This is a genomic window from Methanosarcina sp. 1.H.T.1A.1 (genome assembly GCF_000979295.1).
Lineage (GTDB): Archaea > Halobacteriota > Methanosarcinia > Methanosarcinales > Methanosarcinaceae > Methanosarcina.
Map to the genome: position 1 here is coordinate 1 of NZ_JJQY01000150.1, position 50,775 is coordinate 50,775.

At 44.9% G+C, this 50,775-nt stretch carries 48 protein-coding genes and 2 tRNA genes; 25 read left to right on the plus strand and 25 right to left on the minus strand.

Annotated features, from left to right (window positions below; translation table 11 throughout):
* Positions 1 to 312 precede the first annotated feature (312 nt).
* The 4 genes from EO95_RS15500 (at position 313) to EO95_RS15515 (ending at position 4,202) form a co-directional block, all read left to right on the plus strand.
* On the plus strand, positions 313 to 1,140 hold the full coding sequence (locus EO95_RS15500; RefSeq protein ID WP_048136221.1) for a ribonuclease H family protein: 828 nt from the start codon (positions 313 to 315) through the stop codon (positions 1,138 to 1,140).
* Positions 1,141 to 1,270: 130 nt separating this feature from the next.
* A complete protein-coding gene (locus EO95_RS15505) occupies positions 1,271 to 1,954 on the plus strand; it encodes a queuosine precursor transporter (RefSeq protein WP_048136223.1) in 684 nt (227 codons plus the stop codon).
* Positions 1,955 to 2,064: 110 nt separating this feature from the next.
* Entirely contained in the window at positions 2,065 to 2,718 is a 654-nt protein-coding gene (locus EO95_RS15510; protein WP_048136225.1) for a hypothetical protein, read from the plus strand.
* 293 nt (positions 2,719 to 3,011) lie between these two features.
* On the plus strand, positions 3,012 to 4,202 hold the full coding sequence (locus tag EO95_RS15515; RefSeq protein ID WP_048136227.1) for a pyridoxal phosphate-dependent aminotransferase: 1,191 nt from the start codon (positions 3,012 to 3,014) through the stop codon (positions 4,200 to 4,202).
* Positions 4,203 to 4,357: 155 nt separating this feature from the next.
* Here the strand turns inward: EO95_RS15515 and EO95_RS15520 are convergent, their stop codons facing one another.
* The 13 genes from EO95_RS15520 to priS all read right to left on the minus strand — a co-directional run bounded on the left by EO95_RS15520 (position 4,358) and on the right by priS (position 13,723).
* Complete coding sequence (locus tag EO95_RS15520) at positions 4,358 to 5,239, minus strand: PEGA domain-containing protein (protein ID WP_327037175.1); 882 nt, start codon at positions 5,237 to 5,239, stop codon at positions 4,358 to 4,360.
* 250 nt (positions 5,240 to 5,489) lie between these two features.
* Positions 5,490 to 5,682, minus strand: a tRNA-Trp gene (locus EO95_RS17760).
* Positions 5,683 to 5,779: 97 nt separating this feature from the next.
* Complete coding sequence (locus tag EO95_RS17765; protein WP_156161268.1) at positions 5,780 to 5,929, minus strand: hypothetical protein; 150 nt, start codon at positions 5,927 to 5,929, stop codon at positions 5,780 to 5,782.
* 322 nt (positions 5,930 to 6,251) lie between these two features.
* Positions 6,252 to 6,743, minus strand: coding sequence for a rubrerythrin family protein (locus EO95_RS15530; RefSeq protein WP_048136233.1), 492 nt, complete (start codon positions 6,741 to 6,743; stop codon positions 6,252 to 6,254).
* 532 nt (positions 6,744 to 7,275) lie between these two features.
* A tRNA-Ser gene (locus EO95_RS15535) sits at positions 7,276 to 7,359 on the minus strand.
* Positions 7,360 to 7,575: 216 nt separating this feature from the next.
* Positions 7,576 to 8,979 (minus strand): TIGR00375 family protein, encoded by a 1,404-nt coding sequence (locus EO95_RS15540; protein WP_048136235.1) that lies wholly within the window; start codon positions 8,977 to 8,979, stop codon positions 7,576 to 7,578.
* Positions 8,980 to 9,092: 113 nt separating this feature from the next.
* A complete protein-coding gene (locus tag EO95_RS15545; protein WP_048136237.1) occupies positions 9,093 to 9,863 on the minus strand; it encodes a proteasome assembly chaperone family protein in 771 nt (256 codons plus the stop codon).
* Positions 9,864 to 9,872: 9 nt separating this feature from the next.
* Complete coding sequence (locus tag EO95_RS17275; protein ID WP_082098461.1) at positions 9,873 to 10,028, minus strand: RNA-protein complex protein Nop10; 156 nt, start codon at positions 10,026 to 10,028, stop codon at positions 9,873 to 9,875.
* 6 nt (positions 10,029 to 10,034) lie between these two features.
* Positions 10,035 to 10,847, minus strand: coding sequence for a translation initiation factor IF-2 subunit alpha (locus tag EO95_RS15550; RefSeq protein ID WP_048136239.1), 813 nt, complete (start codon positions 10,845 to 10,847; stop codon positions 10,035 to 10,037).
* Positions 10,848 to 10,921: 74 nt separating this feature from the next.
* Entirely contained in the window at positions 10,922 to 11,110 is a 189-nt protein-coding gene (locus tag EO95_RS15555) for a 30S ribosomal protein S27e (protein ID WP_048124561.1), read from the minus strand.
* Between the two features lie 6 nt (positions 11,111 to 11,116).
* The gene (locus EO95_RS15560) at positions 11,117 to 11,395 is read right to left on the minus strand and encodes a 50S ribosomal protein L44e (RefSeq protein ID WP_048136241.1); all 279 of its coding nucleotides are present in this window, start codon (positions 11,393 to 11,395) and stop codon (positions 11,117 to 11,119) included.
* A 392-nt stretch (positions 11,396 to 11,787) separates the two neighbouring features.
* Positions 11,788 to 12,513, minus strand: a complete 726-nt coding sequence (locus EO95_RS15565; protein WP_048136243.1) for a hypothetical protein — start codon at positions 12,511 to 12,513, stop codon at positions 11,788 to 11,790.
* Complete coding sequence (gene priS, locus EO95_RS15570; protein WP_048136245.1) at positions 12,479 to 13,723, minus strand: DNA primase catalytic subunit PriS; 1,245 nt, start codon at positions 13,721 to 13,723, stop codon at positions 12,479 to 12,481. The genes EO95_RS15565 and priS overlap by 35 nt, the downstream gene beginning before the upstream one ends.
* Before the next feature lie 556 nt (positions 13,724 to 14,279).
* Here priS and EO95_RS15575 point away from each other — a divergent pair.
* The 4 genes from EO95_RS15575 to EO95_RS15590 all read left to right on the plus strand — a co-directional run bounded on the left by EO95_RS15575 (position 14,280) and on the right by EO95_RS15590 (position 21,424).
* Complete coding sequence (locus tag EO95_RS15575) at positions 14,280 to 15,131, plus strand: formylglycine-generating enzyme family protein (protein ID WP_048136247.1); 852 nt, start codon at positions 14,280 to 14,282, stop codon at positions 15,129 to 15,131.
* Positions 15,132 to 15,377: 246 nt separating this feature from the next.
* Entirely contained in the window at positions 15,378 to 17,786 is a 2,409-nt protein-coding gene (gene rqcH / locus EO95_RS15580) for a ribosome rescue protein RqcH (protein ID WP_048136249.1), read from the plus strand.
* A complete protein-coding gene (locus tag EO95_RS15585) occupies positions 17,783 to 18,835 on the plus strand; it encodes an mRNA surveillance protein pelota (protein WP_048136250.1) in 1,053 nt (350 codons plus the stop codon). Before rqcH ends, EO95_RS15585 begins: the two co-directional genes overlap by 4 nt.
* Before the next feature lie 339 nt (positions 18,836 to 19,174).
* Complete coding sequence (locus EO95_RS15590; protein WP_048136316.1) at positions 19,175 to 21,424, plus strand: S-layer protein domain-containing protein; 2,250 nt, start codon at positions 19,175 to 19,177, stop codon at positions 21,422 to 21,424.
* 177 nt (positions 21,425 to 21,601) lie between these two features.
* Here the strand turns inward: EO95_RS15590 and EO95_RS15595 are convergent, their stop codons facing one another.
* Both EO95_RS15595 and EO95_RS15600 read right to left on the minus strand, forming a co-directional pair.
* On the minus strand, positions 21,602 to 22,321 hold the full coding sequence (locus tag EO95_RS15595; RefSeq protein ID WP_048136252.1) for a DUF1614 domain-containing protein: 720 nt from the start codon (positions 22,319 to 22,321) through the stop codon (positions 21,602 to 21,604).
* 208 nt (positions 22,322 to 22,529) lie between these two features.
* Positions 22,530 to 23,405: a diadenylate cyclase gene (locus tag EO95_RS15600; protein ID WP_048136253.1), complete on the minus strand. Its 876-nt coding sequence runs from the start codon at positions 23,403 to 23,405 to the stop codon at positions 22,530 to 22,532.
* 417 nt (positions 23,406 to 23,822) lie between these two features.
* On the opposite strand from EO95_RS15600, the gene thpR reads away from it, so the two are divergent.
* Entirely contained in the window at positions 23,823 to 24,368 is a 546-nt protein-coding gene (gene thpR, locus EO95_RS15610; RefSeq protein WP_048136258.1) for an RNA 2',3'-cyclic phosphodiesterase, read from the plus strand.
* A gap of 92 nt (positions 24,369 to 24,460) precedes the next feature.
* Here thpR and EO95_RS15615 read toward each other — a convergent pair whose 3' ends face one another.
* The gene (locus tag EO95_RS15615) at positions 24,461 to 25,420 is read right to left on the minus strand and encodes an FAD:protein FMN transferase (protein ID WP_327037174.1); all 960 of its coding nucleotides are present in this window, start codon (positions 25,418 to 25,420) and stop codon (positions 24,461 to 24,463) included.
* A 1,540-nt stretch (positions 25,421 to 26,960) separates the two neighbouring features.
* Here EO95_RS15615 and mmcA point away from each other — a divergent pair.
* Genes mmcA through EO95_RS15660 form a run of 8 tightly spaced genes read left to right on the plus strand, consistent with a single transcriptional unit; the run spans position 26,961 to position 33,606 of the window.
* Positions 26,961 to 28,439: a methanogenesis multiheme c-type cytochrome gene (gene mmcA, locus EO95_RS15625; RefSeq protein ID WP_235283061.1), complete on the plus strand. Its 1,479-nt coding sequence runs from the start codon at positions 26,961 to 26,963 to the stop codon at positions 28,437 to 28,439.
* 14 nt (positions 28,440 to 28,453) lie between these two features.
* The gene (gene rnfC / locus EO95_RS15630; protein ID WP_048136266.1) at positions 28,454 to 29,767 is read left to right on the plus strand and encodes an Rnf electron transport complex subunit RnfC; all 1,314 of its coding nucleotides are present in this window, start codon (positions 28,454 to 28,456) and stop codon (positions 29,765 to 29,767) included.
* On the plus strand, positions 29,768 to 30,625 hold the full coding sequence (gene rnfD / locus EO95_RS15635; RefSeq protein ID WP_048136268.1) for an Rnf electron transport complex subunit RnfD: 858 nt from the start codon (positions 29,768 to 29,770) through the stop codon (positions 30,623 to 30,625).
* On the plus strand, positions 30,622 to 31,182 hold the full coding sequence (gene rnfG / locus EO95_RS15640; protein ID WP_235283059.1) for an Rnf electron transport complex subunit RnfG: 561 nt from the start codon (positions 30,622 to 30,624) through the stop codon (positions 31,180 to 31,182). The genes rnfD and rnfG overlap by 4 nt, the downstream gene beginning before the upstream one ends.
* Before the next feature lie 5 nt (positions 31,183 to 31,187).
* Positions 31,188 to 31,823, plus strand: a complete 636-nt coding sequence (rnfE, locus tag EO95_RS15645) for an Rnf electron transport complex subunit RnfE (protein ID WP_048136270.1) — start codon at positions 31,188 to 31,190, stop codon at positions 31,821 to 31,823.
* A 1-nt stretch (position 31,824) separates the two neighbouring features.
* Entirely contained in the window at positions 31,825 to 32,415 is a 591-nt protein-coding gene (gene rnfA, locus EO95_RS15650) for an Rnf electron transport complex subunit RnfA (protein WP_048136272.1), read from the plus strand.
* On the plus strand, positions 32,412 to 33,218 hold the full coding sequence (locus EO95_RS15655) for a Fe-S cluster domain-containing protein (protein ID WP_048136274.1): 807 nt from the start codon (positions 32,412 to 32,414) through the stop codon (positions 33,216 to 33,218). Before rnfA ends, EO95_RS15655 begins: the two co-directional genes overlap by 4 nt.
* 52 nt (positions 33,219 to 33,270) lie before the next feature.
* Entirely contained in the window at positions 33,271 to 33,606 is a 336-nt protein-coding gene (locus EO95_RS15660) for a DUF4870 domain-containing protein (protein WP_048136276.1), read from the plus strand.
* A gap of 211 nt (positions 33,607 to 33,817) precedes the next feature.
* Here the strand turns inward: EO95_RS15660 and EO95_RS15670 are convergent, their stop codons facing one another.
* Both EO95_RS15670 and EO95_RS15675 read right to left on the minus strand, forming a co-directional pair.
* Entirely contained in the window at positions 33,818 to 34,687 is an 870-nt protein-coding gene (locus EO95_RS15670; protein ID WP_048136280.1) for a DUF1638 domain-containing protein, read from the minus strand.
* 94 nt (positions 34,688 to 34,781) lie between these two features.
* Complete coding sequence (locus EO95_RS15675; RefSeq protein WP_048136282.1) at positions 34,782 to 35,321, minus strand: DUF2284 domain-containing protein; 540 nt, start codon at positions 35,319 to 35,321, stop codon at positions 34,782 to 34,784.
* A gap of 335 nt (positions 35,322 to 35,656) precedes the next feature.
* On the opposite strand from EO95_RS15675, the gene EO95_RS15680 reads away from it, so the two are divergent.
* The 3 genes from EO95_RS15680 to EO95_RS15690 all read left to right on the plus strand — a co-directional run bounded on the left by EO95_RS15680 (position 35,657) and on the right by EO95_RS15690 (position 37,806).
* Complete coding sequence (locus EO95_RS15680) at positions 35,657 to 36,661, plus strand: replication factor C small subunit (RefSeq protein WP_048136284.1); 1,005 nt, start codon at positions 35,657 to 35,659, stop codon at positions 36,659 to 36,661.
* Positions 36,662 to 36,857: 196 nt separating this feature from the next.
* Positions 36,858 to 37,370, plus strand: coding sequence for a small multi-drug export protein (locus EO95_RS15685; protein WP_048136286.1), 513 nt, complete (start codon positions 36,858 to 36,860; stop codon positions 37,368 to 37,370).
* A 172-nt stretch (positions 37,371 to 37,542) separates the two neighbouring features.
* Positions 37,543 to 37,806, plus strand: coding sequence for a 4Fe-4S binding protein (locus tag EO95_RS15690; RefSeq protein WP_048136288.1), 264 nt, complete (start codon positions 37,543 to 37,545; stop codon positions 37,804 to 37,806).
* 237 nt (positions 37,807 to 38,043) lie between these two features.
* Here the strand turns inward: EO95_RS15690 and EO95_RS15695 are convergent, their stop codons facing one another.
* On the minus strand, positions 38,044 to 38,256 hold the full coding sequence (locus EO95_RS15695) for a histone family protein (protein ID WP_048136291.1): 213 nt from the start codon (positions 38,254 to 38,256) through the stop codon (positions 38,044 to 38,046).
* Positions 38,257 to 38,576: 320 nt separating this feature from the next.
* Here EO95_RS15695 and EO95_RS15700 point away from each other — a divergent pair, with 320 nt between their 5' ends.
* From EO95_RS15700 to EO95_RS15725, 5 genes are all read left to right on the plus strand, one after another.
* The gene (locus tag EO95_RS15700) at positions 38,577 to 39,524 is read left to right on the plus strand and encodes a class I SAM-dependent methyltransferase (protein WP_048136293.1); all 948 of its coding nucleotides are present in this window, start codon (positions 38,577 to 38,579) and stop codon (positions 39,522 to 39,524) included.
* 553 nt (positions 39,525 to 40,077) lie between these two features.
* Entirely contained in the window at positions 40,078 to 41,796 is a 1,719-nt protein-coding gene (gene oadA / locus EO95_RS15710) for a sodium-extruding oxaloacetate decarboxylase subunit alpha (protein ID WP_048136297.1), read from the plus strand.
* A gap of 22 nt (positions 41,797 to 41,818) precedes the next feature.
* Positions 41,819 to 43,300, plus strand: a complete 1,482-nt coding sequence (locus EO95_RS15715) for an acetyl-CoA carboxylase biotin carboxylase subunit (RefSeq protein ID WP_048136299.1) — start codon at positions 41,819 to 41,821, stop codon at positions 43,298 to 43,300.
* A 116-nt stretch (positions 43,301 to 43,416) separates the two neighbouring features.
* On the plus strand, positions 43,417 to 44,394 hold the full coding sequence (locus EO95_RS15720) for a biotin--[acetyl-CoA-carboxylase] ligase (RefSeq protein WP_048136301.1): 978 nt from the start codon (positions 43,417 to 43,419) through the stop codon (positions 44,392 to 44,394).
* Positions 44,378 to 44,998 (plus strand): S-layer protein domain-containing protein, encoded by a 621-nt coding sequence (locus tag EO95_RS15725; protein ID WP_048136304.1) that lies wholly within the window; start codon positions 44,378 to 44,380, stop codon positions 44,996 to 44,998. The genes EO95_RS15720 and EO95_RS15725 overlap by 17 nt, the downstream gene beginning before the upstream one ends.
* Before the next feature lie 294 nt (positions 44,999 to 45,292).
* On the opposite strand, the gene EO95_RS15730 is transcribed toward EO95_RS15725, so the two are convergent.
* The 6 genes from EO95_RS15730 to EO95_RS15755 form a co-directional block, all read right to left on the minus strand.
* Positions 45,293 to 46,255 carry a coiled-coil protein gene (locus EO95_RS15730; protein ID WP_048136306.1) on the minus strand — a complete coding sequence of 321 codons (963 nt, stop codon included), beginning with the start codon at positions 46,253 to 46,255 and terminating at the stop codon, positions 45,293 to 45,295.
* A 31-nt stretch (positions 46,256 to 46,286) separates the two neighbouring features.
* Positions 46,287 to 46,910 carry a hypothetical protein gene (locus EO95_RS15735; RefSeq protein ID WP_048136321.1) on the minus strand — a complete coding sequence of 208 codons (624 nt, stop codon included), beginning with the start codon at positions 46,908 to 46,910 and terminating at the stop codon, positions 46,287 to 46,289.
* A gap of 142 nt (positions 46,911 to 47,052) precedes the next feature.
* Positions 47,053 to 47,343, minus strand: a complete 291-nt coding sequence (locus EO95_RS15740; protein WP_048136308.1) for a DUF424 domain-containing protein — start codon at positions 47,341 to 47,343, stop codon at positions 47,053 to 47,055.
* Between the two features lie 177 nt (positions 47,344 to 47,520).
* The gene (locus EO95_RS15745) at positions 47,521 to 49,626 is read right to left on the minus strand and encodes a minichromosome maintenance protein MCM (RefSeq protein WP_048136310.1); all 2,106 of its coding nucleotides are present in this window, start codon (positions 49,624 to 49,626) and stop codon (positions 47,521 to 47,523) included.
* A gap of 125 nt (positions 49,627 to 49,751) precedes the next feature.
* A complete protein-coding gene (locus EO95_RS15750) occupies positions 49,752 to 50,510 on the minus strand; it encodes an RNA methyltransferase (protein WP_048136312.1) in 759 nt (252 codons plus the stop codon).
* 30 nt (positions 50,511 to 50,540) lie between these two features.
* A partial coding sequence (locus EO95_RS15755; RefSeq protein ID WP_235283060.1) for an ATP-binding protein occupies positions 50,541 to 50,775 on the minus strand: 235 nt, incomplete at its 5' end.

A 50,775-nucleotide genomic window follows, 5' to 3' on the forward strand; every position in this document is an offset into this window, starting at 1 on the left:
TCCGTCTCGTGGGCTCGGAGATGTGTATAAGAGACAGTTATTATTATTATTATTATTATTATTATTATTATTCTCAAATCACTCTAAAGCCCTTTTCCTTTCTCCTTTATCACCAGAAAGGCTGAAAACCTTTTTCTCTCATTAACACACTATTTTCGTGAACTACTCCCAGCTAAAGCATAGGAACTTTCTCCCCTCTTTCTCATAAAAGCTCAATTCTCAATATCTACAACTGTTACTATATAATTACTATGTTATAATCATTCGGTTCGTTTACTACAAACTCCTCTTACTAGAAAGGTGAAACTAAAGATGCTTGAAGTCTACTGTGATTCGTCTTATAATGAAAGTGAAGACTCCTACCTCGGTTGCGTGGTGTTACGGGATGGCGGGCAGATCCACCAGTCAACAACTAAAGTCCCGGGTCATCCTCAGAATAATCTTGACTGTGAACTTGCAGCCCTCAATTTTGCCATATCCCTTGTCAGGATTTTTTCAAAAGGCGATGCCGAAATAATTGTTTATAATGATTCTACTGAAGCCGTAAGAGCTTTTCAGGGAAGGGCGCAGGAAGTAGAAAAGGAGTTTTCAGGGTCCAGAGTTAGCTTTGAATATATTCCCCGCGAGAAAACGAACCAGGCAGCTGCAGACAGCCTGTCTAAAAAGTTTCCTGTTTTTTTCTCGAGTATATCCACGTCTGATGTGGAATCTTTTTCGAGGCGTGAAGACGTTCTTTCAGATATTGCCCGGAATGGACGTAACGTTTTTTATCTGGAAAAAGTTCCGGAAATGTCCACAAACAAAAAAACCTGCTACAGGCTGATAGTCCGCACAATTGAAAAGATCCTTTCCGATGACCTTGTTTATCCGGTAAAAAAAGGAGGTCCTGGCACTCAGGTAAAGGCTGCGGAAGAGATTCGAAAAGACCTTTCAAACCCTGAGGTCCTTTCTTCCCTGAAATCAAAGGGAGTAAGGCTTGAAAACTCCTATTTCCTGCTCACGGACGAAACCTGGGGGCTTCGGGGTACGGACAGTCAGGCTTACTCAATTCTGCCTTCTTCCATCCCCCATAAGATAATATGTGATGAAGTAGACAGGTCGCCTCAAAACCTCTTCAGAAGAGCAGAACGTTTCAGGTAATTTCCCGGAATCTAACAGGCCACTGCTTAAATTCCCTCTTTAAGGGACCAAATGCCGGTGTTGAAGATGTTAAAGTATCCAGTTTATAATGTTATCCAACCCTTAAACCCAACTTAAACCCTGAGAATTCATGAAACCCATAGATTACAAGATACAGCTTTTGCTAACAGTTTTCGTCAGCTCTCTACTCCTTGGAAACCTTCTCGGGAGCAAGCTAATTGAGATATTCGGGGTCGTAACCTCGGTAGGTTTTTTCGCATATCCGGTTACTTTCCTTATTACGGACATGGTAGAAGAAGTTAAAGGAAGGGAAGTGACAAAGGTTTTCTTACATGCAGGTTTTCTTTCACTCTGTATTGCATCCATTTTCGTGTTCATAAGTACTGGTCTGGCACCATCTCATTTGTACCCGAATAATGAGGCTTATAATAGCGTTTTTTCAAATTCCATGAGAGTTATACTGGCAAGCATGATCGCTTTTGTTATAAGCCAGCACCATGACCTGTGGGCCTTTAATTTCTGGAAGCAGAAGACAAATGGCAGGTATCTCTGGCTCAGAAACAATCTTTCAACAATTGTTTCCCAGCTGCTCGACTCCATCGTTTTCACGTTTATTGCTTTCTATCATGTAACTCCCGAACTGGGGGTAGTTTCAGTTTTTTATATGATTTTGCCTGTCTGGATCCTTAAAGTGATGTTTGCTCTCCTTGATACCCCCTTTGTATATCTTGGAGTCCGGTGGCTTGCTTCTGGAAACATAAACGATGTCCCCTATCCCGGGGAAAGCGGGGAAGCAGGTCCGGTTAAAGGTTAAAACAGGTGCAGTTCCTGAAATCAGGTCCTATCCGGGAGTGGATCGGGAATCTTTTTTAGGGACTTACATACCAATGCTTATGGGCATCTCCGTCCTATACATTAACGGGGGTGCTAATTACGGTAGAACATTCTGAGACCGAAATACGGCAGGTTAAGGCTGAAATCCCGAGTAATGCGAAAAGTTCAGAAACCGATTTCGAAAGAAAGGCTGAAGAGCAGGGGAAATCAGGTGCAGAGGCTGGTACTCAATACACAGGAGTTCCCTCCGAAGACTTCTGTATCTCCTGCCTGAAGATGCCTGAAGAACAGCGTAATGCCATTATTCTGGAAATCCAGCAGGTAGCTGAAAGGATTCTGAAAGCCCATGGAGTTATCAAAGAACCTGAAGACCTTCTAAAGGGGGAATGGTTTCTCAAACTTCAGAAACCGGGGTTTGAAAAGAAACTGGTTCTTGCAAAGTCCGGTGAAGAGGTCTTTATAGGTTTTTATATCTATCCGGAAGAGGCTCCTGTGCCTGATCCTAACTTTGTTTTACTTTCTCAATACGGACTCTGGTACCCGCAAAGAATAGAGGAAAAATTTGAAGAAACTGTCGCCTCTTTCTTTACGGGAGCTTATGGGGACTACGATTTCCTCAATATTGTCCCTGAAAACGTTGTAATATTCCAGACCTTTCAGCGTGATTTTGCAAAAATGCTTGAAGATCAGGGCTGGGCTGGGCCGGATGTGGAGGTAGTTGATAAAATTATGCCGAAAGATTAAGTTTCTGCGAACTGCCCCCCTCCCGAATCCCTTCGCCTGAAGGCCCAGAGGTTTGAGGAAGGGGTCTTCCCGCCTTAGACAGATAAAATCTACCTGATTCAGAGAGTTAACTTTTTTCTTGTTAAACTCATTCCTGGATTAATTTTTCTTTTATGTCCCTCAGTTTTGACTCTTTGTTTTTCCCACAGAATATTTAAATATTGAAAGCATACGCAGTTTCAGGTACATACTCAGTGATATTACTTGCTTTTACCTTGTGGCTTTTATATTAATCGCTTTTCAGAAGGTCTTTTATGTTTTCGATAAATTCCGATTGCATCTTATCAAAAAAATCAGAAGATATCCCTCCTTTCTATGTGATGGAAGTACTGGAAAGTGCCAAGGCTCTGGAAGCTCAGGGCAGGCATATAATCCATCTTGAGGTCGGAGAGCCTGATTTCCCTACTGCTCCCCATATCTGCGAGGCTGCCTGTGCTGCGATTGGTAGGGGATTTACAAAGTACACTCACAGCCAGGGACTCCCTGCTCTCAGAGAGGCAATAGTTGAGTCTTATCATCAGAAGTTTGGAGTTGACCTGGACCCGAATCAGGTTATTGTTACTTCCGGGACAAGCCCTGGTCTCCTGATTGTTTTCATGGCTCTGCTTGAAAAGAGGGATGAAGTAATTATGTCGAACCCTCACTACGCCTGCTATCCAAATTTCGTAAAGTATCTGGGCGGGACCCCTGTTTTTGTCTATACGAGTGAGACAAACGGCTTTGTCCTTGAACCCGAAACAGTAAGGCAGTGCCTGAGTCCGAATACCAAAGCCATCCTCATTAACAGTCCTTCAAATCCCGGAGGGCATGTTATGTCTCCTGAAAGTTTGCAGGGCCTTGCCGCAATAGCAGATGAAAAAGGAATTCCTATCGTTTCGGACGAAATCTACCAGGGCCTGATCTACAGCGGAGAAGAACACAGCATCCTGGAATATACGAAAAATGCCTTTGTCCTTAACGGCTTTTCCAAACTTTATGCAATGACCGGCTGGAGACTTGGCTATATTATCTGCCCCCCTGATTGTATCCGCGCGATTCAGAAAATTCACCAGAATTTCTTTATCTGCGCTAACTCCTTTGTCCAGGAGGCAGGCATTGCAGCCCTGAAAGGTCCCCAGGAACACGTTACTGAGATGGTCCAGACCTACAATATACGTCGCCAGTACATGCTTAAAAGGCTTCTCGGCATGGGCCTTGAAGTGCGCAAAGAGCCAATGGGGGCTTTTTATGTCCTCGCTGATGCCCGCAAGTTCTGCAGTGATTCTCTTAAATTGAGCCGCAGGATTCTCAATGAGGCAGGTGTGGCAGTAACTCCCGGCATAGACTTCGGAAACGGGGCAGAAGGCTACCTGCGTTTTTCCTACGCTAACAGTCTTGAAAACATTGCAGAAGGCATGGACCGTCTGGAGGCTTTTCTGGAAAAAGAATTTGAAGGTGAAGGATGAAGGTGAAGGATGAAGGTGAAGGATGAAGGTGAAGGATGAAGGGTGAAGGATGAAAACTTCCAGAATCCGTAAGCAGTCAGCTTCTGCCTATCAATTATTCTAATTAATTATTCTAATCAATTTTTCTAATCAACCTCCCTGATAATCATTTTTAATCAGACTTTCTTTTTCTTTTTTACTGTGTATTCAAAATTTTGTTCCGTAAAATTTTCCAGTTCTACCAGATCATCAGGAACTGATGATTTCTCTTGCAGTTTTTCATCTCTTTTCCCTGATCCCCTCTGAAACTTTTCGAGTGCCCTGCCGCCTGCCGAAACTTTTCTCGGGAATTTAAACTTTAACTTTTCGGGGTTTCTTTTTATAATAATACCTGCAGCCAGCAGAACAAGGGTTGCAGTAAAGTAGGTAAAGAGATTGAGGTGGAGTTTTTCCTCCATCACAGGTGCTGTCTCTCCGGAGGCATTGATCTCTTTTGAAACCGTGCTGTATCCGGTCTTCTTTATAGCCAGTTTATGCTGCCCTTCGCCTGCATGAAATACGACCGGAGTTATTCCTTTGTACTTCCCGTCAAGGTAGACATTTGCTCCGGAGGGGCTTGAAGAAATGCTGTATACCCTCTCGTTTACACGGAGCTTTTTTGAGATTGAGGCAGTTTTCCCGGCTTTAACAAGCACCCGTTCAAAGACATCTTCATACCCTTCCTGCGTTAGCACCACTTCATAAAAACCAGGCGGTACTTTCTCTATGAGAGCCGGGGTTTTTCCCACGAACTTTTCGTTTATATAAATCTCAGAGCCGTTTGGAATTGTTATGATTTCTATTTTCCCGAAATTCCCTTTTTCGGCTGCGGCTGGATTTTCAGCCTCTTCAGTCTCTTCAACTGTGGAATTGCCCTGCCCGGGGTCTGCGGTAGATATGTCCGCAAATACAGGGCTGACGGCTAAAGTAAGTATCAGGAAGGAAAATACTATGCAGGTCAGGATTTTCCTGAAGTCTTTCGGTTTAACCCCTCGTTTAAGATCAGGTTTAATTTTTATAAGGAATCCCTTCGTTTTGAATGATGGGTCTTTTTTTCAAGTAACTGATATTTATAACTCCTCATTCTCATTTCCGGGGGTGAACTGAATCCAAAAGAGGATATTATCAAAAAAGAGGTCTATATCGAGTATCGATGCTGGAATTAGAAAGTAATCATACAAAGATGAGAATGTTTTCCTGAAAATCGAAATTAAAGAAAATTAAAGAAAATTAAAGAAAATTAAAGAAAATTAAAGAAAATAATAAAGGTGGGGCTGGTGAGATTCGAACTCACGATCGACGGGTATCTCCGAACAACTGCTTTCACAGTTTTTCTGGTGAGCATCTATCAGTGCTCCAACGGTTCCTCATTGTCCTGCCCCGTCGGGAAAGACTCGGTAGACCCGTTGTTCATCATTTATCCGCTGGAGCCCATCGCCATGCCGGGCTAGGCCACAGCCCCTTAATGAAAGGTTAACAAGGATACTGACATATCCTTTCTCTTTTAAATAGTTAACGGCAAGAAACATGGTTTTTGAGAACATATTTCTATTTCTTCCTCAGTACATAAACAGAAAATAGATTATTCCTGCAAGGATTGCGAGCACAAATATCGCAAATGATACGTAACCAAGCAGGCGAACTGCGAAGTCATATGCACTTACCTCACCTGTCCATTTGCCTGTTCTGCGGCGATCGAAGTATTTCATCAATTTCTTGTTTAATTTCAAAAAATTCAGGGCTCCCTTTTAAATTTTGTTCTATATCAGGGGTTTTGCAAATAAAGTTGTTTATCTGAATCCCTGAGGTTTCGGGAAGTATAATTGCATAAAAGCCAAAGAATCAAAGGAACGCGGGAATCGAATTCCTTATTTGCTTGATGCCCTTATGAAAACGAAAGAATGTTAATAATGGCTTCAATCTGTTTTTAAAGCCATGTTAGCAAAAAAGTAAATGGAGAGCTTTTTTCTTATCTGTTAGCTCTCGATGGATTTCGCTGACCGTCTGAAATGTTGTTGTCTTAATCGGTTTTTAGTCTATTTTGTTGAATTTGGATGCAGGTGCCCCACAGATTGGACAGTTCCCTTCAGGTTCACCTTCCATAGTATGTCCGCAGACTCCGCAGACGTAATAATCAACCTCTTTATTATTCCCTATTTCTTCCAGGGCTTTTTCATATAGTCTGGCATGAACCTTTTCTACTTTATTTGCCACTTCAAAGCTCCAGAGAGCCCTGTTGTCCCCTTCTGTTTTTGCTTCCTCTATAAAAGTGGGGTACATTGTTTCAAATTCGTATGTTTCGCCGTTAACGGCCTCTTTCAGGTTATCCATTGTAGTTCCAATCCCGCCCATACGCTGGAGGTGATTGAAAGCATGGACTGTTTCCGCAGCAGCAGCGGCTCTAAAGAGTTTGGCTATCTGATGATACCCTTCCTCGTCTGCTTTCTTCGCAAAGGCCAGGTATGTCCTGTTCGCCATTGATTCGCCAGTAAATGCAGCCTTAAGGTTGTCTTTGGAACTCATGCATATCTCCCCTTAATTTGAAATCTTTTTTTCACCCTATTTACTGGGGGCATATCTATTATTCTTAACGCCCATAAGAACAGTGAGCTTCGCTCACTAAAGTGGACTAAAGGAGTGAATTACAAGAATTTCTTCCCCATACAACGTCATTCGTTGTATTGTGTCTTTTTCACGCTCGACGCAGGAGAGCGGTCTTTCCAACAAAAAAGAAGAGAAGGAAGAAAATAATAGCAAGAAATTAAAAGTGACATAAAAATGTAAATATTAATAGTGTTAGAAAAACCCGGTACTCACTTCTTTTTTTGTAGGGCTGCAGGCAAGCTGGAGGAAGCGTTTATACCTACATTCTTGAAAATGGTTCCTGAGTTAGGAAATTATTTATTCTGGCTGGCAGGCCGGCTCAGGCTCCGTGCAGCACAGGGGGAGAAAACTGACCGATTTCCTCGGGGGTTCCGGAAAGGATTAACAAATTAATCAGGCAACACCTGTTTTTTTAAAAAGAGGTTTTAATAAGGTTTTAATAAGAGGGTTACGCCCAGGGCAGGATTCGAACCTGCGCTCTCCCAAAGAAGAAACGGTTTTCGAGACCGTCGCCCTACCGCTAGACTACCTGGGCATTTTGCTTTAAGAACGTTTTAGGTTAGCTTAAACGTTAGCTTAATGTAACGTTAACTTAAATGTAATGTCAGCTTAAATGTTAAACGTTAACTTAAACGTTGGATGGATTTTAAATAATGAGGACGTTTCCGGGCAGTACCCGACGTTTTTGGTGCAGAGTTAAGTGAATAGACTTTCTATCTTATATATTTTATTCTCAGCGGGCTTCCGGATTTTAAAAATCAAAAAGTGATCTCTGACCTGCAGGTTTTTCCGGACTCTCTTTCTCTGGCCATTCTGTTCCCACTCCTGCTGTCTTTTCTTCCTCAGTTTCGACTGTTTCTACGGATCTTTTTCTCGCAAGGTCAGAAAATGAAATCTGAGTTCTGGACTTTCCGATCTCTCTTTTTGTTATTTTTGAGGTTTTTTTCTTTTCCTCGGCACCTTTTTCGGCACGTTCTGGTTTTTCTGCTTTCAGGTGGCCGGGCAGTTCGAGCCAGCCGTACTGGCCACCTCCGCCGGGGTGGATTATAACATCGCCCTTCCTGAAGGCGAGAATTGCGTTTACTATCCTGTCATCCACTATTTTCAGGGCTTCCGGTTCTGCATAGATAAGGGCTTCAACCTCGTTTCCGAAATGCCCGACAATGGTCTCCCAGGCAGTCTTTACGCCTTTTGTCTGGACGCTTGCGTGGCCGAGTGACATCTGTATGATCTCTGCAAGAGGGATCAGGTGAAGATAAGGAGGTCGGTGATCAGGATGCTCGGGTTTTTCAAAATCCGCAAGTTCGTTGACCCGGTCAGCCACTCCTTTTTTTATAATGCCTCTGCATATCGGACAGCGCCATCTTCTAGCTTCGGCTTCCGGCAGCGGATACTGAGTAAAGCACTTGACGCAGGCAGACCGGTTGTACTTTCCTTCTTCAGGGAAAAAACCGACGTTCAGAGTAGCTCCGTATCCCTGCTTCCTGAGAATTGCTTTCTTGATGCCTTCAAAAGTAATGTCAGGAACATTGAACTGAGTAAATTCCCTTGCCAGTTTGTTGGTAGAAGGGGAATGGGCATCAGAGTTTGTAAGGAAGGTCAGTCGGTGCAGTTCTTCAATCCTGTCTGCGTAATTACTGTCTGCACTCAGGCCAAGTTCAACAAAAGAGACATATTCTGTCATATCCCCATAGCAGCTTTCCAGGCTGTCATGGTAGCCATAAAGAGCAGTCCATGGTGTGAAAGCATGACAGGGGCCTATAAGAGCTCCAAGATCTTTTGCAATCTCTGCAATTTCACAGCCATCCAGCTTAACTGATGGGCGCCCATCTGCTTCAAGGTTTCCGAAAGGGGCAATTCTTTCTGCCAGCTCTTCGGCTTTTGAAATAGAAGGTAAAATCAGGAGGTGGTGTACCCGGTCGATATCCTCGACCTCGGTAGTGGGTATAAAAAATATATTTCCTATTCGGATTTCTTCGTCTGAAATAGCTGCTTTTTTTATCTCTTCCAGCCACTTCGGATGAGTGCAGTCCCCTGTACCGATAAGCTCCATCCCTTTTCTCGAAGCTTCACTAGCAATTGTGGGTAGTTCCATCTTCCCCGAACACGCCATCGAGTACTTTGAGTGGAGATGGAGGTCTGCATTGACTTTCATTTCCGAACCTTTCGCCAGAATCGTTTTTAACTTTCAGGTTCCTTAACTATGTATTTCTCTATCCGGATTCTCTATCCGCGTATTCTCTACCTGGAACTTCCCTATCTATGTATTTATCCTATGTAGCGCAGGTCTTCTTCCGTGGGTTTAACTTCTGGGAAGTTCTGCTGCTCTTCTTTTTCTTTCAACTTTTCGAGGATACTTTCCATTTCCTCTGCTTTTTTCTTAAGGGAGTCTGTGTTTACCTCGATCCCGAACATATTACACAGCACCTTCAAAAGAGACTGGGCACTTTTGGGATCCATCAGGTATCCTGGCGTCATTCCCATAAGACAAGCAGCATCTATGCCCCTCATCCTGCTGAAAGCCACAAGCAGACCGGATGCTCCTACGATTCCCCCGCTTGGCTCCGATTCCCTGAACTCGACCCCGAATTTTTTAATCTCTTCGATCAATTCCGTGCTGTTGGCAACCCCAAGGACTGTCTCTTCATAGGTGAGTTTGCCTGTAGGGTAGCCCCCGAGGGTGTATATTCTGGGTACTTTAAGTTCCTCTGCAATGTCCAGATAAAGAGAGCAGAGTTCGTAATGTCCCTGTGAAGTAGTGCTCTGGTGGTCCCCTACAAGAAATAGAACGTCAGTTTCGTTTACTTTCCCGTGGTATATGGTGTTGCTTACCGGACGGACAGTACAATCTTTATTGATAAGGACCTGGGGTGGAAAATGCGGAGAATAAACCTCCATAATCTTTTCAGCCTCAAGTTCATCTACCAGATGCTCTGCCACCAGCTTGCCAACAAGCCCTACTCCCGGAAGTCCTACTACCAGTATGGGGTTTTTGAGCTCAAGTTTTTCTTTCAGGCGGACAAGTGTACTTTGCTGCATAAAAATCCCTTATCCTTTCTTTGCCAGTCTTCGGTACTTGCCATAAGGGTCCTTAGGAGAAAAGCGAGCCGGGATCGCGGGTAAGACTTCTCCCCCGCAAGCCGGGCATTTTTCCCTTAAAGTGTACCTGCCGCAATTTTTGCATTTGCGGATCTTTTGTCCCAAAGGTTATCACGCCTTTGCTGATTCGATATGCCGTTTGAAAATCCCATGTCCGCCAAGTTTTGCAATAGTGTCTACTGCAGTCTGAGCGGATTTTTTAAGGACTGATTCGGCTTTCTTATAGTCAGGAGCTATTACCTTGATTCTATATCTCGGAGCCCCTGTGTAACTTACTTCGAGCTTGATATCTTCCCCATCAACATCACTGATGGAATTTGCAGCATTAAGGGCCTGTTTTATGACCTCTATGCCATTTGGAAGATTGCAGGTCAGATCCACATACCCTGCGATATCCACGAAGGGCAGTTTGATATTTTCTCCTGCGATTTTGATTATGCTCTGTAAGTATTTTTTGTTGACTTTGAGCCCTTTAAAGGCGCTTTCCCCTTCAACAGCTGCTTCTTCGAAGGCGGCGTATGCACTTCCAAACTCTTCTACAAGTTTTTCATGCAGAGCCTGCAGGCCAATTTCATCGCCCTCGCTCTCGGTCTCTTCTGCCACGAACTGGAGCCACTTGGTGGCTTTCTGCTCATTCTTCCAATCCTGGATCTTAGCCCGCCGCTGGTGCTCATTTACGTCTTTCAATGAAAGGTCGATGTGGCCTCGGGAAGGGTCCACGTTCAGAACCTTGCAGACAATCTTCTGCCCTTCCCTTACGTAGTCCCTGACGTACTTGACCCAGCCTGCTTTAATTTCGGAGATATGGATGAAACCTTCCCTTCCTCCGAATTCTTCAAGCTCGACGTAGGCTCCGAAATCAGTTACATTCTTCACCGTACAGACAACAAATTCTCCGATTTCAGGCCAGTTATCGTTTCCCATTCGTACCACTTCTCAATTTTTGTTCTCTAAATTATTCTATACTCTATTCCTGTTAAGTGCTTTCCCTGATACGGTTATTCAAGTACTTCCAGGATGTGAGTGGTAATTGTTGATTTTCCACCGGTTGGTTCGGCAAGGGTCCTTCCACAGACTACGCAGGTAATTTTACGGCTTGCGCTTCCGAATATGATCTGTTCGTTTTCGCAGTCGTTGCACTTTACGCGCAGGAACCTGCTTTTTGGTCGCTGGGTGTAGTCTATCATTTTATCTTACTCCTTGAACTCGAACTTCTTTGCCCTGAAACAGGGTCTCTGGTGGGCTTTCTTACATACGGTGCAGCGGTATCTGAGCCAGATGCGCTTTGTTGGCTTGTCGCCACCGGGCACCTTTGAGAACTTTCCGCTGTTTCCTATGCCTTGCTGTCTTTTCTTTTGCCTTGCAATGTGAGTCATTGATGAAGCTTGGCCCTTCTTGACCCTCTCTGCTACGTGTTCTTGGTGGGTCTTACAGAACGGGCAGTAAGTTCTGAACCTCTTTGGAATTTTCATTCTTTACACCTTTTTGATGATTATTGGTATTTTGTGCATATTCCGGCTTTTGCGGAAAAGCACTGTTAAATATACTTATTGAATATACGTATGGCGTTACGTATGGCGTTTAATTCCTGGGAATCTATTAATTTGGGAAGCGTTAATTGATAAGTTTGAAATCGTCTGAACCTCTTTTGTTTCGATATCCTGAGTGACGGTCTCCTATTGAAGACGAGGTCAGAGCACGCTAACAAGGTTAAGCTACACAGATATAGCTACACATATATATACTAATACTATTGCCTGAAGTGCTTTTCCTTCATAAGGCATGAATCCTTTGTTTACAGGGTCTCTGATATGCCTGTCCACAACTGTTTTTCTGGCTAAAATAAGCTGCATGTCTCAAGGAATCAGTTCTTTTCGGAATTCTTTTCTCCGGAGCCTTTCTCTCCGACAGCAATCAGTTTTGCTGCTTTCCGCTTTATCAACCCTGTTGCATTCAGTTGCGGCAAAACAACCACATTTTCGGCATTGACCGTATAGTTCCGGCCGTCCGCCCCTGTGAAGGTAGGCAGGTCCTTCAGTATTCGGACAACAACATATTCTTCGTTTATATTGTTTTTGCCCGACTCTGTCCCTGTGTTCTTCCCTTCGGCAGTCACAGTTATTCCCCTGCCTGTTTTTGCGTCTACAATAACCGCGGCAGATGCCTGTCTTGCATCCCCTGTCCCGGGCCAGACCGGAATCTTCCCTGAATCTGGATAAAGAATGGGGCCTAAAAGCTCTACTTTTGCAGCTTCTATTCCCTGAAGCACAAGATCATAAAGCATTTTCTCTGCAGGAAGCAGCTTTTCGAGATCCTTTGAAATAGGTTTATCAGCGTTAGACTGGATCGTTGCCCGGGTAATGACCTTCCCTATCCTTTTCATAAAGATAGTCTCAAGGTCCGAAAGCGCTCTTTCATGCTCGTCATTAAGCATCTTTGATTCCGGAGAACGGGGATTATTAATCTTCCCTATCTCTTTCTCAAGCTCCCGGATGTATTTTTCAGCTTCCTGATAAAAATCAGCCTGAATCGTTTTCAATGTCTGGTTTTTTTCCTTATACAGTGTTTGGCTGATTTTTTCTATGTCCATACTCCGCAACACCTCTACAAATTAGATATACGGCTGCATACTCCGGAACTTCCTGTATGCCTTCTTCTATTCTTAAATCCTTGCCCTTCAGCTGTACTGAGAAAGGCTTTGAAACGGTTATTTTTGTTGGTTTGTCGCTGAAGATAACTGCATCATTGAGCGGATCAAACCTTTCCAGCTCGGAAAAAGCAAGCTTCTTAACCAGCATCCCGGACCCGCCGTGCAGGGACCCGGGTACGCGGATCAGGCGTTTGATGTCGGCAGTCACCGGTTCATCAACACTGGCTCCGAACCTGTTAAGGAAATCCTCAACTGATTCCTGCATAAAATATGCGGCAATCTCCTTAAAATTTCTTACGTCAAAGTCCAGCCTTCCTCTCTCCAGAATGTCCTTTAAGCCATTTTCGCTGTTCGTAATATTAATCAGCTTTTTTATTGTGGCATCCCCTACCTTCTCATGCTTGCGGAGTTCGGGAAACATATCTTTCTTGTACTTTTTTTCACACTCAGTCTTCATGTAGTCCGTAAGATAAAGCGCAATCCTCTTACCCCACCCGGAATCGTATCCAACAAGCGTGCACTTCATAGGCACGTTCTTAATCCCTTTAAATGCCTTTGAGCCTGTCCCGAAATCCCCATCCATTGCAACCTCCTTGAAAAAGTGCTTGAAATCAATGTCCCTTCCGCTCACATAATTCACGATTTCCCTTCTCTCTGAACTCCCGAGCTTCAGAACTTTCGGATTCGTAACGTGTAAATGATATCCCCTTCCTCCGGAAAAGACCAGCTCCATTTCCTGTTCTGAAACTCCAAAATCGTCTAACAGAAAATCTATGAGCTTAAGAGTCTCTTTCTTCACAAGCTCAAGCATATCAGCATAATTATTCGGGGCATTTGGCAGGTGGTCTGCATCAAGGTCAAAGATCAGTTCTGCCCCGAGCCAGTTTTTCTCATTCATCTTCTTTGCATCAGGGTATTCGTAGTAAGCCGTAGAATTGTAAACATGCGCAGGAACCATGCCGTAAAGGTAATCAAGAGCCTCTCCCGGAGAACCGAAAGACTTGTGCCGATGCATCATTTTTTCCGGCATATCATCGTAGAAGATGAAAGCCCATTCTCTATTAGGCAGGTGGTCAGGAAGAACTATTTCAGCGGTTTTATAATAGTTCTGAAAACAGGATTTCAAATAACGGGTGGTTCGGTGGTCCATGGTTTTTGGGAATTTGGGTTTTGAATCTTTTAGTTTGATTTTAGGTTTGGGGTTTCCTAAGATAGATTAACTCATATTTTACTTTTGTTTATATGAGTTTTTTTAAAACAGTTTTTTTATCCTCAATTTGTGTCCAGGTCAGAGGCTTCAAAGCCTGCTGGAAAACCACCAGTTCAGGATCGCAGAAATAAACATCATTCCTGGAAGGAAAATCGGGACTTTAACAGGAACAACTGATTATTCGGATTTCCCGGTTCACTTGAATATAGAGCCGATTCGAATATAGAGTCGATTCGAATATAGAGTCGATTCGAATATAGAGTAGGTTCAAAGTAAATATTGTCAGCGGAAAGGACTCATTATAGGTTAAACTGGGATGGGATTTGCTCAGAAAGAAAAAGAGCTCATATACAATGGAAATAAATTGACTAAGAAATCCGGAAATGAATTTCCTGTTAATATATATAATATCTAATTGTTCCTGTCAATGCCCGTGAAAAACCAGAATAACTATCGAAACTGACACCGAAATAAGAACTTTTGGGGGGAAGATCTTATGGGAAGCAAAAGTAACCTTAAAAATCACATTAACGCAGTTCTATGCCATCTGAAAAGGGGAGAAATTGAAGACTCATATGTTGTTGAAGACTCATATGTTGTTGAAGACTCATATGTCGTGGCAAAGTCTGGATACTCAGAAACTCCTGCAACCTTTGCCAGCTCCTCTACTGGTATGGAATTTGTACTGGTCCCTCCCGGGGAATTTGATATGGGTTCACCTTCTGAAGAGAAAGACAGAGCAGATTCCGAATCCCCTGTCCATAAAGTAACAATTAAAATCCCTTTTTACATGGGTAGATCTTCGGTCACGCAAAGACAATGGAAAATGATAATGGGAAATAACCCTTCCCACTTCAAGGGTGAAGACCGACCAGTTGAGATGGTTTCCTGGAATGAGGTCCAGGAATTTGTTAAAAAACTGAATGCAACAGAAAGTACCGATAAGTACCGTTTACCTTCAGAAGCCGAATGGGAATACACCTGTAGGGCCGGTACACAAACAGGGTATTCTTTTGGTAACGATGAGTCAAAGCTTAAAGAGTATGCATGGTACGCTGAGAACTCAGGTCGTAAAACTCACTCAATTGGCCGGAAAAAACCGAATTCCTGGGGTCTTTACGACATGCATGGGAATGTCTGGGAATGGGTTCAGGATAAATGGCACGAAAACTACAAAGATTCTCCTTCAGGTGGATGTGTATGGGAAGCTGGAAATGGCTTCGATCGTGTCTCTCGTGGGGGCAGCTGGTACTGCAATATAGGGTTCTGCCGTTCGGCTGGCCGCTTCAGACGCGACCCTGAGAGTCGTTTCGGAAATCTTGGTTTTCGTCTTTTGAAGGAACTGTAACTTCATCTCTCTTTTTTCCTTGAGGGGGGCTGCACCGAAGATTCGAGACAAGATATGTTTAATACAGAATTTCCGTTTGCTCCGGTTCCAATATATCTTTTCTTCTTCCAATGTCTTTCTCAAAATTCCTGCAACGACTGCCGCCAACAATAAGTCCGCTTGAGCGTAGCGAAACGGACCGCGCACTGCAGAGCCGCAACTCTGCACAGGAAACCTTATACATGAATCCTCTATTATATCCACTTCATGAAACAGGATATGTCAAGTGCCGACGTTGCTGCAGTTGTTGCCGAGCTGTCAGGGGGTTCGAAGTCCATTCTTGATGCGAAGATCGGGAAGATCTACCAGCCTGCAAGTGGGGAAATCCGCATCAACCTTTACGTTTTTCATCAGGGTAGGGATAACCTGTTTATTGAGGCTGGGAAGCGTATCCATTTAAGTAAACACTTCAGGGAAAGCCCCACACTTCCTCAGGCTTTTCCCATGCTCCTCCGAAAGTACCTGGCGGGGGGCAGGATCGTATCCGTGGAGCAGCACGACTTTGACAGGATCGTGAAGATCGGGATTGAGAGGGGAGGGATCAGAAACACCCTCATTGTGGAGCTGTTCGCTCGGGGAAACGTCCTGATTGTGGATTCCGAAAACAAGATTATCCTGCCAATGAACCCCGTGACTATGAAGGACCGCAGGCTGAGGAGTGGGGAGATTTATGAGCTTCCGGAGGCACAGTTGAGCCCTGTGGAGGCTAAGGTTTCGGACCTTATGGATGCGTTTTCGAAATCGACGGCCGATATTGTCCGGACCATTGCTACAAGATTCAACCTTGGGGGAGTCCTGGCAGAAGAAGCCTGTGCGCGTGCAGGAATTGATAAGGCTAAACCTGCAAAAGAAGCCATTGTAGAGGATGCTGAAAGGCTCCACGATGCGCTGCAGGACCTCTTTTCCCCGCTGTTCAGGGGCAGGACTGCAGGTAAAGGCGAGATAAAGGCTGAGCCAGAAACAGGTGCCGAAACTGCAACTGGAATTGAAACTGAAACTGGAGTTGAAACTGAAACCGGAGTTGAAACTGAATCAGAGGTTGAAATCGAATCCGGTAATGAAATAGAAGTTATAACTCAAGCAGAAAGTGAAACTCAGGTTCCGGGGCTCAGACCTCAGCATATAAAGAAGGAAATCAACGGGAAGATCGAAACCTTCGATGTGATGCCTTTTGACCTCACCCGCTATTCTGAATACGAAAAGGAATATTTTGATTCATTTAATACGGCACTTGACGAGTTTTTCGGGAAAAAGTCGCTGGAACAGGTTGCAGAGGTAAAGGAAGCCGAAAAGAAGGAGAAAACCCTTGGCGTTTACGAAAGGCGGCTTCTCCAGCAGGAAGAGAGCCTTGCAAAGTTCGAAAAAGAAATTGAGAAAAATAACCTTCTTGCAGAGATAGTTTACGCCAATTACCAGATTATCGAAGAGCTTTTTTCAGTACTCAACGGCGCAAGGGCAAAGGGCTATTCCTGGGATGAAATCCGTTCCATCCTGAAACAGGCCAAAAAGGCCATGCCTGCTGCACAAATGATTACAAATATTGATCAGAAGACCGGGACTGTAACTGTTGAGCTTGATGGCAAGAGCGTCAACCTTGATATCCGGAAGACCGTGCCCCAGAACGCCCAGGAATATTACGAGAAGGTCAAAAAGTTTACTAAAAAGAGGGAAGGGGCTCTCAAAGCCATTGAGGATACCAGAAAGGCTATGGCGAAAAAGGCTGCGGCAAAGGCTGCAAAGGCCGGGAGGAAGCTGCAGGCGTCCCGGAAAAAGCACTGGTACGACCGTTTCAGGTGGTTTGTATCCTCAGACGGTTTCCTGGTTGTAGGAGGCAGGGATGCCGACACTAACGAGGAAGTTTTCAAAAAATACATGGAAAAAAGAGATATCGTCTTCCATACACAGACCCCCGGTGCTCCTCTGACAGTTATTAAAACCGGAGGAGAGGAGGTTCCGGAATCTACTCTTCAGGAAGTTGCACAGTTTGCAGTTTCTTATTCGAGCCTCTGGAAAGCCGGGCAGTTCAGTGGGGACTGCTACTGGATTAAAGCTGAACAGGTAACAAAGACTCCGGAGTCCGGAGAGTACCTGAAAAAGGGGGCATTTGTTATCCGTGGAGAGCGCAATTACTTCAAAGATGTACCTCTTGGAGTTGCAGTCGGGCTTGAGCTGAAAGGCGAGACAAGGGTCATAGGCGGGCCTGCTTCTGCAGTCCGGAAGCATGGGGACTATATCCTTGAACTTACTCCGGGCAAATTCAATCAGAATGATATCTCGAAAAAAATCTACCGGATTTATGCGGACAAGCTCGGTGACCCTCGCTTTGTAAAGCAGATCGCATCCCCTGACCTGGTAGCTATGATGATCCCTGCCGGGGAGTCAAACCTCAGGACCCAGAAACCAGATAGAAAAGGGCAGGGAATCGAGCCTGAAGGAGAAGAATACGGGACTTCCGAACTAGAGGCCGAATCCGAGGGCTATGAGGAAGAAACTGAAGATGAATTCGGAGCCGAATCCGGAGAAGATATTGAAGTGGAAATTGAAACGGAGTCCGGAGATGGGAGCGAAGAGGGAAGTGAAGAGGAAACTGAAATGCATGGAGTGACAAAGGTATGAGGGTTACGAACCGTTCTCTTAAAGGCAGGGAAGGGGAAATTGCCGTAACAGCCGAAACCCTCGACGATCTCTGGCATCTGAAATACATCATTGAAAAAGGCGATATGGTCTTTGCCCTTACCAAAAGGAAAGCTGATTCTGCAAGCGACAAACTTCGTCCGGAAAAAGTCGAGAAAGTAAAGGTCCGGCTCGGGATCAGGGTTGAGGAAATGGAATTCCATAAATTCGCAAACAGGCTGCGAATACACGGGCCGATAGAGCAGGGGATGGACACCGGCTCCTATCACACTCTTAATGTCGAAATAGGGACAAATATTTCCATTGTCAAGGAGCACTGGAAAAATGACCAGCTCCAGCGCATCCAGGACGCCGAAGAGGCCGGAAAACGCCCTAAAGTTGTTCTTGTAGCAGTCGAAGAGGGCGATGCGGACATTGGTTTTGTGCGCCACTACGGAATTGAGATCTACTCCCATATCCGGCAGTCATCCGGGAAGCGAGAGACCGGGCTCAGGAATGAGTTTTTCAGGGAACTTGTTGAACAGCTCAGGCATGCGGTTCCCGAAGACGCCTCTATAGTGATTGCAGGCCCCGGGTTTACCAAAGAAGATTTCCTGAAATATTTCCATGATGTCGAGCCTGATATGGCTTCAAAGGCGCTGACTGAAGACACTTCAATGATCGGGATGTCCGGCTTTCAGGAAGTGCTCCGCAGAGGAGCTGTGGACCGAATCATGCAGGAGTCCCGTATAGCCCGGGAATCCTCTCTCATGGAAGACCTCATCAGGGAGATCTCAATGGACGGTAAAGCCGCTTATGGTTTTGCGGATGTTAAAAATGCTCTTGGATACGGGGCTGTCGAAACCCTGCTCATTGCTGACGAAACCCTGCGTGAAGGGCGGGAAAAAGGGGAAGATATCGACAAACTCCTTATGGAGGTTGAGCAGGCGCAGGGAAAGGTTGTTGTATTCAGCACGACCTTTGAGCCCGGGGAAAAGCTTCACAAACTGGGAGGAATTGCAGCTCTGCTCCGCTTCAGAGTAAGGGGCTGAGCCGATACTGAATCGGTGGTTGCAACTCTTTAACTCTTCATACCTATTTGCTTAATTTTTTACCCCTCTTCTTAATTTTGCTTTTGCTTTTTTATTTTTTATTATTAATGCCTTATATCCTCGGTTTCCTGACAAACTGAAGCTATTCATTTTCTTTTTTTGTTTTTATTTCCTATTTAGTATTATTTTTCTTTTTTTCAATTCAAATTAGTAAAATTTATTAACTACCCAGCTTTATTTGTTGTTACGTTCTGTATTATTTATAACAATATTTGCTTATAGTTTCTTTTTATGTATGGTTCAATTTATAAATTTCAATGAAAACGAGTGATGATATTCATGAATCGTGGTATCCAAAAAGCTTTGTCTTCACTTTTGATTGCGTTTGTAATCTGTTTGCTGGCCCCTCCTTTAGGCTTTGCAGCCCCGGCTATCTGCGGGCTTTCTCTTGACACCAATGCGACCTCATCTGATGGTTTTTGTTGGGATGCAGCTACTTTTGGAGGCTTTAACTATCCTGTAAACAAACACAAGGATTTTGTGGCTTCTGAGAACTGGTGGGGAGAACGCTTGCAATACATCGAAAAAGATGGCCAGAACGAACTTGGAAAAAACAACCCTGGAAACCATGTTATAGGTGAAGGAGAGCTTGTGTATTCTACAAGGCAGTTCTCCAGTAAATATGAACTTGTTTCCGACCTTGGGCTTGATGCCGGGACAACTCCTGCAGAACTTGGAGGAATGTTTTACTATAAGTTACCCTGGTTTGGAAAACCGTATGTTACCGTTGAAAATGATGCTCGACAGCTTGCAAATATAGTAATCAGCCAGAATAGTGATGATAAAAAAGAGCTGAAAGCCGGTGAGTCCTGGGATCTTGGGAAAGGCTACTCTCTTACTGTGAACCAGGTTGATGTAGAGGGTAATAAGGTCTGGTTTTCCCTATCTAAAAACGGAGAAGAACTCGAGTCCGGGATTGTGGAAGCAGACGGGACTGTAGAAAACCAGACGTTTACCGCAACTGCTGACTTTGGAGACGGAAAAGACCAGCTTTACTTCATCACCTACGTGGACTCCATTTTCGTAAGCTCATCGGATTCCTTCGCTGTCTTTAAGTATACATGGCTCATTGACAAAGATGACACGATACTCATTGAAAACGGAGATGAATTCCAGGGGTTTGAGGTCAAAGAAGCTTCCAAAGACGGGCTCGTTCTTACGAATTCAGAGTCAATCGTCCTTAACCTTGATAAGGACAAAAAGACTTATTTTACCGATTCCTGGTATTTCCAGACTTCAGATGAGGGAAAGGGAAGCACCTCTCCTGCCGGATACATTATTTTTCCTGCCAAAGAACTGAGCAATCCCGGAAATTACACTCTAAGAGGTTTACCTCTTGACACAAATGAGGCATCATCTGATGATTTTTACTGGAACGCGACCACTTTTGTTGGCTTTGTCTATCCCATAAATAAGCACAAAGACTTTGTAGCTTCTGAAAACTGGTGGGGGGAACGCCTGCAGTACGTCGAAACAGATGGTCAGAACGAACTTGGAAAAAACAACCCCGGAAACCATGTTATAGGTGAAGGAGAGCTTGTGTATTCTACAAGGCAGTTTTCCAACAAATATGTACTTGTTTCCGAACTGGGGCTTGATGCCGGTACAACTCCTGCAGAACTTGGTGGAATGTTTTACTATAAGCTTGCCTGGTTCGGAAAACAATATGTTCCTATTGAAAACGATGCCAGACAGCTTGCAAACCTTGTTATCAGCCAGAGCGGTGATACTAAAAAAGAGCTGAAAGCCGGTGAGTCCTGGGATCTTGGGAAAGGCTATTCTCTGACTGTGAACCAGGTTGATGTAGAGGGTAATAAGGTCTGGTTTTCCCTATCTAAAAACGGAGAGGAACTCGAGTCCGGGATTGTGGAAGCAGACGGGACTGTAGAAAATCAGACGTTTACCGCAACTGCTGACTTTGGAGACGGAAAAGATCAGCTCTACTTCATTACCTATGTGGACTCCATTTTTGTGAGTACCGCTGATTCCTTTGCAGTCTTCAGATATACCTGGTTAATCGACAGAGACAACCCTGTGATTATTGAAAATGGGGATGAATTCCAGGGTTTTGAAGTAAAGGAGACCTCGGAAAATGGCATTGTCCTCAAAAATTCAAAGTCAATTACCCTGAACCTTGATAAGGATAAAAAGACTTATTTTACCGACTCATGGTATTTCCAGACCTCTGATAAGGGAAAGGGCAGTACCTCTCCTGCCGGATACATTATTTTCCCTGCAATGGATGTGGTTATTGAAGCCGAAACCGTCTCTGAATCCGCAGATAATCTTACAGAAGAAACCAACGTAACAGATGTGGTTCCGGGTTCAAACGAGTCTGAAAAAATCTCGTCTGATTACAGGGCAGCTCCTTCATCTTCTTCCGAAATAGCATTTGAGGGCTCTGAAGATAAAAATAGCTACCCTGAGGAAGGAGCCGCAGAGGAAGCCCCCGTAAAACTTCCAGGCTTTGGAATTATCTCCGGGATTCTCGGTGTTATGATATGTCTGGCTCTTAGAAGAAAGAGTTAATCTGTTATCTTCGACGAGGAATGTAATAGAGGATTATTTTCTAATAGAGGGTCATCTCCATAGAGTGAAATCATCTCCATAGAGTGAAATCATTTCTGTAGAGTGAAGTCATCTCCATAGAGTGAAATCATTTCTGTAGAGAGCTGTCTCTCTCAATCTCTTTTTTCCTCTCTTTTTTCAGATAAGGAGAAGGGCAATAAATCCGCTTAAAAATATTCCATCAAAGGTCCCTGCCCCTCCTATGCTTGCAACAGGGGCTCCGAGATTCTTGATTTTTCCCAGATTAAACAGATCAGCTCCTATAAGGGTCCCAAGCACTCCTCCTGTATAAGCAATAATGACACGGCACGTCTCCGCAGGGCAGCCAGGGACATGGATAGCCGAAGTAAGCAGGATTGCAGTAAGGGCAGCTGTCAGGGGCGGGACCAGGGCCGGAGTTGCAATTCCTATTCCCCGAATTGGCTTCGCTACGGAATAAGTTATGGCTGCAACAACTGCTATGCCAATTCCTGCAAGATGGATGGAAGAAGGGAATTGTGTAAGAAGATAGGTGGAAATCAGGATCGGGATAACTGCTCCTCCTACATTGATGGCAAGTACCGTTTCATTTTTAACCATCTGCCGGATAGGAATCCTGTAGGAAACCCCAAAGACCTTTACATAATTCTCCTTGACAACCGGAATCTCAGACCTCAGAGTTGTCAGTGGGATATTGATTCCGCTTCCAAGGAGGGATAGGAACAGGATTAAGAGTGCGTCTTCTGCGGAAAATCCTATTTTCATAAAGGTAGAGACAATAATTCCCAGAAACAGAGACCCAAGCCCAAAGATCAGAATGAGAATCAAAAGGAAAAGGAATTTCAGGCTGAAAGGCATGTAGAAGATCTGCCTGCTCATGGAATTACTCTCTGTTCTCCGGTTTTCTGCATATTAAGAGATATGTATATTCTCTTTATTAATGAGTATCCATTCTTCATTCGAGTTTCCATACCTGCACCGGAGGGCTCTAATAAACAGGCAGTTAATTAACAGGTAGTTAAAAACAGGCAGTTAATTAACAGGTAGTTAATTAACAGGCAGCTAAACATTTTCCCTGCATTCCAGGTCAGATGTATCTGGTAGCAGGCTGTAAGGATTCTATGCAGATGGTTTCTTTTGCATCTTTGTATACTCTGAGGACTCCGCCTGACTCTGATACTGTAACTGAGATTGCTACCGTATCCCTGCTGATGGCGGCTGCTGAGACATGCCGTCCTCCCAGTCCTTTATCAATATCAATATTTTTTCCATCCACGTCAAGGTATCGTCCTGCTGCATGGATAATGCCCGTTTCATCTATCACAAAAACTCCGTCAAGCTGGGCAAATTCCTTTATGGATTCCCAGTTTTTTTTGTCAAGGACGTTTCTGTGGATTTCCTCATGGCCTGCATAAGGGTTAAGGATTATCTGATGAGAGCGTTTCAGGACTTCTTCGGAATCGCCTACAATAAAAGCAGCTCCTATTTTTTTTCCTTCCCTGCCTGTGAGAGCGATATCAAAAGCAATCTTCAGAACTGCATTCATGACTTCAGGCCTGACCCTCTCTTCACATTCTTTCATTGCTTTTATCAGAGGGTTTTCATCGAGGCTATGGACTATAATAGAGCTGGAACCGCGAGTTTCGACAACACCAACAACAATCCCGCCTTTGGGCCCCTCAAGCACGTACTCTATGGCTGCGGCATGCTGCAGGTGGTCAAAGTTACCCGAAGCTTCCCGGTTGAGCTGGTCGCTGAGTTCTTTTACAGGACTTTTTCCTTCTTTGCCGGTTGCTACGAGGTGATCTATTATGCTTTTCGGGCGCATGGAGATATAATAAACCGGAACTCCTCCGGTCTCGATCCCCTCAAAGCTCAGATCTCCTGAGACCATAATTGCGGCAGCATCAAGTTTCTGGGAAATACGGGCTGCCGCCTCTGCAATTATACGTGCTCTGTCCATGTCGTCCACCCCTTTTTATTTTTATGCAACTATATTTGCAGTCCTGCTTCTTTGCTCTGAGGTTAGTTTATATTCTGCTGTTTGATTTTGAAGTTAATTATTATTTCTTCGAGCTAATATCATTTCCATAGGTTCACATTAGTTCTCAGAGTTAACATTACCGGTAATTGAATATGTAACAGGTTTGTTTACCGTGTAGTGTTGTAATATTTGATATATTATAATTGTTCTGTGATTGCTCCTATTTTTTCTCTTTTCTGTTATTTTTCTCCTCAATTCTCGCTGTTCCTTTTTCTCACCTTTTTTAACTGTAGTCAGGATTCCTGGAAACGTCATCCTGAATTCGTTTTTTTCTGAGCGGTAAAGTGACAGAAACATTTTTCTGGTTATTTCTTCTAATTTATATTGGTGAAAACTTTGATCAGGACATTTATAGCAGTGGAACTGGATCCGAGTTTCAGGGAAAAAATCCTCCATATCCAGGAGAGATTTTCCGATTTTGACCTTAAGTTTGTTAACCCTGAAATAGTTCACATAACTCTGAAGTTCATCGGTGATATTGAAGAAACAATGGTCAAACCCCTGGCTGAGGCTCTTGATTCTCTTACTTGTGAGCCTTTCGAAGCACAGATTGAAGGCATCGGGGTTTTCCCAAAGCCTTCTAATCCTAAAGTCCTGTGGCTGGGAGCAACAGGAAACTTCGAGACTCTTCATGATGATGTGGAAACCGCCCTGAAACCTTTTAAGTTCAAAGAAGACGGGAGGGCATTTACTGCTCATGCTACCCTTGCCAGGGTAAAATTCCTGAATAAAGATCAAAAAAATGCTTTTGCAGATGCCCTTAAAGAGTTAAAAGATACAAAAATTGGCAGCATGCAGGTAAATAAAGTGCTTCTGAAGAAAAGCACTCTAACCCCTGAAGGTCCCATTTATGAGGTCCTGCATACTGTATACCTGGACTGACAGGTCTTCTTGCTCTGGACTCTAGAAGTCCTCCATACCCTGATCAGTTCCTTCTGTGTGTCTTAACTACAACGTCTCACACTGATCTGACTTTAGCTATAGCCTTCTGCTTCATATTCTTTGAATCCGCTTGAGTACACAAGCCTGCGGTCTTCGGTTATTATAAGGCATTCAACGCCTTCGAGATTTTCTATCATCTCAAGCCCTTCTTCTTCTCCCATCACGAAGACTGCAGTTGCAAAAGCATCGGCGTCAATAGCGTTTCTGGCAATTACCGTGCTGCTAATAAGGCTTTCAGAAGAATATCCTGTTCTCGGGTCCGAGATGTGTGACACTCTTGCCGACTCGTTAAAGTAACGTTCATAGTTTCCGCTTGTTGCTACTGCAATATCGCGAGCTTCAATTGCAGTAACATATTGTTCGCTTCTGTCAGGGTTCTGAAGGCCTACCATCCAGGAAGTGCCATCTGGCTTCTGACCGATGTATCTCCCGTCTCCTCCCGCGTTGACAAAAGCGTTTTCAATCCCGTTTTCCTTCAAAGACTCGATTGCTTTATCAACTGCGTAGCCCTTTGCAATCCCTCCCAGGGCTACTTTCATCCCGGGGCTCAGACTTGCATTCCCATTTTCGGTGCTTATTTCCGAGTAGTTTACGAGTTTGAGAGTTTCGTTCAGTTCATCTGAAGTTGGGGGTTCCTGTGATCCTTCAGGGAGGAATTTACTCTTCCAGAGGTCAAGTACTGGCTGGATGGTAATATCAAAGGCTCCTCCGCTTTTCTCTGAATAGTACTTTGACTGGTCCAGTACGTAGATAAAAGCAGGGTCAGCATTTTCAACTTCTCCTCTGGTATTCAGGATATTAAGCTGACTATCTTCTTTTGAAGGGCTCATAAGGGCGTCAATTCTGTATATTTCACTAAAGGCGTCCTCTATTGCCTTCGAAGCTTCGCTGTCATTAGAAGCGTATACAGCTACCGTAACTGTAGTGTCCATAGTGCTTCTTGTCTGTTGAAACTCCTTAAGTTCTCTATCCTCTTCAGGTTCAGACTGCACGCAGCCTGATACTAATATGGATATAATCAGTAAAAACGCAAATAGTGTTTTGTATTTTGAATCCATGCTCTATCAATTTTTCCTTCTTGTTTTTTAATTTTAGGTTATTTTATTATTCTATCCAGATGTTTATTTTTCGAGAAAGAAGGGAGAAAGCTCCTATACTTTAGCCTGGAGATGAATCCCTTTAAATATCCCCACATTCTTTTCGCTATCCATTATCATTATCTTCAAACCCTATCATAATGTACTGAAATCCTATGCGATAACCAAGCACAGGATAACAGAATATTTCGTATTAAATAATTTTTCACCTCTGGGACAGAGGGTAGGGCCTGTGGACTTGTGGAGTTTGCTCCGAGGTAGGAAGCATAAATCCCTTGTAAGGATGGGCGGAAACGCCGGCCTGTGGACTTGTGGAGGTTGCTCCGAGGTAGGACGCGGGAAGCCCGTTAAATCTTTAGATTTAGCGGGTAGTTCACTAGATCGAGGTAAAATTGAAATTGAAGGTGAAATTTTATTTTTATTCACATTTTTATTGCTTTTTTATTTCCAACGGTTTTCATTTATTTTTAAACTCTTTCTTCTTATTATATTTGTTGGTTTTTATTTGTTGTCCATTTTTTTGATATGAGCTCTTTTATGTAATTTTCTTTACGTCTTTCTTTATTTCTTTCGTTGTGTTCTATCATTGCTGCATTTATTCCCTGTTCTGTGCGGGACGTTCTATAGTTATTCACTTTGATTTACTGGTTATTCACTTTGATTTGTTGGTTGATTCATGATTAATGGTTATTGAATAATTAATTATTGATTACCCTGACCACTTTTACAGGTTTTATATATTTTTTATGTTATTATATCTCACAGGCTTTTTTCTTTTCTTTGAAGGTTTAATAGGATTCTTTTCACCAGTTGGCTTTTGTAGATTCCCTTCCTGATTTTAATGTATAATCATGTATATTTTCTTTGGAAAACTATATATATTAAAAAAGTGTAATTTTTAAATTCTATTACAGACATTTTATATATTTAATTAATATACGTCGCGTACTATATATTAAGTATATATTTTTATTACTTTATTAATGTCTGTACAATTCCCTCAAACTTATTTCGAAAGAAATAAGTATTACCTCACGCAAACATTTTTCGTTGAAGTGGAATTTAGCTTTGTTTTTCGGAGTAAAATGGCTATCTAAAGCAAGGAAAGGAAAAAGCCGGTGATCAAAAAGCCTTCAGGGGAACCAAATCTGCCAAAAAGAGCTAGGCTAGCCGTTCATGCCAGTTCCTTCTCGCTTCAGTTTTCCGTTAATTATTTCCTTTTGTGTTTCTGGATTATGCCACTGGAGGCCTGGAAGTGACGGCAGTACACCCCTGGCCGTATACGATCCAGCCGTAAATTATCCTTCAATCTCATTCATTACTCAATATAAGCTTCAAGTTGTTGAAATTTGAACTTTGTTTCTTTCCAAGCATGAACATAACAACGTGAACAAAAAAAGAGAATGTGGTCGTTATGAATAGGTTAAATCTGTTGGTGTCGGGAGTCGCTGTGCTGCTTCTCGTGGCTGCTGGTGCCTATTCTTCTCTTGGATATGCAGGGAATGATCAAATTGCATCCCACTACATGACCAAGGGAGAATGGTCCGATACGGTCTGCGGAGGCTGTCACTTCGATGTCTACGAAAATGTCAATCATTCTTATCATGTACAGGTAGATATGGATCGGTGGTCTCCCCTCACAAATTTTGATCTTGAAACATCCGGAGAAGAGGAATGGGTCAAAGAATTCGGGAAGTACCATCCTGGTGGAGGTCCGCTTGCAGAATATGGTGTTGGCGTTGACTGTATGATGTGCCATGAGCAGTATGGTCTCTACGATTTCGAAGCCCGTGCCGAGAAAATCGAAAAGGGAGAATATGATGATGCAAACAGTGCAGCTATGGCAAAATCCAGCCTTGCTGCAAGGACCAATCCTATACAGTTTTTTGTCTACAACGCTAATCTGCTTACCCCCTACCCTCTGCTGATCGTTTTCCACGATAATGTAAACGGGGCTCCTCAGGAGTCTTCTTGTGCCCAGAAGTGCCACATCACCGATGTAGAACAGAGGGCTGTTATGTGGGGCGATGAAGAATCCTATGCAGAGTCAGACGTCCATGCAGCAAAAGGTGTTGAATGTGCAGAATGTCACCACACTGAAGGTTTCATAATAACCTCTGATCACCAGATCGGACGTGGAAACACTTCAGATTCCCCCGACCTTCCGGAGAGCCACTATGATGACACCATGCGCAGCTGTGACGATGCTGAGTGCCATGCAGGTATATCACACGGTCCATTTGCTGACTCTCACATGGAATTCCTTGCCTGTGAAGCATGTCACATCCCTGAGCTTCCTGGAGGAGATCTGCCGGGTGGCAAGCCACTTGAATCTTTCAGCTGGCAGAATGGAGAACGTGAAGATGTTTACCGGGAAGCAGACTTCCAGCCTGTCCTTGCCTGGCACAACGGAACCTTCGGAGATGTCCTTCCAAGCGTGGATACAAGGAATGACACAGGTGTAATGCTTGCCCCGTTCAACAATATTACCGGAACCTGGTGGGACGCAGGTACTAATCCTGAAGTGCTCGCAAACCCGAACACAAGCATCTCCATTGGAGATCCGATCCCGGTACAGTATGTGAAGGCAGCGGATTCCGACGGTGATGGTAAAGTTACAGTGGACGAAATGCAGGCTTACGATGCCAACGGAGACGGAAAGCCCGATTATCCGGATGCGGTCTTGAGGACTTCGGAACTTTATTATCAGGTCGCACATAGCATCGTCAGCAAAGATGTGGGAATTTCTTCTCCTCTGACCTGCAAGGACTGCCATGGAAGCAAAGCCGTGATTGACTGGACATCTATAGGTTATGTAGAGGATCCGGGAGGAGACTCAGCAGCTGCAAAGAGCATCGCTGTTACCTATCCCAGGCCGAAACCTGTAGAGGTTGAAACGGAGCCTGCACTGTAAGGAGGCGGCAAACCTTGAGTGATGTTATTAGACTTGATAAACTGCCTGAAAAGGCGATTATACCCATGAGGCAGCATGACGGAATTGCTTGTGCTCCTCTGGTTAAGAAAGGCGAAGAGGTTCTCGTCGGCCAGAAGCTGGGGGAATGCGAGGGCAGCGACCTCGCTTATGTCCATTCCCCCTTTTGCGGGACTGTGGAATCAATTGGGTTGATGCCAAACCCCAGCGGAAAGAGAATCCTCAGTGTTGTGCTCACACCTTCAGAGTGTACACAATCGGTTGAGTTCGTTCCTGAAAAGAATGCACCTCCTTCAAGGTTAATTCAGATGATCAAGGAAGCGGGAATTGTCGAGTATTACGAAAAGCCCACATACCTTGCCCTGAAGCCTGGAAAGAGAATCGATACTCTGCTCATGAATGCAACCTTCCCCCTGATTACCCATGCTTACCTGAACTCCCTTGACAAGGTTCTCAAAGGGTTCAGCCTTATGCTTGAAGCAAGTGGGATCTCGAGGGGAGTAATTGTTGTCCGGGCAGATGACAAGGAGTCCATAAAAGCCTTCAAAGGCGCCGTAGTTGATGGAAAACCCCTCACTATTGCCCCGATCATCGGGAAGAGGCACGCTGACTACTACCTTGAAGACATTGACGACCGGATCATCGTGGTTGCAGCAGGCAAAACCACCTATACCCCAACGATGATGAACCTGCTCTCAGCTGATGTGATGGGCAGGAAGATCTCCCTCGGACACGAACCCTCAGATGTGCATGTGGTAGTATGCGGAGTAAAATCTTCCAAAGCAGTATACGATGCCATATATGAAGGCAAGCCGTACCTTGAAAACGCAGTAACGGTCACAGGAGCTGTCAACAAGCCCGGGTCCGTAATTGTCAGGTTCGGAACTCCTATAAAGGACGTAATTGATGCCTGCGGAGGTTACAGGGGTGAACCTGGCAAGCTTATTATTAACGGGTCGATGGGCGGAGTAGCCGTGTATACGGATGAGGCTCCAGTGGTCAAGAACACCACGGGAATTGTCATCCAGACAAAGGAAGAAGTCTTGCGGGATGAATCGATTGCCTGTGTCCATTGTGGGCGCTGTGTGGACGTCTGTCCTGTAAACCTGCTTCCGACCAGAATTGCATCCTATTCGAACCTTGGTAAATATGAGGAATGTGAGCAGCTGTACGCTATGAACTGCATTGAGTGCGGGGCATGTGCGGTAGTCTGTCCCTCAAAAAGACATCTTGTGCAATTGATCAAATACTCAAAGCTTCAGATCCACAACCTGAGTGCTGCTGAAGCTATGGAGGAGGCGACTAAATAAATGGCCTTTACGGTATCCCCACCTCCTCATATAAAGGAAGGTGTATCGGTTAAGAAATTAATGTGGAGCAGATTTATTGTTCTTCTCCCGTTATGTTTAGCTTCGATTTACTTATTTGGATTCCCCGCTCTCGGTAATCTTGTTGCCGGAGTGCTGGGTGCAGTTTTTATCGAACTGGCAATCCAAAAGGCATTCAAACAGAAAGTCACAATCGGTGATGGAAATGCAGTCTATCTGGGACTGCTGATCGCACTGATGGTCCCACCCGCAGTCCCCTTCTGGCTACCCTTTATCGGGGCAGTCTTCGGAGTAGGGGTTGTAAAGCATGCTTTTGGGGGGCTTGGCTCTTATATGTTCAACCCCGCACTGGCTACCTGGGTCTTTTTGAAGCTTTCCTGGCCTTTCCTGATGGTACCTCTCTCAGTTCCCCAGCTTGGTTCTCTCTCGGACCTTATCCTTGAGACAGGAGCCGGGTTCCTGGCAGATGCATCCCCCATCGCGATGATCGGTGTGCTGTACCTCATTGCCAGAAGGTACATTGAGTGGAGAATTCCTCTCATGTATTTACTGACAACTGTGGTGCTTGTGGTTGTGCTCGGAGATCCTCTTTCTTACATCTTTACAGGGTCTTTCCTGCTTGGAGTGTTTTTCATTGCAACGGAAACCTCTACCTCTCCGATAACCCGGAATGGAAGACTTATTTACGGGGTTGCTTGTGGGGTCCTTACAGTAGTTTACGGGTACTTCACTGGAAATTATATCGAGGGGACCTTCTATGGACTGCTGCTTGCAAATGCCATTTCCCCGCTGATCGAACGCTCCACCGTTCCAAAGCCTTTTGGAGGTGTTGAAGCGTGAAAAATACCCCGGCAAACATTATCATAAAAATGATTGTACTTTCAGCGCTCGCGGCTGTACTTCTGGCAGTGACCTTTGTCCCTACCCAGGTGCAGTTGGGAGTACTGCAGGCTGAGCAGGAGAAGCAGGCATTAAAAGCGGTTCTGCCTGCAGCTGCAGACTTTGAACCGGTTTATGGGGACGAGGTAGATGCAGAAGGCAATCCTGTTGTTCTGTACTTCCGTGGAGTTGACTCTTCCGGAAATATCGTCGGGTATGCCTTCCGAAATACTCAACCCGGTGCACAGGGCCTTGTTGAGCTTCTTGGTGGAGTAAGCGCGGACTTCAATACCGTAACAGGAATGGAAGTTATGGCCCACGCCGAAACTCCGGGGCTTGGAGCAAAAATTACGGAACCCGGTTTTAAGTCCCAGTTCATAAATCTGCCAGTGGCTGATCTTAGTTTGTCCAAAGACGGTGGAAAAGTTGATGCCATTTCCGGTGCGACTATTTCAACCGTAACGGTGGTGAATGCTCTGCACTTTGGTATCGATGGTGTAAGAGCTCAGGAAGGGTGATTCATATGGGTGATAATAGGAGTGTAGCAAGTGAATATATGCGAGGAATTACCAAGGACAACCCCATATTTGGCCTCGTGTTAGGGCTCTGCCCTACGCTGGCTGTCACCACTTCCGTTGAAAACGGGATTGGTATGGCTGCAGGGACCTTATTTGTTCTTGTCGGTTCAAATATGCTGGTATCATTACTTCGAAAAGAAATTCCTGACACAGTGAGAATTCCAATAGAACTCATTGTCATAGCTACTTTCGTTTCGATAGTGGATATGGTAATGGAAGCGTTTACGCCTGGTATGTACGCATCTTTAGGTGTGTACATTCCCTTGATCGTGGTGAACTGTATTGTTATCGGACGTGCCGAAGCCTATGCCCTGAAGAATGGAGTCTTTTACTCGATAATTGATGCATTCGGTGTAGGCTCAGGGTTCTTGCTTGTGCTAATGCTTCTTGGAGGTATCAGGGAGCTTCTGGGTACAGGCGGGATCAAGCTCTTTGGAGTCCAGTTAATTGACTTTGTCTCCATGCTGGGGTACAACCCCATAGGTGTTATGACTCTGTCGCCGGGAGCTTTCCTGACCATTGGGGTCCTGATGACTATGGTCAATTACCGCAGGATTTTAAAGGCTATGAAAGGTGATTAAAATGGCAGACGCATCTCTATTTGCGATCTTTATGGATGGCGTGTTTCTTAAGAACTTCCTGGTGGTCCAGTTCCTCGGGCTCTGTTCTTTCGTGGGCGTCACAAAGGACGTAAAAAGCGCATCCGGGATGTCAGGGGCAGTTATCTTCGTTATTACGCTGTCCTCTTTCGTCTCATACCTCCTGTACACGTTCATTCTGGTTCCTTTGAGGCTTGAGTACCTGAACACGATTGCATTCATCATAGTGATTGCAGCGCTTGTGCAGCTGGTAGAGTTTATTGTCCGGAAGCATATGCCCCCTCTGTACAGGTCGCTTGGTATTTACCTGCCTCTGATCTCCACGAACTGTGCAGTGCTCGGTGCTGTGCTGCTTAATGTGATGAACGAATACACCTTCATCCAGAGTATTACTTTCGGGATTGCAGCCGGAGTAGGATATACTGTTGCAATGCTCATCATGTCTTCCATACGTGAGAGGAGTAACGTGCTCTATGTCCCAAAAGCAGTTGGAAGAGGAGTCACATACGCTTTCTTCATTGCGTTGATCATGTCAATGTCCTTTGCTAACTACTTCAAGGTGATTCCACTATGACCGCAGACATTATGACTGTGATCATAAACACCGTTTCGGTGCTTGTAGGGCTCTGTATTGCGGTAGGCGCAATGCTGGTATTTGCCTCCAAGGTCTTTAAAGTGGAAACCAACCCCCTGGTCGATGAGGTCGCTTCCCTTCTCCCTGGAGCCAACTGTGGTGGGTGCGGATTTGCCGGATGTGCTTCCTGTGCCGAAGCAATTGTCCTCAGTGGTGCACCTGTAAACAGCTGCCCGGTCGGAGGATATGACGTTGCAAAACAGATTGGCGCAGTCATGGGACAGGAAGTTTCAGAGTCCGAGAAGGCTTTTCCCTTTGTCCGCTGTCAGGGTGGACAGGCTCACTGTACGACCCTTTATGATTATCAGGGAGTGGAAGGCTGCAAAGCTGCCCTCATGCTCTGTGATTCCAGGAAAGGCTGTACCTACGGCTGTATGGGGCTTGGGACCTGTGTCAGAGCCTGCCCGTTTGACGCCATCTCCATGGGAGAAGACGGTTTCCCGGTTGTGAACAAGAACCTATGTACAAGCTGCGGAAACTGTATTGCATCCTGCCCTAACGGTGTGCTCACCTTTGCCAGGAACTCAGAGAAAGTGCATGTGCTCTGCCGTTCCCATGACAAGGGTAAAGACGTTAAGGCAGTCTGTGAGGTCGGCTGTATCGGCTGTAAGAAATGTGAAAAAGAATGCCCAGCAGGCGCTATCAAGGTCACGGAATTCCTGGCTGAAATCGATCAGGAAAAGTGTACAGCATGTGGAGCCTGTGTTACTATCTGCCCGCAGAAGGCAATCGAGCTCCGGTAATCCGGGCTCGTTTATTTTCTGACAGCCTTTAAAGACTAAAGAGGTGAAAAATATGCCGTACAAAACTTTCCTGGGCTTGCCTGAAAATGTCGTGGCAGCTCTCTGTTACCCTGTAGGTTGGCTCTCAGGCCTGTTCTTCCTGCTCCTTGAGCGCAAGAACAAGTTCGTCCGCTTCCACGCCATGCAGTCGGTCCTGCTCTTCCTGCCGTATGTTCTCTTTATCTTCCTTGTGGCATGGATCCCAACGATTGGCTGGGCCATTGCAGACGGTGTTGGAATGCCTGGAATGCTGCTCATCGTGATTCCGATGTACATGGCTTTCAGGGGCTCAAAGTTCAAAATCCCCATCATAGGAAAGATTGCCTACAATTTTGCCTATGGTGAGTAAACAAACAGATTTAACCTGAAAATCCGAATTGTCCCCAAAAAGGGCAATTCGACCTTTTCTTTTAGGATTATTTTCTCATTTTGGATTATTTTCTCATTTTGGATTATTTTCTCATTTTGGATTATTTTCTCATTTTGGATTATTTTTGTATAAAAGTTATGAGATGTCGCTGAGCGACCAGGTAATGAATTTTTGAAAGAGTTATGAAAAATCATTCCAGAGTATGCTGGATAACACCTTTTTTGGCAGCCCTGTAGGACTTCTCTGCAAGTTCCGCACTTCCCTTTACTTCAACAATTTCCATGTCGAAAGTGCGGGCAAAATCCCTGATATTTGTATGGAAATCAGGGTTGTATGAAAGGCCGGTATCGATTTTTACAACTCGTGAGTATCTCGGATCCTTCAGGAAATTGTCGTTGAAATTCCGGGATTTCTTCCTTTCTTCCCCCATCTGTTTCCAGCTCGAAGCCCACATAGGCGTGAAGTAGAGGGCGCCAGTCCCCCTGCAGGCGTACATGGTTTCGTCGTAGGCGGCGTTTCCCCCGAGGGCGGCGCTTATACAGTCTGCCACGACTTCCCCATTTCCGTCTTTCAGGCAGTAAAGGGGGCAATCAAATCCCGAAAAGTCCTCTTCCAGACTCTCAAAGGCTTCTCCGCAACTGCAGTAAAAGAGAAGGATTCCGTCCGAGAACGCTGCCATCTCCCTGATCTTTCCGTAGACTTCAGACTTAAGGAGATCGAGATCGTCATGAAGCCCCAGCCTGAGCGGGTTTACGACCACCGTCACCCTGTGAGCCGCTTTGAGCTCCATCTTCTCGTGAATTTTCCTGAAAAAAGGAAGCTTAAGCAGGGGTTTTGCAATCGTCATGAAGCCAGAGCCGTGCCTGTTTCCCAGGAGAAAAGGAACCCTGTCCAGAGGCGCTGTTCCGGGCAGGCGGTTATCTGACTTGAGTTTCCGGAGCAGCCCGAAACTATCCCTTCCTTCAACCACAATCAACTGCTCCAGTTCCCTATCGCTCGAAAGGACATGGGCAAGTTCATCCTCAAACATCCTGCAGGCGATAATACTCAGTACGGGCATGTGAAAACCTCTTTCCAGCTGTTTTTAATTCCCTCTTCCAATTTTCCGCTTTCAGTTTTCCGTTTTTTCCGCCGGACTTTCCTTTTTAATTTTTTCACTCCACAAGGAGAACTCCCACACACACGGTTTTTCCAGGCTTGCAAAACTCAAGCTCAATACCTGCTTTTTCCAGAACCTTCTGCAGGTTGACTCCCACGGCTTCCGGGGGAAAACGCCTGAACTCAGGTTTTACGCACTTTTCCAGGTTGCAACTCTCGCATTCGTTGCAGGGGCCGGGCCGGAGCAGGTGGGCATAGATAAAACCTTTCCTGAAAGCTTCCTGTTCCAGCTCGAACATCTTACGGAAGGACTCTTTCTGGAGTTCTCCCCAGGCTTGGAGGATATCCTGCACATCTGCAGTATCGTGTTCTTCCACAAGGAGGAGCGCATCTCTGTATTCTGAAAGGATCTTCCTGAATTCTTCAATGGAAAGGATGTGGGGAGGACAGCTAAGCCTCTCTCCATAGTTCCGGCAGCCGTGGGTACATTTCAGGGCTATCCGGTTCTCCACCACAAGATCTCCTGATTCCAGGGGGTAGACTTTAAGTCCCAGGCTTGAAGCCTTTTCAATTAAAATGTGTAAATTCTCGGGCAATTAAATCCCTCTCATCTAAATCCTTTTACTCTCAGTCTCTCTAACTCTTTAATACTCTAATGAATTCCTCTCATCTCTCATTTAAGACAGTCGTTTTGCACAAAAAATACATTCGCAACCGGAAGTCTCTTTCAATAAACTTTCGGTTTCTCTTATATTCAGGGCTTTTTGTTTTAAATCCTGATATCCTTTTATTCTTGCCTTCTTATTTATCCCCGTTCCAGGGTTTTGACTTATGAGGGTTCTCCTGTTTCGAAATGCGGTCGGCATGCCTTATATATCGCAAACATTCGAAAGTTTAAATATTATCTTCTCTAATTAAGGTGTAAACATTAATGGAGGACTCTAAGATTAAAGAAGAGATCTGGATTGAAAAATACAGGCCGGTCAGGCTTAATCAGGTAGCAGGGCAGGACGATATAATCGAGCGCCTGATGTCTTATGTGGCAACTAAAAACCTTCCTCACCTCCTCTTTTCCGGGCCTCCCGGTGTCGGGAAAACAGCTTCTGCAGTTTCAATTGCAAGGGAGATTTTCGGGGAAGAGTTATGGCGAGAAAATTTTACCGAACTCAATGCTTCCGATGAAAGGGGTATTGATATCGTTAGAAACAAGATTAAAAACTTTGCAAAAACCGCCCCTATAGGCGGAGCTCCGTTCAAGATCATTTTCCTTGATGAAGCCGATGCCCTTACCTCGGATGCGCAGTCTGCACTCCGCAGGACCATGGAAAGATTCAGCAGCAACTGCCGTTTTATCCTCTCATGTAATTACTCCTCCAAGATCATCGAGCCTATTCAGTCCAGGTGTGCAGTTTACAGGTTCAGGCGACTTTCCGATGAAGCCATTAAAAAACGTCTTGAATACATTGCTAAAGACCAGGTTTTATCCATTACCGAAGGCGGGTATGAAGCTCTGATTTATGTAGCTCAGGGAGACATGCGAAAAGCTGTCAATTCTCTTCAAGCTGCTGTCTTCATTGATACGGAAAAGCCTATTTCCAGGGAAACTATTTACAGGACTACGGCAACCGCAAACCCTGAAGAGATAAAGGATCTGATCGAGACTGCCCTGCGCGGAAACTTCAGGGCTGCCAGAAAAGAGCTTAACAGGCTGCTCTATGAAGAAGGGCTTTCCGGAGAAGACATCGTGGGACAGATCTACAGGGTGGTTTCTGAAATGGATAACCTTATGGTTCTGGATCTCGGGCTTTCGGAAAGGGACATTGTCGCACTTGTGGATATCATCGGGGAGACCGACTTCAGGCTTACCGAAGGAGCCAGCGAAAAAATCCAGCTGGAAGCCTTACTTGCACATTTTGCTCTTTCAAGAGATGAATGAGGCTTTAGAATTCCTGATAACCAGGTTTGCCGCAAGCTCTAAATCGGGGATACCCTACTATGTGGTTTCCTGAGTTAGCTGGCGGATAAACAGGTTTTGCCGCAAGCTCTACATCCAGATCTCTGAACGGCAGAAAAAGGCTGACTGAAGCGAGCCTTTTTCTCTCAAAAGATTATAGTTATCACTCCTGATCATCATGTCTGTTGAAAATTTATTGGTCGAAATGCTGGGGTCTGTACCCCATTGGCTTGCAGTAATGGTTATAGGGGCTCTTCCGATCTCCGAACTGAGGGGTGCAATTCCTGTTGCCATGGGCATCTATGGAATGGGGCCTCTTGAGGCTTATGTCCTTTCGGTGATTGGAAACCTTATTCCTGTGGTCCCCCTTCTGCTTTTCCTCGAGCCAGTCTCCGGGTACCTGAGGCGTTACCACATCTTCGATGTCTTTTTCACGTGGCTCTTTTCAAGGACCCGACGAAACCACACTGAAAACTTTGAAAAATACGGACTCCTTGCCCTGACCCTCTTCGTTGCCGTGCCTCTGCCAGTTACCGGAGCCTGGACAGGCTGTGCAGCCGCGTTTGTGTTCGGGATCAAGTTCAAGCATTCACTGCCAGCAATCGCGGCAGGGGTAATGATAGCAGGAGCCATTGTAACTGTACTCACGATGACGGGCATGGGCCTGGCTGACCTTATTTTCGGAGTTTGACCCTGACAGGCTCTTCGAAATCTTCATATACCTTAAAAATATCAAATATATCATAGACAGAACAAATATAAATTTCTCTTTATATTTGCAGCCAGTCTCGCTTTTACAGCTTCTTATGCGGTATATTTCCCGTTGTCTGGCAATTATCTGGAATTTTTTGAGGTGATTTTTAATGGCAAAGGCAGATAAGAAAAACAAAAAAATAGTTCAGTCCGAAAAATGTATTGGGTGCGGCATCTGTTATTCCGTTTGCCCTGTGAACGCAAAACTAATGAAAAGCGATGATTTTGATCCTGAGACTGCTGAACTTGCAATCCGGATCATCGACGGGATGGCAATTATCAGTGACGAAGTCTGCATCCGCTGCGGAGCCTGCTCAAAGATTTGCCCTGTGGAATCTCTCACTATAGTTGAGCTTGAATCCGCGACTGCGTAATAAGGATAACAGTAAAAATAGGAAAAATGCTGTTTTTCAGCATTTTGTCTTTTTAGTTATTTTTTATCCCTAAAAGCGGGATTCGAATTATTGAACCGGTATTTCAGAACGCTGGCAATCCGGTTTCTTCCAATACTTTTTGTAGTATTGCCCATTTAAGTTGATGCTAAATGGGTTGGAGCTGTGTGCTTACACCCTCCTAATCTGCGATTGCCTGCCAGGAATATCTCTTTTTATTTACAGCATTTCTGTTGCCAGTTTTATATCTTCAGCCTTTACGGTTTTTCTGCCGGCGTGCTCTGCAAGTTTGATAGCTTCTTTTGAAATCTGAAGCCCATATTCTTCCAGGATTTCCGTAAGGGCCATTCCTGCACTCTCGCTTACTCTGTGGGCACCTGCTGTCCTTATTAAACGCTCAATTGGTGCAAACGGTATAACTTTTGCTGCCATATTATCCTCCAGGTTCTTTTTGTTAATATAAATTCCTTCTAATCTCTGATTTTGTAATCAGATTCTATAAATACCTTTGCTTATATCGGGGTTTTCTTCACTTCTTATTCAGCCTTTAATGCTCTTTTTCCCCTTTATTTACTTTGTAAAGCCCATTTACCTCTTTTTTTCTTTCAAACTATTTTTCTAATCATTCTCTTATACCCGTAAATTCTTGGAAGTCTTTTAAACTCGTTATTCAATGAACTTTTATTCCAATCATTTTATTCGGAATCTCTTTTTCGAAATCTTGATATTAGATTATTCGAATCTAGTCACACATGCTCTTACAGGAACTCCTTGACCTAGATGAAGAGATCTACTTTGTAGAAGAAAGTTATACCACACAGAGAACTCCTGAGCGTACGCTCCAGTATCTTAACGGAGTCCGAAACTTTCCTGGCGCGGAAAGCATTCGGCTTATAAGGGTCAGGGAGGGGGAACACACGTTGGGATTGCTGTTTTTCAATCCTGCAGATGGAAACGTTCCTGTAGATTTCTGGTCAGTATTTACCGGAGCCCTTGCGTCGGCTTCCCTGAAAACCAGATTTGAAGCCCTTGCAGACTCCATCCTTGCCCTACACCCTCCTGAAAAGGATATTGAACTTCCTCCCGAAACCTGGCGGAACGCAATAAATGAATACTACTCCCTTATGCTTGTTAGCCGGAACTTCTGTCCGAGCTGCTCTGTGAGACCTGAGTCCTATAAAAGTGTTTTTTCTGAAAATCGTGTAAAGAGAGTCACCGAAATTTTTGAGCTTCTCCGAAAAAAAGGCTATTACCCCGAAGGCAGGCTCCTTGAGGTTTGCTGTGGAAACGGGATGTCAACGCTCGCACTCTACAGGCTCGGGTTGGACCCTCTGGCAATAGAAATCAATAAGTGTACTGTCTGTCAGGGGCTCGAGCAGCAGGTCCTGAACCCTCAAAGGGCTGTGGTTATGGATGCAACAGCCATTTCAAGATACTTTGAGCCCGGCAGTTTTGATGCCGTAATGGGCTTCATGCTGGGGCTTGTCTATGAATTTAACAAGGAGCTCTGGACCGGCATTATGAGAGAGGCCGTATCGGTTGCATCTGATGGGGCTGTCCTGCTCTTTACCGTAAGCAGCAAACCAGAGATTGAAATTCTCGCCGATACTCTCCTTAAGGCAGGGGTCGAGGGGGAGATCGTGGACAACACGGATTCAGAAGGTACTTATGACCAGTGGCTCTTTGTCGGGCGAAAGTAAAAAAGTGTATTTTCCAGACAATGAGCTTTCTTTTGTATTCTTCTCTTTTTCTTTTGTATTCTTCTCTTTTTCTTTTGTTTTATCCTCTTTTTCTTTCTTTTTTCCACCAGGGTTAGGAGTTCTCCTATTATTGTATTTTAGTTGTTTTTCTGATCCGGGAGCTTCTTTTTGAGATGAGTACTCTCTAATGTTAACGGCAGCGAAAAGTATTTACTTGTTAACAATGGTATTATTAAAAATATTCCTATCGACGCAAGACACGTTGAGTTTTGCGGGCGTATCTTGTAATATTAATTTTCTCCTGCTACATTATGCGGTACCGGAGATTCGGTTCTATTATACCGAATTAACCCCTCTCCAGGCAAATTGCAGGCTACTGCACATGCTACTGCACATGATAGCTACCAGGAGACTTATATGCTTTGACCGATCCGAATCAAAAAACAAGTTCCTATCTATACTCAGGAAATTCCAGATTAATCTCTCTGGAAAAGTCAAGGATGAGTATATTTCAATAAATTCTGTTTTTTGATTCGATTTAAGAGGCTCATCCATGCGTGTAAAAATTACTGAAACCGTCCTCCGGGATGCACACCAGTCCCTCCTGGCAACCAGGATGCGGACAAGGGACATGCTCGAAGTGGTTGAACAACTGGACCAGATTGGGTATTTTTCTCTCGAGATGTGGGGAGGTGCCACCTTCGACACCTGTATTCGCTACCTTAACGAAGATCCCTGGCAGCGCCTCAGGGACCTCAAGAAAAAGATGGTCAACACAGATGCTCAGATGCTGCTCCGCGGCCAGAACCTTGTAGGATACAGGCACTATTCAGATGACGTTGTTGAAAAGTTCGTCACCAAAGCCTATGAAAACGGCATTGACATTTTTCGGGTTTTCGATGCTGTCAATGATATCCGGAATATGGAACTTTCTATCAAAGTGGCAAAAGGCCTGGGAGCCCACGTACAGGGTACGGTCTGCTACACCATAAGCCCTGTACATACAGTAGAAAAGTATGTGGAGCTTGCAAAACAGCTTGAAGAGCTGGAATGTGACTCCCTCTGCATCAAAGATATGGCAGGACTTCTCTCTCCCAATGATGCCACCCGGATAATCAGTGCCATGAAAAAAGAGATCTCTATCCCAATTTCTCTACACTGCCACTGCACTTCGGGAATGGCCCCGATGAGTTATATGGCAGCCTGTAATGTTGGGGTGGATGTTCTGGACACTGCACTCTCTCCTCTGGCATGGGGGACATCCCAGCCGCCTACCGAGACCGTTGTTGCAGCTCTTAAGGGAACTCCGTATGATACAGGTCTTGACCTTGGAGCCTTTGAAGAGGTTGTCAGGTATTTCAAAGACCTGAAGGACAAGTACCGGGGGATTCTTGACCCCATTTCCGAACAAATCGACACCAATGTCCTTATTTATCAAATCCCCGGAGGCATGCTCTCTAACCTGGTTTCCCAGTTAAAAGAGCAGAATGCCCTTGACAAGTATGCGGCTGTGCTTGACGAGATGCCGAAAGTCAGAAAAGAGCTCGGGTATCCGCCTCTTGTTACTCCTACAAGCCAGATTGTAGGCACGCAGGCTGTGCTCAATGTGCTCATGGGAGAACGCTACAAGGTCATTCCTAAAGAGGTAAAGGATTATGTACGCGGGCTCTATGGGCGCTCTCCTGCTCCAATCAGCCCTGAAATTGTCGGAAAGATCATAGGCGACGAAGAGCCGATTCACTGCCGCCCTGCAGACCTCCTCAAGCCTGAATATGAGAAGAGGAAAAAAGAAGCCGAGGAAATGGGCATTGCAAAATCCGAAGAAGATATCCTTACATACATCCTTTACCCGGCAATTGCTCCGAAGTTCCTGAAAGGGGAAATGGAAGAAGAATCCCTGGCAGTTATTGCTCCTGCCCCTGTAGCTCCTCAGGAGTACACAATGCCTACTCACTTCAGGGTCGAGGTAGATGACGAAGTCTACGAGGTTAAGATCGAGCCTCTAGGCGGGGTTTCCATCTCCGAGGCATCCCCTAAAAAGCCAAGCGCTGAATCCATTAAAGGAGGAGTTTCCAGCTCAATGCAGGGTATGGTGCTTTCCATAAAGGTTAAGGTTGAAGATGTCGTGAAGGAAGGAGATACGGTTGCTGTCATCGAAGCTATGAAGATGGAAAACACGGTCCATGCTCCACATTCGGGAACCGTCAAGGAAATTTTTGTTTCCGAAGGAGATACGGTTACTCCTGGTGACATAATACTGTCAATCGAGTGAATTGAGCAAGGTGGAATGTATTATGTTCAAAAAAGTACTTGTTGCAAACCGCGGTGAAATCGCAATCAGGGTCATGCGTGCCTGCAGGGAACTCGGAATTTCCACTGTAGCTGTCTGTTCGGAGGCTGACAAAAATGCCCTCTTTGCCAAGTATGCCGACGAGGCCTATCTGATAGGCCCTGCCCCTGCCAGCCAGAGTTACCTGAACATGGAAGCTATCATCGCAGTTGCAAAAAACACCGGAGCCAATGCAATCCATCCTGGCTACGGTTTTCTTTCTGAAAACCCTGTCTTTGCAAAGCGCTGTGAAGAAGAGGGTATTATCTTCATAGGTCCTCCGAGCCATGTGATTGCAGAAATGGGAAGTAAAATCAGGGCAAGAAATCTGATGATGAAAGCCGGGGTCCCTGTAGTTCCAGGAACAAAAGATGCAGTTGAGGACGTTACCGAAGCCCTTGAGGTGGCTGAGAAGATCGGTTATCCCGTCCTTATCAAAGCGTCTGCAGGCGGCGGTGGAATAGGGATGAAAGTCGTTAATTCCAGGGAAGAGCTTGCAACAGCCCTGAGTTCCACGCGGCAGATGGCAGGTTCGGCTTTCGGGGATTCTTCGGTATTTATTGAAAAATACGTAGAAGAGCCCCGGCACATAGAGATCCAGATCCTTGCCGACTCTTTTGGTAATACGGTTTATCTTTCGGACAGGGAATGTTCCATCCAGAGAAGGCACCAGAAGCTGATTGAAGAGGCTCCTTCTCCTATCATGACTCCCGAACTAAGGGAGCAGATGGGTGGGGCTGCCGTGAGGGTGGCAAAAGCAATAGGTTATGTAAACGCAGGAACCGTCGAGTTCCTTTACTCTAAAGGGAACTTTTATTTCCTTGAAGTCAATACCCGCCTGCAGGTGGAACATGGAATCACCGAAATGGTCACAGGGGTCGATATTGTAAGGGAACAGCTCAGGATTGCCTGGGGTGAAAAGCTCGAGCTTGAGCAGGAAGATATCGTTATTGACGGCCATGCTATCGAATGCAGGATCAACGCTGAAGACCCCTTAAACGACTTTGCCCCTTCGCCAGGAAAGATCCGTAGATACCGTTCTGCCGGAGGCCCTGGAGTAAGGGTGGATAGCGGTGTACATACTGGGTATACAATTTCCCCTTATTACGATTCCATGATTTCCAAGCTCTGCGTCTGGTCAAGAAAAAGAGAGGATGCCATTGCCAGGATGGAAAGGGCTCTTTACGAATACGTGGTCGTGGGAGTCAAAACCAACATTCCCTTCCATAAAGCTGTCATGAGGAATCCGGCATTTCGCAGAGGCGATATGACAACCGGTTTTATCGAAGAGCAGAATATCCTTGAAGCTGTGGAAGAGGTCGTTAAGGCCGATAGTGAAAAAGGGGCTACTCTGGCTTCGGCTCTGGAGGCAAAGGACAAGAAGGTCGCAGCGATCACGGCTGCTGTTCATGCATATGTTAATATGGCCCAGAAAACACAGCGGTGACCAGTTTACTCTCCGGAAAACTTTACTGAGAAATTCCGGTCTGTTTGATATGATGCATATGTTTGGACTAAGACAATATATACGGTGGAACGTATACATTTGTATGGGGTGCGCGGATGGGAGATAAACGATCTCGAATTATTAAGGCACTTAAGGATGCACAGAAAACCCCTGTTTCTGGGGAAGAACTGGGGCTCAAGCTTGGAATTTCCAGGACTATGGTATGGAAATACATCAAATCCCTTCAGGCGGACGGATATGAAATAGAATCATCCCCCAAGAGGGGTTATGTCCTGAAATCAGTGCCTCAACTCCTGTACCCTGATGAGATCCAGATGGGACTCAAAACAACTCTTCTGGGACAGAAGATTCATTACTTCGAGGAAGTTAGCTCCACTAACAGTGTCGCTAAAGAAATTGCAGCTTCCGAAGAAGAAGGAGCCCTTGTTATCGCTGAGATACAGAAGGGAGGCAGGGGCCGCATGGGCAGGGAATGGGTCTCACCCCACGGTGGGATCTGGATGTCTGTGATCCTGAAGCCCGGGATTCCTCTCAGGCACGCCTCAAGGCTGACTCTTGTTGCCGGGCTTGCAGTTGCAAATGTAATCCGCAATATGGGACTTGATGCCCGCATCAAGTGGCCAAACGATGTCCGTATCAATGGGAAGAAAGTCTGCGGGATCCTTACCGAAGCAAAGGCTGAAGTGGATAGAGTAGACTATGTCGTTCTCGGGATAGGAATCAATGTAAATATGGATTTAAAGGATATTCCCGAGTCTTTCCGTGCAGGTTCGACCACTCTAAAAGTCGAGCTTGGAAGACATCTTAGAAGAGTTTCGTTCCTGCAGGATTTCCTCTTTGAGCTTGAGCAACAGTATATAAGCTTCAAGACCCAGCCTTTTTCCCAGATACTCAATGATTGGCTTGCACTCTCGGATACGATTGGTAGAGATGTAAAGGTCACCACACCTTCCAGGATTATAGAAGGCAAAGCTGTTGGAGTAACTCCTGACGGAGCACTTATAATCAGAAAGGCAGATGATACTCAGGAAGAAATTATTGCAGGTAGATGCATTTATGCGCGCCCCAAATAAACACGGAAGAAAAAGCAGGGAAGGAGCAAATCTCCTGCCTGCACTTTTTTTCTCCCTTCTGGCCTTTTTTTTCTTTTCAATTCTCTTCTGTGCAGTACTTCCTGTTCCGGCTGGTGCAGATGAGGGGAAGCTTCCTATTATTTTAATTGACGGGGACGAGATTTATGTGCGGTCAGGAGACTACTACACATTCTTACAGGATTATCAGATTTACGTAAAAGGTGCTGATACTGAGGGCAGCAAGGTATGGATCGAACTTAGCAGGGAAGGAGTTTTCCTTGAAGACGCTATTGTAAGTGAGGGCAGCACTTTTGTATATTCTAATAACTCTACAGAGATTTTGAACCTCACAGTGGACACCATCTATGCCGGGGCAAATGGAGTACTGGTAAGGTTCTCTCCAGTGTATCAACACCTCAACCCCAGGCTTCCCATGCCCCAGAAACCCGAAACTCCTCCTGCCGGTAACTTTGATAACAACTCTTCTATCCCTCCTTTGTTTGAAAACCAGGCAGAAGGTTTTGATCTGCCCCTTTTTCTTCTGGGTATTGGAGCCGTTTTTTTGGTAACTGGCTTTTTTGCGGGAATATATAAGAAGAAATGATTTAAGAAAAAGTGGTTTGTTGAGTGAGTTTTAAACATGTTTTAAAAATAAGAGTCTGACTTAAAAATAAGAGTCCGACTTAAAAATAAGAATCTGACTTAATAATAAGAGTCTGACTTAATAATAAGAGTCTGACTTAAAAGTCAAAACTATATCCTTAAAGCAGAAAATGATCTCAAAAGTGGGAACTGAAGTTTTAAACTAGAGTTCCCGATGAAAAGATACGTCTAATAAAGACTTATTACAACCGGTTTTCCACCGCTGATTTTATTTTTTGCTCTTGTTTCTGCCTTCTCAGTCTTTTGTAGAGAACTTTACATCTCCTTTCTCTATGAGGAGTTTAAGGTCTTCGAGGCTGAGGCGAGCATTTTTCTGCAGTTTTTCGCGGGCATCGCTGTGCTTCTGGCTGACTTTATGCTCATCTTTGGTGAGTTGAATGTCTTTTAGCCTGTCAAGGTCTGACGAGAGTTCCTTTCGGCTGCCGGCGATGCTGTTCTTGAGGGGATCTATTTTTTCTTTAATGGAATTTATGTTTGCAATTTTATCCGTAAGCTGGGCATGGTACATATTTGCTTCTTTTCGGATTTCGTCTGCTGCCTTAAAGTTTTCGAGCATTTCCAGGTGGCATGCCTGAGATTCGTCCGAAAGTTCCTGAATTTTTTCGTGGAACTCGTCCCCTTCTTTATGAATTCCTTTGGATTCTCTATAACTTTCCTGGATTTGGGCATGAAGCTCATTTGCTTTATTTGCAGCTTCAAGGCGTTTACTCAGATCGCTTAATTTCTGGAGTATCTTGATTTCCACTTCAAGGGGGAGTTCTTTATTAAATAGAGCGTCCAGTTCAGCTTCATAAGCCCTTGATAGAGATTCTACGCTTCCATGAGAGAGTTTGTTGCACTCATCACGCTGTTCCTTGAGTTCCGCAATTCCTGAAAAAAGCTCCTGGGTTTTGGAATTTACGTCGCTCCTTTTTTCCTTGTACTCTCCAATTTGCTTATTAATCTCGTCCCGTCGGTCTCTAAGTGACTGTGCTTTTGCAACCCTTTCCTTAACCTGCTTGTTCAGAGAGTCTCTCTTTTCTTTCAATTCGTCGATATCGGTCCTGTTTATTTTCAGTTCCTTAAATATCGAAGCCAATTGCCTTTCACTTTTCTCTATCCTGCTCCTGAGCTCGTTCACCTTGCTCTTAAGCTCCCGTTCGTTTAGGTTTGAAAGGTCGGCCGTTGCAGTTTCTGCTGTTGAAACGTCGTTGTTCATGTCTTACCACCCACGTGTTTTCCGAAAACTGTTATACTTTTTGTTTTTCCCAGTAACTCAGGGCTTCTTCGTGACTTTTTATTTTGCTGCTGAGCCATTTGTGCTGGGGTTTATTTTTGGAAATTTCACTGTTCTTGTTTCCATCATCCTCTTCAAGTTGTTTTTCAGACTCTGTTATCTCTTTTAGTTCCAGGTTTGAGGTTCTGGCGTCCTCCATTCTGGCTCTGGTTTGCAGGAGAATGCTTTCTCCGACTCCCTCTTCCCGGACGAGTTCTTGCAGGTGTTCCATAAAAGAGTCTTTAAATTTCTGTTCCTCTTCGGGTTCGATCTGTCCTTTGAGTTTTTTAATATCTTCCTTTATTTTATCAGCAGTTACGGTATCCAGCTTCGGAAATAGCTCTTTCTCGAGCAATCCCTCTGCCTGATGGTAATATTGCTGGCGTTTTTCCGTCAGTACCTCTTTTCGCTCCGCCATACGGGTTCTGGAAATTTTGGCAGTTTTTGCATCTTCTTCAAACTGGGTCAGCCTGCTGTCCAGTTCTTTAAACTCCTTTCTATATTCTTCCAGAAACCTGTTGTGTTTTTCCACAACCCCGGAAATCAGTTCCCCTTCGGTCAGCATTCTGATCCCGGCTTCTTCAGTATTTCCGCTCACAGTATCACAATTTTGAAATTTTATTTTTATAGGTTTTATTTTTATCCGGCTCTGGTAGGGCCAGCCCGGAAAATTAAACCGGGAATTGCCGTATACCACTTTTTAGCCGTTACACAAACAGCGTGAGATATAAGAGTTTTTTTCAAACTCTGAATACCTGAGCATGTGGTACGCCGTCGATCATGATTACGGAGTCAGGATCGATAATCTCGCACTTTATGGCACATTTGATTGTTTTTTCCCCGAAGAGATTTGCAGTCATAGCTTCTTCCAGAGCTTTCTGAAGCTCTTCCTCAGAAACAGACTCTTCTCCATAGAAAGCCTTGCTGATCTCTACTACGGCGTTGCCATGTTTCAGGGTTTTTCCGAGCAATTCTTCATCACAGGCTGCAACAAGCCTTTGCCCTTCACTTTTATAGATCTTTAGATACATATTTTCCCTTTTTTAGTAATACTTCGCCCTTTTAGTATTTACAGCTTAACCATTTCTCCCTTTTAGTATTTACAGCTTAACCATCATTATTTTGTTTGCTGGTAGGCTGCTCCTGCCTGTGGGACGTGTGGTACGCAGCAACTTTTTTAAGGGTTGAAATACCCACCGTTTTTTGACTTAATTAATGAGCCTGATATGGGCCTGGTCCGGAGAAAGAATGTCTCCTCTCTGTTTCATTTTCTTTATATATTCCTCTGCCCGCCCTCTTTCTATCCCGTGCTCGTTTTCAGCTTCTACGTAAACTTCTTCGAGAGGGGCTTTGGCACCGGTATGTCTCTCACTGACTTTTTTAATTATGTCTTTGAGGAGTTTTATTTTATTTCTCTGGCTCATGCTTGTGCCTGAAGCAAGTACATCTGCATCAAGAGCCCCCGTTTCAGGGTCAACCCCCACGTTTTTAAGGCAATTCATGGTGATTTTTATAGTCCGTTCTGCATCTCCCAGAGTGACTACATTGCTCAGGCGTACTCTTGCACTGGCTTCAGAGAGGCGAACCAGCGCCTCAAGCTGCCTTGCTGTCACAGGTACAGGCGTATTCTTGCCTTCTCCACTCTTCCTGATGTTCGTATAGAAGTTGATAAGATGTTGTCGTGCATCTACTTCCATTACAGGGTACACATTTTTTCGCGCATATGCAACGTACTTCCGCATAATTTCTGCTTCTATCACAGGCTCGATTACTTCCAGTTCTGCATCCACAAAAGCTTCTGTGATCTTAGAGCCGGGAAGCTTCTGCCGCTGTTCGGAGAGTTCTCCTGCATAATGCGACTGAAGGATATGGTTTGCAATCCTGCTGTCCAGGGCATGGTTTGGGGTGTCGAGCAAAACAAAGATGAGGTCAAAGCGGGAAAGCAATGCTGGGGGCATATTTATTTGTTCAGCGAGACCCTCATAACGGTCAAAACGCCCGTATTTTGGGTTTGCAGCCCCGAGGAGAGCGCAGCGGGACTTAAGAGTAGCAATAATTCCGGCTTTAGCAATACTTATAGTCTGCTGTTCCATTGCCTCGTGCAGGGCGCTCTTATCCTCTGTCTTCATTTTGTCCATTTCGTCAACCGCAGCAACCCCCATGTCAGCCATAACAAGGGCACCACCTTCGATTGTCCACCTGCCGTCATTCATGTCATCTTTAACGGCAGCAGCAGTCAAACCGCTTGCAGATGCACTTCTCCCTGATGCAAAAACGCCTCTTGGCGAGAGTTTAACCACATAACGCAGCAGCTGGCTTTTTGCAATTCCGGGGTCACCTACAAGCATCATATGGATATCGCCTCTGATCCTCGAGCCGTCAGGAAGGTTTTTCACAACTCCTGAAAAAAGCTGGAGGGCAAGGGCTTCTTTGATATCTTCATATCCGTAGATAGAAGGTGCAATGGAAGCTATGATTTTGTCATAAATTGCCGGGTCACGGGAAAGTTCAAGGATCTGTTCCTCGTCTTCGGCAGTTATTTCAAGTTCGTCATAATCTTTGTCCAGGTGCTCGATAGAATTTGCTTCCAGCACCAGGTCATAGAAGGTGGATTTTCCATCTTTGAGGGTGCGTTGCCTTGATTTCAGGACTCCATTAATGATGACGCGGTCTCCGGGGGTAACATTACCGGTGAGGTCGTCTTCGGCATCCACTTCCAGGCTCTGCGGTTGCGAACCTCCTTTCAGGTTTTCCGGAGATTCCTGGATCTGGAGTTTCTGGGCATCGATAAAAGTAGAATCTTCAATTGCAACCTTAAAAGGCCCTTTCTTTCCGCAGGTCTCATCTTCACAACCTGCAAAGGGCTCCTCGAACTTGAAACTGTTCTGTTCTACAATGGTGAGGTGCCCGCATCTCAGACATTGGAAGGCGGCTTTAGTAATCCTTGGCCTTACCTCTGTGGCTTTCCTTATCATGCCTTCGATTGCAACAAAGCGTGTGAGGTGTTTACTTCTCAGTTCCCTGATAGGAATCCTGTTCGGGATTTTTATAACCCTTACATGAGCCTGCTCAAGACTCTTTTCTACAGGAAGGTCAATTTCTTTCAGGGCAGCTTCAGCTGCACATACAAGTTCTCCGGGGTGCTCAAGAAACTCTTTCGAAAGCTCCCTGTCAAACTTCTCGATATCTGTAAAATCCACTCCAAGACTTCGCTGGTCCGGATATTCGTTTGCAAGCTGAAGGATCTCATTCCAGTAGTAGTCTTTAAAGAATCTTTTTAGTTTCTCGTCCCACTTGCTTTCTGTCTCGGTCATGGCGTTCTCAAAAATACTTGGCTTTTATGTAAAATTTTTCCTTTCTTATCCGGTTTCTACTTAAAAACGATCCTAAAAAAAGTTAAAAAACGTACAATAGATTCTGATGTAAAACAGGTTTATTATCATATGAACTTTTCTATACTTTCCGAATCTTCTGCTTTCTGCAGGTCTTCAACCTCTGCTGCAAATCCCATCATTCTCTCTGTTTTCCTTATTATGCCCCTCAGAGTCTGGACCTCTCTCGGGGTCAGCCCGGCTCTTCCGAATATCCTCCTCAGCATCAGGGAAGTTTTGTCTTTTTTGTGAGCCGGATAGTCTATTTCCTCAAGCAGTTCATCCATATGCCCGTACATAAGCTGCAGGTCAAAGCCTTCAGCAAGCGGATTGCTTCCTCCCTCCAGTTCCGAAAGCTCGTAAAGCACAATTGCAATAGCATGAGAAAGATTCATAATTGGATATATCTCTGAGGTCGGAACTGTAATGAGCATATCAAAGCCTTTGAGTTCGTCGTTTCTGAAGCCGCTATCTTCACGCCCGAAAAGGACTGCAATAGTGCCGCTGTATTCTTTTATTTTTTCTTTGAATTCCCTGACAGTATAAAGGGGAAGGCGGATATGTTCTCCTCCTTTCAGGCTTGAGACTCCTGTGGTCCCTACGAGCAGGTCTGCACCTCTTACGGCTTCTTCAAGGGTTGAGGTAATTCTTGCACCTTCGAGCACATCCCTTGCGTGAGAAGCCATTGCTCTTGCCTGCCCCTCAAGTTCACAGGGGTTTACCAGAACCAGGTCAGAATATCCAAAGTTTTTCATTGCTCTAGCAACCGATCCCACATTTCCCTGATACATGGGTTCCACAAGCACTACGCGAATTTCAAGTGACAAATTTCTCAATCCTGACTGTGTTTTTTAAAATTAGTTTTCGAGGGTAATTGCATCTGCCATACAGACAGTCACACACATTCTGCACCCCAGACAGTAAGAAGGGTCCTTCAGAACACAAACCTTTTTACCATCTTTTTCTTCTATGGAATAAATCCTCGGGCCTTTAGGGCAGGCGGCCTTACATGCCCCGCAGCCTGTACATTTCTCTTCATCAATATAGATTTTCATATTGACTGTGTTCCAATTATTATTATTATTATTATTA

Excerpts from the sequence above, each read along its gene's own strand:
- EO95_RS15500 (WP_048136221.1), top strand. The coding sequence starts at position 313 with ATGCTTGAAGTCTACTGTGATTCGTCTTATAATGAAAGTGAAGACTCC.
- EO95_RS15505 (WP_048136223.1), top strand. The coding sequence starts at position 1,271 with ATGAAACCCATAGATTACAAGATACAGCTTTTGCTAACAGTTTTCGTC.
- EO95_RS15515 (WP_048136227.1), top strand. The coding sequence starts at position 3,012 with ATGTTTTCGATAAATTCCGATTGCATCTTATCAAAAAAATCAGAAGAT.
- EO95_RS17765 (WP_156161268.1), bottom strand. The coding sequence starts at position 5,929 with ATGAAATACTTCGATCGCCGCAGAACAGGCAAATGGACAGGTGAGGTA.
- EO95_RS15530 (WP_048136233.1), bottom strand. The coding sequence starts at position 6,743 with ATGAGTTCCAAAGACAACCTTAAGGCTGCATTTACTGGCGAATCAATG.
- EO95_RS15540 (WP_048136235.1), bottom strand. The coding sequence starts at position 8,979 with ATGAAAGTCAATGCAGACCTCCATCTCCACTCAAAGTACTCGATGGCG.
- EO95_RS15545 (WP_048136237.1), bottom strand. The coding sequence starts at position 9,863 with ATGCAGCAAAGTACACTTGTCCGCCTGAAAGAAAAACTTGAGCTCAAA.
- EO95_RS15550 (WP_048136239.1), bottom strand. The coding sequence starts at position 10,847 with ATGGGAAACGATAACTGGCCTGAAATCGGAGAATTTGTTGTCTGTACG.
- EO95_RS15555 (WP_048124561.1), bottom strand. The coding sequence starts at position 11,110 with ATGATAGACTACACCCAGCGACCAAAAAGCAGGTTCCTGCGCGTAAAG.
- EO95_RS15560 (WP_048136241.1), bottom strand. The coding sequence starts at position 11,395 with ATGAAAATTCCAAAGAGGTTCAGAACTTACTGCCCGTTCTGTAAGACC.
- EO95_RS15565 (WP_048136243.1), bottom strand. The coding sequence starts at position 12,513 with ATGGACATAGAAAAAATCAGCCAAACACTGTATAAGGAAAAAAACCAG.
- priS (WP_048136245.1), bottom strand. The coding sequence starts at position 13,723 with ATGGACCACCGAACCACCCGTTATTTGAAATCCTGTTTTCAGAACTAT.
- EO95_RS15575 (WP_048136247.1), top strand. The coding sequence starts at position 14,280 with ATGGGAAGCAAAAGTAACCTTAAAAATCACATTAACGCAGTTCTATGC.
- rqcH (WP_048136249.1), top strand. The coding sequence starts at position 15,378 with ATGAAACAGGATATGTCAAGTGCCGACGTTGCTGCAGTTGTTGCCGAG.
- EO95_RS15585 (WP_048136250.1), top strand. The coding sequence starts at position 17,783 with ATGAGGGTTACGAACCGTTCTCTTAAAGGCAGGGAAGGGGAAATTGCC.
- EO95_RS15590 (WP_048136316.1), top strand. The coding sequence starts at position 19,175 with ATGAATCGTGGTATCCAAAAAGCTTTGTCTTCACTTTTGATTGCGTTT.
- EO95_RS15595 (WP_048136252.1), bottom strand. The coding sequence starts at position 22,321 with ATGAGCAGGCAGATCTTCTACATGCCTTTCAGCCTGAAATTCCTTTTC.
- EO95_RS15600 (WP_048136253.1), bottom strand. The coding sequence starts at position 23,405 with ATGGACAGAGCACGTATAATTGCAGAGGCGGCAGCCCGTATTTCCCAG.
- rnfD (WP_048136268.1), top strand. The coding sequence starts at position 29,768 with ATGGCCTTTACGGTATCCCCACCTCCTCATATAAAGGAAGGTGTATCG.
- rnfE (WP_048136270.1), top strand. The coding sequence starts at position 31,188 with ATGGGTGATAATAGGAGTGTAGCAAGTGAATATATGCGAGGAATTACC.
- rnfA (WP_048136272.1), top strand. The coding sequence starts at position 31,825 with ATGGCAGACGCATCTCTATTTGCGATCTTTATGGATGGCGTGTTTCTT.
- EO95_RS15655 (WP_048136274.1), top strand. The coding sequence starts at position 32,412 with ATGACCGCAGACATTATGACTGTGATCATAAACACCGTTTCGGTGCTT.
- EO95_RS15660 (WP_048136276.1), top strand. The coding sequence starts at position 33,271 with ATGCCGTACAAAACTTTCCTGGGCTTGCCTGAAAATGTCGTGGCAGCT.
- EO95_RS15670 (WP_048136280.1), bottom strand. The coding sequence starts at position 34,687 with ATGCCCGTACTGAGTATTATCGCCTGCAGGATGTTTGAGGATGAACTT.
- EO95_RS15680 (WP_048136284.1), top strand. The coding sequence starts at position 35,657 with ATGGAGGACTCTAAGATTAAAGAAGAGATCTGGATTGAAAAATACAGG.
- EO95_RS15685 (WP_048136286.1), top strand. The coding sequence starts at position 36,858 with ATGTCTGTTGAAAATTTATTGGTCGAAATGCTGGGGTCTGTACCCCAT.
- EO95_RS15690 (WP_048136288.1), top strand. The coding sequence starts at position 37,543 with ATGGCAAAGGCAGATAAGAAAAACAAAAAAATAGTTCAGTCCGAAAAA.
- EO95_RS15695 (WP_048136291.1), bottom strand. The coding sequence starts at position 38,256 with ATGGCAGCAAAAGTTATACCGTTTGCACCAATTGAGCGTTTAATAAGG.
- EO95_RS15700 (WP_048136293.1), top strand. The coding sequence starts at position 38,577 with ATGCTCTTACAGGAACTCCTTGACCTAGATGAAGAGATCTACTTTGTA.
- oadA (WP_048136297.1), top strand. The coding sequence starts at position 40,078 with ATGCGTGTAAAAATTACTGAAACCGTCCTCCGGGATGCACACCAGTCC.
- EO95_RS15715 (WP_048136299.1), top strand. The coding sequence starts at position 41,819 with ATGTTCAAAAAAGTACTTGTTGCAAACCGCGGTGAAATCGCAATCAGG.
- EO95_RS15720 (WP_048136301.1), top strand. The coding sequence starts at position 43,417 with ATGGGAGATAAACGATCTCGAATTATTAAGGCACTTAAGGATGCACAG.
- EO95_RS15725 (WP_048136304.1), top strand. The coding sequence starts at position 44,378 with ATGCGCGCCCCAAATAAACACGGAAGAAAAAGCAGGGAAGGAGCAAAT.
- EO95_RS15730 (WP_048136306.1), bottom strand. The coding sequence starts at position 46,255 with ATGAACAACGACGTTTCAACAGCAGAAACTGCAACGGCCGACCTTTCA.
- EO95_RS15740 (WP_048136308.1), bottom strand. The coding sequence starts at position 47,343 with ATGTATCTAAAGATCTATAAAAGTGAAGGGCAAAGGCTTGTTGCAGCC.
- EO95_RS15745 (WP_048136310.1), bottom strand. The coding sequence starts at position 49,626 with ATGACCGAGACAGAAAGCAAGTGGGACGAGAAACTAAAAAGATTCTTT.